Origin of the sequence: Brachybacterium saurashtrense, assembly GCF_003355475.1 — a bacterium.
In the GTDB taxonomy this organism is placed as follows: Bacteria; Actinomycetota; Actinomycetes; order Actinomycetales; family Dermabacteraceae; genus Brachybacterium; species Brachybacterium saurashtrense.
Genome location: NZ_CP031356.1, coordinates 678,418 through 732,793 on the forward strand (window position 1 = coordinate 678,418; position 54,376 = coordinate 732,793).

Sequence of the window (54,376 nt, forward strand, 5' to 3'; positions counted from 1 at the left end):
GCGAGGCGGCCGTGGTGGAGCTGCTGCGCTGGCTGGGCGGGGCCGACGGCCAGCGGCCGCTGGCGGAGAACCGCCTGGGGATCCCCGCGCACCGCGACCTGCGCGGCGCCTGGGAGGACGGCTGGGCCGAGCTCGGCGTGGACACCACCGGGATGGAGGTGCCCACCACCATCGCGCGGCCCGAGTGCGGGGACCGCTCCGCGATCGCGACCGGCACCGCGATGCCGATCATCGAGGAGGTGTTCCTCGGCGAGGCCGACGCCGCCGAGGCCCTGCCCCGCGCCCAGGAGGAGGCGAACGCCGCGCTGGGGTGATCCCTCAGCGCGGCTGCGGCGCCCGGATCATCCCCTCCTGGGTGACGGTCGCGACCAGGTTCCCGGCCCGGTCGAACACCTGGCCGTGGGTGAGGCCGCGCCCGCCCGAGGCCGAGGGGGAGCGCTGCACGTACAGCAGCCACTCGTTCGCGTCGGCATGGCGGTGCCACCAGATCGCGTGGTTGATCGTCGCCATCTTCAGGCCGGGCGTCATCCAGCTCAGCCCCTGCCGGCGCAGGATCGGCTCGAACGGGGTGTAGTCGCTGGCGAAGGCCAGGATCGCGTCGTGCAGCAGCGGATCCGCGTCCACCGGGGCGAGGGTGCGCATCCACACCATCTGGGTCTCGGCGGTGTCCGAGGCGGGATCCGGTCGCAGGTAGATCGGGTCGGTGACGTGACGGATGTCGATCGGCCGCTGCGTGGACCAGTAGTGCGCCACCGGGTGGTCGATCCCGGCGAGCACCTCCGCGGTGGTGGGCAGCCCCTCGGGATCGGGGGCCTCGGGTGCGCGCTCCTGGTGCTCAAGCCCGTCCTGCGTCTCCTGGAACGAGGCGGTCATCGCGAGGATCGTGCGCTCCTCCTCGTCGGCCTCCCGGCCCGGCTGGGTGGCCAGCACCCGCCGCACCGAGAACGAGCCGCCGTCGCGCAGCGCGTCCACCTGGAAGCGGATCGGGTGCCGGGGATCGCCGGGGGCGAGGAAGTAGGAGTACATCGAATGGATGCGGCGCTCCGCGGAGACCGTGCGCCCCACGGCGGTGACCGCCTGGCCCATCACCTGGCCGCCGAACACGTGCCCGCCGGGATGCGGGGAGGAGTCCCCCTGGTAGGCGGCGACGGTGGCGGGGGTGGAGAACTCCCCGAAGGGGGCGGTCTCGCGCAGGTCGAGCAGGTCCACGAGACCGGCGGCGATCTCCGAGGGGTCGGGGTGCGGGAGCGTCATGCGCACGATCGTACTGGTCATCCGCTCTACCATGAGTCTCATGACGTTCCCCGCTGATGATGAGCACCTCGATGCCGCTCCCGAGCGCACGCCCGTCCCCGTCGACGTCCCCGTCGCCGTGCGCTGGACGGATCTGGACGCCTACGGGCACGTGAACAACGCCGCGATGGTGCGCCTGCTCGAGGAGGCCCGTGTGGCCGCCTTCTGGCAGCCGCCGGCCGAGCAGCTGGCCCTGGGCGCCCCGGCCCCGGCGGCGCCGCTGCCGGTGAGCGGCGCCGGCTCCGCGCTCAGCACCGTCATCGCCTCGCAGCGGATCGAGTACGCCCGCTCCCTGGGGCACCGCCGCGACGGCGTGGTGGTGCGGCTGTGGTTGTCGCGGATCGGCGGGGCGAGCCTCAGCGTGGACTACCTGGTGCTCACCCGCGACGATCCCGACGGCACCGCGCCCTACGCGCGGGCGCGCACCGTGGTGGTGATGGTGGACGCGGCCGACGGCACGCCGGTGCGCCTCGGGGCCGACGTGCGCGAACGGCTCGCCCACGTCACGGGCGAGCCGCTGCGCTTCCGCGACTGAGGGGCGGACGGGCGGGATCCTCCCCGGCGGAGGAGCCCGGCCAGCTCACTGCAGACGGTCCGGGACCTGCTGCCCGGCGGCGGGCGCCTCGCCGCCGTCGATCGTGTTCACCAGCGAGTGCGCGGCCCGCTCGAGGTAGTCCCACAGCGTCTGCTCGTGCAGCGGGGCGAGCTCCAGCGACTCCACCGCCACGCGCATGTGCTGCAGCCAGGCGTCCCGCGCGGCCGGCGAGACGGGGAACACCGCATGGCGCATCCGCAGCCGCGGGTGCCCGCGCTCCTCGCCGTACGTCTTGGGCCCGCCCCAGTACTGGGCGAGGAAGGTGGCCAGGCGGTGGCGGGCCCCGGCGAGATCCTCCTCCGGGTACATCGGCCGCAGCAGCGGATCCTCCGCGACGCCCTCGTAGAAGCGGTCCACCAGGCGCACGAAGGCGTTGAGTCCGCCGATCGCCTCGTAGAAGGTGATCTGCGGGGCGGGGCGCGCCTCCGGCGGCGGGGTGCGGGGATCGGGCGTGGTCATGGGAACTCCTCGACGGCCAGCGGGGTCGGTGGGGCGGGATCAGCGGCGCAGGATCAGCGGCGCTCGGTCAGCTCTGCACCGTCTCGACGAAACGGGGCATCGCGAAGGGGATGTCCGCCGCGGCGAAGCCGGCGCGGATCCGGGCGCGCAGCTCGCGCTCGATCTCCCACTGCTGGCCGGGGGCGGTCTGCAGGGTCACGCGGCGCTGGTAGCGGTTGCCGTCCACGGAGAGGATGCCGCTGATCTCGCCGGGGGCGAGGGCGGTGTCCTTCCAGGCGGGGTCCTCCGCGATCTCGGTGGCGACCTTCTCGGCCACCTGCGTGACCAGGTCGTCGTCCGCCTCCGCGGAGATGTCCAGGACCACCACGGCGGTGGAGTAGCCGCGCGCGTAGTTGCCCACGCGGACGATCTCGCCGTTGCGCACCGTCCACAGCACGCCGTCGATGCCGCGCACCTGGGTGGCGCGCAGGTTGATCGACTCGACGGTGCCCTCGGCGTACTCCAGGTCCACCCAGTCGCCCACGGCGACGATGTCCTCGAACAGCATCACGACGCCGGCGACGACGTCCTTGATGATGGTCTGCGCGCCGATGCCGGCGGCCAGGCCCACCACGCCGAGGCTCGCGATCACCGGGGCGATGTTCACGCCGATCTCGGAGAGGATCATCATCGAGGCGATCGCCCAGATCATCACGTGCGCGATGTTGCGGGCCACGTTCGACAGCGTGCTCGCCCGCTGCTCGCGACGGGCCTGGGCGGCCTTCTGCGATTTCGGGTCGCGGCGGATCACGGTGCCGGTGACGCTCGAGATCTTGGTGCCCGACTGCACCATGGTGCGGAAGAAGCGGCGCAGGAACCAGCCCGCCAGGAAGCTCAGCAGAGCGGCGGCGAACAGGATGATCACGATCTTCACGCCGCTCGAGAGGAGCCAGCTCACCAGCTGGTCCATCAGCGTCAGGGCGTCGTCGGCGGTCGGTGCGGTCAGAAGCGTTCCGGGGTCCTGGGAATGGTCCAACATGACTTCGACGATAACGGCGCCCAGGGCCGCTGTCTGGAGCGGTCCTGGGCGAGGTCGATCACGCTTCGGGACTCAGGGGAGATCCGCGGCGCGCACCCGCTCCTGCCGGGCCACGGTGTCGCGGCCCTCGACGATGATGCGGCGCAGGCCGAACGGCGCCTCCTCGGCGTCCGCCAGCCAGGCGTCGGCGGCATCGAGCACGCCCTGCCCGCCGTAGGAGTGGGGGAAGTAGCCGCCGACGATGCGGGTGGCGATCTCGTGCGAGCGCTCCTGCCACACCCGCGAGATCGCCTCGAAGTAGCGCTGACGGTACGGGGTCAGCAGCGTCTCGTCGGTGACTCGACGGAAGCCCTGGATCACGGCCGTGATCGACTCGTTGGCCAGCGTGTCCTTCTCGACGGTGCGCCGCCACGCCTTCGCCTTGGCGACCTCGGTGGGCAGGGCGGCCCGCGCGGTGAGGGCGTGCTTGCGGCCGGACTGGGTGTCGTCGGCGGCGAGCTGCTCGTCGATGCCGGCGGCGTCGATCCCGCCCAGCACCGCCAGGGCGATCACCAGCTTCCAGCGCAGGTCGGTGTCGATGGTGCGGCCGGGCAGGGTGATGCTGCCGCCCAGCAGGCCCTCGAGGGTGTGGCGGTGCTCCTCGGAGCGGGCCAGCCGGGCGAAGGTCTCCACGAACTGCAGCTGCGCGTCGGAGCCGTCCGCGGCGGCGAGCGCGAGCTCCCACACGGCGGTCGCGGCCTGCTCGGTGCGCAGCGCGCGCTGATCGGGTGCGGCGTAGGGCCCGGCGACGGTCTCGAGCTGCTGCAGCAGGGTGCGCACCACGGAGGAGGAGTCCTCCCCGGTGAGGTTCGCGAGCACCAGCTGCTGGTAGCGGCGGCTGGGCAGCTCGCCGTCGCGCACCATGTCCCAGGCGGCGGACCACAGCAGGGTGCGGGCCAGGGCGTCGTCGAGGTCGCGCAGGTGCTCCATCGCCACGGCGAGGGACTGCTCGTCCAGCCGCACCTTGGTGTAGGCGAGGTCGCCGTCGTTGAGCAGCCAGAGATCGGCGCGGGTGCCCACCAGGGCGGGCACCTCGGTGAGCTCGCCGTCCACGTCCAGCTCCACGGACTCGGTGCGCTCCAGCGCGCCGTCCTGGAGACGGAACCCGCCCACCTGGAGACGGTGCGGGCGCAGGGTGGGATGCTCCTCGGGAGCGCTCTGGGCGATCGCGAAGCGGGTCACGGTGCCGTCGGCGTCGCGCTCGATCACCGGGCGCAGGGTAGTCACCCCGGCGCGCTGCAGCCACAGCTGGGCCCAGCGGGTCAGGTCGCGGCCGCTGGTGGCCTCGAGCTCCGCGAGCAGATCGGTGAGCTCGGTGTTGCCCCAGGCGTGCTTGGCGAAGTAGGCGCGCACCCCCGAGAAGAACTCCTCCCGCCCCACGTAGGCGACCAGCTGGCGCAGCACCGAGGCGCCCTTGGCGTAGGTGATGCCGTCGAAGTTCGTCTCCACCGCCTCGAGGTCCACCATGTCCGCGACCACGGGGTGGGTGGAGGGCAGCTGGTCCTGCTGGTAGGCCCAGCCCTTCTCCGAGAGCGCGAAGGTGGTCCAGGAGTCGCTCCAGCGGGTGGCCTCGGCGCTGGCCAGGGTGGAGGCGTACTCGGCGAACGACTCGTTCAGCCACAGGTCGTCCCACCAGCGCATGGTCACCAGGTCGCCGAACCACATGTGGGCGAGCTCGTGGAGGATCGTGAGGTCGCGCCGCTCGCGGATCGCGTCCGAGACGTCGGAGCGGAACACGTAGGCCTCGACGTAGGTGACGGCGCCGGGGTTCTCCATTGCGCCCATGTTGTACTCCGGCACGAACACCTGGTCGTACTTGCGGAACGGGAAGTCCTGGTCGAAGGCCTCCTCGTAGAAGTCGATGCCGGCCTTCGTCACGTCGATGACGTTCTGGGCGTCGACGTGCTCGGCGAGGGAGGCGCGGGCGAACACGCCCATCGGGATCTCGCGCCCGTCGCGGGCGGTGACCGAGCCGGTGCCGCCCTGGTAGTTGCCGGCGATGAGCGCGACGAGGTAGGTGGAGATCCGCTCGGTGGGCTCGAAGGCCCAGGTGGCGACGTCGGCGCCGGCCTCGTGCCGGGCGTCCTGCGGGGCCGGGGTGGGGGCGTTGGAGATCACCCGCCAGTGGGCGGGGGCGGTGACCGTCAGCGCGAAGGTCGCCTTCAGATCGGGCTGCTCGAAGCAGGCGAACATGCGCCGGGCGTCGGAGACCTCGAACTGCGTGTACAGGTACACCTCGTCGTCCACCGGGTCCACGAAGCGGTGCAGGCCCTCGCCGGTGTTCATGTACCGGCCGGTGGCGAGCACCCGCACCACGTTCTCGCCCTCGACCAGCGCGGGCAGGTGCACCCGGGCGCCGTCGAAGCGGGAGGCGGGATCCTCCAGCAGCTCGCCGTTGAGCTCGATCTCCGCCACCTCCTCGGCGATCAGGTCGAGGAAGGTCTCCTGCGCGGCGGTGGAGGAGAAGCGGAGCGTGGTCTCGGTGCGGAACGTCCGCTCGCCCGTGGTGAGGTCCAGGCGGATGTCGTAGGTGTCGGTGCTGAGGAACGAGGCACGGCTACGTGCTTCGTCGCGAGTGAGGTTCTCGGATGCCATGGCCCCCATCTTGCCACCGTCCGCTCCGTGGACGGGCCGGGACGGGGAGGTCGGGGTGCGGAGGCAGGGACGTGCCGGGGCGGCGCGGCCCGGTGCTCCGTGCTGTCAGCGCCGGGTGAGGTCCAGATCCCAGCGGTAGTGCTCGGGCAGCCGGGGCAGCGGCCACGACGGATCGGGGAAGAAGTACTCGTAGCCGGCGGAGAACGGGTAGCTCCACTCGGCGATGTGCTGCTCCGCCTCGCGACCCGCGGCGCGGATCTCCGCCACCTCCTCGGGCGTGAAGTACCCGGTGCGCTCGGCGCCCTCGAGCTCGTCCTCGTCCTTGTAGTGCCAGTCCTTGCGCGGCAGCACCACCAGGTCGAGCACCAGGTCGCGGGTGCGCACACCCTCCTCGGTGCGCTCCAGCGGGGTCTCGAGGTTCACGTAGTAGCAGCCCAGCGAGCCGTCGTCCTTGTAGAACAGCCAGATCGAGTAGGGCCGCCCGGGCAGACCGATCATGAGGATGCCGTTGCCCGTCCACAGCTGCTTGGACTGCACGCGGGGGGCGGTGAACATGCCCTCGTCGCCGGCGCGGCGCAGCGCCGCCCCGGAGTGGAGCACTGGCAGCAGCACCTCGGTGCCGGGCGCGATCCAGACCACCACGCCGCGTTCGTCGTCGAGCACGACGGTGCCGGGGCGGACGGTGCGGGTGGGGTGCTGTGGAGTGTAGTAGGTCCAGGTCACCTGGTCGCCGGGCGACCAGCGCGGGGTGGAAGACATGGTGGTGATCCCGGCCGGATCGGCCTCCACGGACGCCCCGTACCGACCGGCCACCGGGCCGGGGCTGCACTGCCCGTGAAGGGGTAGGCGTATGGGGCGACCATACCGCCTCGCCCTCGCGCCCGGCGGCGACGCGCCGTCCTCACCCCAGGGCGGCCCAGAGCAGCCCGGCCGCGCCGCCCAGGCTGAGCACGGAGATCGCCAGCAGCGACACGCCGGTCCACAGTGAGGCGCCGCGGCGGGGGCCGGAGGGCGGCTGTGCGGGAGCGGTGGGAGCGCCTGCGGGGTCAGGACCCGACGACGGGGCGGGCGAGGCGCCTGCCGACGGCGCGCCCGGCGACGGTGCGCCCGGCGACGGCGCGCCCGGCGCCTGCTGCGGCCAGGTGGGGGCATGGACGAAGCGCTCGGTGGTGCCGTGCGGGGCGGGCGCCGTCGGGCTCGTGGCGGCCGGGGGTGCCGAATCCGCCGTGGCGAGGCCCGCCGAGCCCGCCGGCGCGGGGCCGGCGGAGGCGGCGGAGGAGGGGGCCGTAGGGGCCTCCGCGTCCGCGCTCGCCGAGAGCCGCTCGTGCAGCCCGGGGGCGAGACCGGCGAGGGAGCCGGGACCGTCCAGCGGCACCTCGGGCCGGCCATCGGCGGAGGGGATCCGGTCCCCGAGCACCACGGGGCGGCCGTCGGCGGTGCGCGACCACGTCGCGGCGGGCGTGGAAGGCGGCGGGATCCTGTCCCGGGCCTGCGCCGCGGTGGGGCGGGCCGTCTCCTCGGGGTCCAGCATCGTGCGCAGCAGGTCCCCGAGCGGGCGCGCGGCGGGGTCGGGGTGCCCCGCCAGCAGCTCCTCGAGGCGCGGGAGCAGCTCGTGGGGCGCGTACCGCTGCCGCGGCGGAGCGGGGGAGAGCGCCTCGAGCGCGCAGGCCGCCGCGGCCCAGACGTCCTGCGCGGAGGAGGTGCCGGCCCCGGCCAGCACCTCCGGCGCCATGTAGCCCGGGGTGCCGTGGGCGAAGCCCGTCTCGGTGAGCCGCACGTCGCTCTCGTGCAGGGCGATGCCGAAGTCCGCCAGCAGCAGGTGCGGGGCGGCCGCCCCGGTGGCGTCCAGCAGCAGGTTCGCGGGCTTCACGTCGCGGTGCACCCAGTGCGCCGCATGCATCGCCGCGAGCGCATCCAGCAGCTGCCGCAGCAGCTGGGCGACCAGGGAGGGGGAGAGAGGTCCGTGCTCCGCCAGCGCGCTCGCCAGGGTTCCTCCGTGCACCAGCGGCATCACCAGCACGATGGTGTCGTCCTCGGCGGCCCAGGTGTAGGGAGGCAGCAGGTGGGGGTGCTGCCCGAGCCCCTGCGCGGAGCCCACGGTCTGCTCGCGCACGAAGCGCAGCACCTCCGCGCCGTCCCGCTGGCGCATCACCTTCGCCGCGCACACCGCCCCGTAGCGCAGGTCGATCGCGCGCCACAGCGAGCCCGAGGCGCCCCGGGCGAGGGGATCGAGCAGGGCGATACGGCCGGCGATCACATCGGACATGATGGAGGTCATGGTAGGGCACCGGCGATCTGGCACCCTGTCTCCAGCGGTTCCCGGCGCTCCGCCCCCGCCCGTCCCGATCTCAGGAGGACGCATGTCCCGCTCCGTGGGTGTTCCCGCCGTGCCCCCGCGCCTTCGCGGGACGCCCCTGCGGCCGCTGCTGGCGGTGCTGGTCAGCGCCGCGCTGCTGCTGGTGGGCGGGGCGCCGGCGGCGCTCGCCGATCCCGCGGAGGAGCCGCCGGTGCCGGAGCACGCCTACCGGGCGGAGGGCCCTGCGGTGAGCGGCGGCGGCTCGCAGGCGCAGGCGCCGCTGATCGTGCCCGGCATCCACCGCGACAGCTTCGCCCGCGGCGTGCAGGTGGACGAGGAGAGCGAGGAGGAGACTCCCGGGACCGTGAAGTACTACCGGATCGCGGTGGGCGGCGGGCAGCGCGTGCACGCGGCCGCGACCATCTCCGCGCCCCCGGTCGAGGGCGGGCTCCCCGAGGACCCGGGAGACCTGGGCGTGGCGGTCTCGTTCCTCACCGCGGACGGGGACGCCTGCGACGGGGAGTGGGTGCGCGACACCGGCGAGTCCCGCACGGCCGACGGGCCGATCACCTCCACCGTCGTCTCCGGCACGATGGGCTTCGACGGCTGCGCGGGCGACGAGCTGTTCCTCAAGGTGCGACGGACGGGCACCGCCGCGGCCGGGACCCCGCTACCGGTGGAGATCCAGGTGGCGGTGGAGCCCGCCGGGCTCGACGGCGCCGCCCCCGCGGTCACCGAGGCGATCGAGGACGACGGCGCGACCCCGGTCCCGCCTGCCGACGACCAGCCGCTCGAGCCCGGTCGCTCCTTCGCCACCGCGGTCGCCGTGGAGCCCGGCTCCTACGTGCTCGAGATCGACCCGGGCGAGGTGGCCCTGCTGCGGCTCCCGGTCGCCGAGGGGCAGCGCCTGCGATGGCGGGTGGAGGAGAGCGCCCAGCCCGAGGGCGCCGGCGGGCTCGCCCTGCGCGTGTACAACCCGGCGCGCGAGCAGGTGACCGTGGGCGGCGGCAGCTGGACGATGCGGGCGCAGGATCCCGTCACCGGCGGCGGGATGCGCGCCCCGGTGGACCTCGGCAACCGCAGCTCGGACCTCGGGGCCGTCGCCTCCGCCTGGCTGCCGGGGACCCACACCGTGGTGCTGCAGCGCCTGCAGCGCGATGCCGACGACGAGCCGGCCGGGGAGGGCGCCGTCACCCTCGTGCTCACCCTTGAGGTGGAGGGCGAGCGGGCCGAGGACGCCGCCGAGGAGCCGGTGCTCGACAGCGGCGAGACCACCCTCGAGCACGGCCCGCTCTCCTCCCTCGGGATCGACGCGCCGTGGAGCCGCCTGGCGATGGTCGCCGGCGCCGGCGCGCTCGCCCTGCTGGGACTGCTCACCGGGATCGCGGGGATCGTGGTGCTCCGCGCCCGACGCCGCTGAGCCGCCGGGGGAGCGGCCGACGGGACGCGCCCCGCGTCCGGACCGCCCCGCCTCGGGACCGCCGCGCCTCAGGAGGACCAGGCCTCCCACAGCCGGGAGTACGCGCCGCCGGCGGCGACCAGCTGCTCGTGCGAGCCCTGCTCCACCACCGCGCCATCGGCCATCACCAGGATCCTGTCCGCCACCCGCGCCTGGGACAGGCGGTGGGCGACGATGATCGTGGTGCGGCCGCGGGCCACCTCGAGCGCCGCGCGCTCGAGCACACGGGCCCCGGAGGAGCCCTCGTCGGCCGTGGCCTCGTCGAGGATCAGCACCGCCGGGTCCTGCAGCGCGATCCGCGCCAGGGCCAGCTGCTGGGACTGCTCGGCGGTGAGCCGTTCGCCCTTCTCGCCCACCTCGGTGTCCAGCCCCTTCGGGAGCCGGTCCACCCAGGCCAGGGCGTCCACGCGGCGCAGCGCCCGGCGCAGCTGCTCGTCGTCGGCGCGCGGCGCCGCGAGCTGGAGGTCCTCCCGCAGCGTGCCGCGGAACACGTGCACGTCCTGGCTGACGATCGAGGCGTGGGTGCGCACCGCCTCGAGCTCGGCGCGGGCGAGGTCCGCCCCGCCGTGCAGCACCCGTCCGTGGCGCGGCACCAGGGTGCCGGCGAGGATCGCCGCGAGCGTGGACTTGCCCGCGCCGGAGGCGCCCACCAGGGAGACCACCTCGCCCGGGGCGATGTCGAGATCGAGCGGCCGCAGCACGATCCGCTCCTCGCCGTGCTCGTCCTCGCCGTAGGCGTGCGAGACCTGCTCCAGTCGGATCGACGCGTCCTCGGGGCGCTCGTGGCCGGGGGAGGAGGCGGGATCGATCGAGGTGATCACTCCCACCATCCGGGAGAGGCTCGCCAGCGCGGACTGCACCTCGTCGAGGTTGAAGATCACCGCCATCATCGGCCAGAACAGCGTCACCAGGTACACGGCCGCCGCGGTGACCAGGCCCACGGGAGCGCCGCCCGCCTGCACCATCACGAAGCCGAACAGCAGCACCATCGCCAGCGCCAGGTTCTCCGGCACGTTCAGCACCATCACCAGGCGGCTCACCAGGTACATCACCTTCATGTTGAGCACGGCGGCGGTCTCCGAGAGCACCGCGACGTGGCGGGTCTCGCGGCGCTCGATGCCGTAGGCGTGCACCGTGGGGATGCCGTGGATCGCCGAGAGCAGGCCCTGGGCGCGAGCGCCCATCGCGATCCGCTCCCGCCGGTAGATCGGGGCGGTGCGCCGCAGGTACCAGGTGGCCGCCACCGCATACATCGGCACGATCACCACCACCATCAGCAGCAGCCAGGGAGACAGCGTCGCCATCCCCACCAGGGTGATCACCACCAGGAACCCCAGCTGGATGAGGTTGGGCACCAGGTTGTTCACGGCGCGGGCGGCGACGTCCACGTCATCGGCCACGCGGGACAGCGCGTCACCGATGCCGGTGGCCTCCATCGTCTGCGCCGGGAGGTCCAGCGCCCGGTCGATCACCTGCTCGCGCATCCCCGCGAGGATCCGCTGGCCCAGCGCCGAGATCAGCCACCAGCCCAGCGCCATCAGCAGCGCCTGCACCGCGCCGACGGCGAGGATCTGCCCGCCGAGCGCCCAGATGCGGTCGGTGCTGCCGCCGTCGGCGACCACGTCCACCGCGGAGCCGATCAGGCGGGGCAGGATCGCCGCGGCGACCGCGCCGCCGATGTTGACCAGCAGGGTCACGGCGGTGGCGACCCAGTGCTCGCGCAGCCGGGCTCCCATGAAGCGCATCGCCGTGCGGGCGTCCGCGATCGGCAGCAGCTGCGCGTGCTCGGCGAGCTGACGGCGCGCGGTCTCGTCCTCGCCCAGCACGTCCTCGAGGGGACGCTTCCAGTCGATCTCGCTCATCGTCGCACCACCTCCCGGTACTCCTCGGTGCCCATCAGCTCGGCGTGCGGTCCCTCCGCGACGGTCTCCCCGCTCCGCAGGAAGACCACCCTGTCGGCCTCCTGCAGGAGGGCCGGCGCCCGGGTGACCAGCAGGGTGGCCCGGTCGGTGCGGCGCCGGGCGGCGATCAGCGCCTCGGCGATGTTCTGCTCGGTCACCGCGTCCACGGCGGTGGTGGGGTCGTGGAGCACGAGCACAGGGGCGTCGGCCGCGACCGCCCGCGCCAGGGCGATGCGCTGGCGCTGCCCGCCGGAGAGATTCGCGCCGCGGTCCAGGATGCGGGTGTCGTAGCCCTCGGGGAGGATCCGCAGCAGGTCCTCGGCCCCGGCGGCGTGCAGGGCGCGGTCCCAGTCCTCGTCGCCGTCGGCGCCGGTGCCCTCCGGAGCGCGGGTGGCGAGCTGCTCGCGCAGCGTGCCGTCGAACAGGTCCACCACGTGCGGCTCGACCAGCAGATCGGCGCGCAGGCCGAGCCGGTCGCCCGGGGTGATCGGGCGCGTGCCCACGCGGGCGCCGGCGTCCACGCGGCCGCTCACCGCCTCCACCGCCTCGGCGGCGTCGTGCGGGTCCGCGCACACCAGCGCGACGATCTCCCCGTCCGCCACCGTGAGCTGCGGGAGGACGAGCCCACCGGCCGCGCCGCGCCGACCGGTGACGTCCCCGCGCTGCCCGCGCTCGTCCCGCTGGGTGGTGAGCACGTCCAGTCCCAGCTCCGGGTCGTCGACGCTGCGTCCCAGATCCGTGTACAGGTCCCGCACACGGCGGGCGGAGGTGGACATCGACGCCCACCACACCGGCACGCCGGACAGTCCCTGCAGCATGCCCATCACGTAGCGGGCCACGCCCACCACGGCGATCAGCACGCCGATCGAGAGGGTGCCGTCCAGGGTGCGCAGGGAGGCGAGCACCACCACGGCGGCCAGCATGGACCCGGTGACGAGCGTGGTGAGCCCGGAGGAGATGCCGGAGTAGCGGGAGTTGACCAGGGCGGCGCGCAGCGCCGAGCGGGAGCGACGGCGGTACACGGCGCGGGCCCGGGACTGCACGCCCAGCCCCTGCAGCACGCGCAGGCCGTGCACCAGATCGGTCGCGGTCGCCGCCGCCTCCGCCGCCTCGGACTGCTGATCGTCGTACCGCTTCGAGAGCGTGGGCGTGATCACGCGGATCACCACCACCATCACCACGATGCCCAGCAGCATCGACAGCCCCAGCCACAGGTCCATCGCCGCGAGATACACGGAGGCGACCAGCACCGCGAGCGTGGAGGGCACCACCCACGGGAGCATGTCCATGAGATCGGAGGCCTTGTCGGCATCGGAGGTGGCGATCGAGAGCACCTCCCCGGCGGGGCGCTGCACCGTGCGCGAGCGCGGGTCGAGCACCGCACCGGTGAGGCCCACGCGCAGCCGGTGGCGCTCCTGCATGCAGGCCTTCTGCGAGAGCAGGAACGTCCACACCCACAGCAGCACGCCCAGGATCCGCAGCCCGATCAGTCCCAGCGCGCCGAGCACCGTGAGGCGCAGATCGCCCGCGAGCACGCCGCGATCGATGATCAGGCCCAGCACGATCGGCATCGCCATCTCGACACCCTCGGCGACGGTGCCGAGAGGGAGGACGAGAGCGAGGGTGCGCCGATGGGCGCGGACGATCGAGGGCAGCACCCCCGGCGCGGAGGCGCGGGAGGCCGCGGGGGCCGCAGCGGCGGAGGAACGGGAGTCGAGCACGTGACGATCCAATACGTCGCGCCAGCGCAGTGCAATGTTTTTTGGGAATCTCGCGCCTCTCGGGGGTGTCGGGCCGGTCACGTGGGACAGGCCTCACCCCGCCGACGGCGCAGTGACACAATGGCGGCACCACATCCGAGCCGAGGAGGCCCCGTGACCGCTCGCCCCGTCGAACTGTTCATCGATCCCGTCTGCCCCTGGGCGTGGATGACCAGCCGCTGGCTGCTGCAGGCCGCGCAGGTGCGAGACATCGCCCCCACCTTCTCGGTGATGTCCCTGTCCGTGCTCAACGAGGGTCGGGACCTCGACGCCGGCTACCGCGAGATGCTCGACGACTCCTGGGGCCCCGCGCGGCTGGCGGTGGCGATCCGCCGCGCCGAGGGGCAGGAGGCGCTGGCCCGCTGGTACGGCGCCTGGGGCGCCCGGTACCACGTGGGCAGTGAGCACGGGGACCGGCGCGCGACCGCGGTCGCCGCGCTCGCCGAGGCGGAACTGCCCGCGTCGCTGATCGAGGCCTATCAGCCCGTCGCCGGCGACGAGATCGACCAGGCGCTACGCGCCTCGCACGACGGCGCGATCTCCCGCGTGGGCGACGAGGTGGGCACCCCCGTGATCGCCTTCGGCGAGGGCACCGCCTACTTCGGCCCGGTGGTCTCCCCGTCCCCCAAGGGGGAGGACGCCGGCAAGCTGCTCGACGCCCTGGCGACCATGTCCGAGATCGACGGCTTCTACGAGCTCAAGCGCACCCGCACCGGCGGCGTCGACCTCAGCTGAGCATCCGGCCCACGGCCCGGCGCCCTCCCTCCCACCCCACCCTCCCGCCCCTGAAGGAGCACCCCCTGCCATGCACGTGCACATCGGCACCGATCACGCCGGCTTCGAGCTGAAGAACCGCCTGGTCGCGGTCCTGCAGAAGAAGGGGCACGAGGTCACCGACCACGGCGCCCACGAGTACGACGCCCTGGACGACTACCCGCCGTTCTGCACGGCCGTGGGGGAGGCCGTGGCCGCCGATCCCGCCTCGCTCGGCATCGTGATCGGCGGCTCCGGCAACGGCGAGCAGATCGCGGCGAACAAGGTCGCGGGCGTGCGCGCGGCACTGGTGTGGAACGAGGACACCGCCCGGCTGGCCCGCCAGCACAACGACGCCAACGTCATCTCCGTGGGCGCGCGGCAGCACTCCGAGGAGGAGCTGGAGGCGCTGATCGATCTGTTCCTCGCCGAGCCGTTCTCCGGCGAGGAGCGGCACCAGCGCCGCATCGACCTGGTCGGGCGCTACGAGCGCACGGGCGGCTACGGGGACGCCCCGGCTCCCGCCGCCGGCTGATGCCGGAGGGCCATACCGTCCATCGCCTGGCCGCCGCCCTCGAGCAGGCCTTCGGCGGCAGACGGGTGCGCACCTCGAGTCCGCAGGGCCGCTTCCCCGAGGCGGAGCAGCTGGACGGGAGCGTGCTGCTGGGCGCCGAGGCCGTGGGCAAGCACCTGTTCCTGGCCCTCGCCCCCGCCGCGGACGTCCCCGCCGACTCCCCGGCGGTGCGACAGGTCCACGTGCATCTGGGCCTGTACGGCTCGTGGACCTTCGCGGGCGAGCCCGGCTTCGCCGACGCGCACGCGATCGGCGCGCCGCGGCTGCGCATGGGCGAGCGGGAGGAGGCCCACGGCGACGGCGGCCTCGACTGGCGGCGCCTGGTGCCCCGTCCCACGGTGCGGCTGCGGATCGCGGGCGAGCACGGCCTGGCCGACCTCACCGGCCCCACCGCCTGCGAGGTGCTCGATGCGCAGGGGAGGCAGGCGGTGCTCGACCGGCTGGGCCCCGATCCGCTGCGCGAGGATCCCGACGGCCGCGCACGACGTCGCTTCGTGGACGCGGTGCGGCGCTCCCGCACCACCATCGGCGCGCTGCTGATGAACCAGCAGGTGGTGGCCGGCATCGGGAACATCTACCGGGCCGAGCTGCTGTTCCGCGCCCGGCTGGACCCCTTCGTGCCCGGCCGGGAGCTCTCGGCGGGGATGTGCGAGGAGATGTGGGAGGACCTGGTCGCGCTGATGACCTACGGGGCGCGCACCGGCCGGATCGTCACGACCCAGCCCGCCCATCGCGACATCGAGGCGAGGATCGTGGAGCGCTCCCGCGGCACCCGGCAGAACGGGGACGAGGATCCGTCGGCGGTGCCGCGCGAGAAGTCCTTCTACGTCTACCACCGCCAGACCCTGCCCTGCCGGCTGTGCGGCACCACCGTCCGCTCGGCGGACCTCGCCGGCCGCACCGTGTTCTGGTGCCCGCGCTGCCAGCGGGTGCGCCGCCGTCGCGCCGGATGGACCCGTGAGCACCCCGCCACGCCCTGGGCGCTGGCCGACCCCGCCGCGCAGGTCGCATGAGTGCCCCGCCCCCGGTGACCGCGAGCGGGATGCTGCCCGTGAGCGACGGACACCGGATCCACTGGGAGGAGGCGGGCACCCGTGACGGCGTGCCCACCCTCTACCTGCACGGCGGGCCGGGCGGCCGGCTCACCCCCGGGCACCGGCGCAACGCCCCGGCGGGGCGGGCCCGGATGATCAGCCTGTCCCAGCGGGGCGCGGGAGCCTCGACGCCCTCCGCCGGTGCGCCCGGCGCCGCGGACCTGACCGGCCAGACCACCGCTCACCTGGTCGCGGACCTCGAAGCGCTCCGCGAGCACCTCGGGGTGGAGGCCTGGATCGTGCAGGGCGTCTCCTGGGGCTCCACGCTCGCCCTCGCCTACGCCCAGGCGCACCCGGAGCGGGTGCGCGGCGTGGTGCTGGTCGCCGTCACCTCCACCTGCCGCCGCGAGGTGGACTGGATCACCGAGGGCGTGGGCGCGCTGTACCCGGAGGCGTGGGACGCCTTCGCCGCCCTCGCCGAGGAGCACGCCGGCTTCGACCGCACCGACCGCTCCCCGCGGCGGCTGCGCCTGGTGGAGGCCTACCGCCGGATGCTCACCGGGGACGACGAGCACCTCGTCGACAGCGCCGCCCGTGCCTGGATGAGCTGGGAGGACGCCCACATCGGGATCGGTGCGGGCGGCCCCGCACAGACCCACGCCGTGCCGGCGCAGCAGGTGGTGGGGGAGTACGAGCGCGGCTTCGCACGGCTGGTCACCCACTACTGGGCGCACGACGGGTTCGTCGCGGACTGGGCGGTGCCCTGGGGCGCCGCGCCCGGCAGCGGGCTGCTCGGCGGCATGGCGCGCCTGGCCGGGATTCCGGGCGTGCTGATCCACGGCCGGCGCGACGTCTCCGGCCCCGCCCTCACGGCCTGGGAGCTGCACGGTGCCTGGCCGGGCAGCGAGCTGATCGTGGTCGAGGAGGAGGGACACGGCGGGCCGGCGATGGCCGGGCACTGGCGGGAGGCCGTGTCCCGGATGGTGGGCCCGTAGACTGCCGCGCATGCCCGCGCTGCACCACGCCCACCTGACCGAGATCGACCCCCGCACCGTGTACCTGCTGGCGATGCTGCGACAGGACGTGTTCACCCTCGAACAGGGCGCGACCGACGCGGATCTCGACGGCCGGGAGCTGGACGCCTCCACGGAGCTGCTGTGGTTCTCGCAGCCCGGGCCCCTCGCCGCCCGCGCCGGCCTGGACAGCGCCCCCATCGCGCACCTGCGGATCCTCCACGACGGGGACGTGGTGCGGATCGGGCGGGTGGCCGTGCACTCCGCGCACCGCGGCGGCGGCCTGGGCCGCGCTCTGATGGAGGCGGCGCTGGCACGGATCGCCGAGGTGTCCCCGCAGGCCGAGGTGCACCTCGATGCCCAGGCCCATCTCGAGCAGTGGTACGCCTCGATGGGGTTCGAGACCGTGGGCGGCGTGTTCCTCGAGGCGGGCATCGAGCACGTCGCGATGGTGCGCCGCCCCGCCGTGCGGGCGTGAACACCCCGCGCGGGCGTGAGCGTCCCCGCGAGGGCGTGAACCGCGCGGGCGTACGCCGCCCCGCCGCGCCAGCTCAGGCGCGAGGAGCCTCCATCAGCGCGGTGATCTCCGCGCGGTCGAAGTAGGCGGCGGTCTCCCGGGCGCTGGGGGTGCCGCGCTCCGGATCCGCCCCGGCCTCCAGCAGCGCCTCCGCCACCTCGGTGTAGCCCTTGAAGGCCGCGCCCGCCAGGGGGCTCTGCCCGCGGTCGTTGAGCAGGTCCACGTCCGCGCCGCGCCCGGCGAGCGCGGCCACCAGCTCGGCGTGGCCGTGGTAGGCGGCGAGCATCAGCGGGGAGTTGCCGGAGGCGTCGCGCAGATCCACCGGCGCGCCCCGGTCCACGGCGCCCAGGAGCGTGGCGCCATCCCCGGCGCGGGCGGCGTCCAGCAGCGCATGGGCGAGGGCGAGCACCGCCTCGTCCTCGGCGGCGGCGGGGCCGGCGGGTTCGTCGGGCTGAGGCGGGTTCTGCGCGGTCATGCCCTCAGGGTACGACGGGGGGGGACGGGCGATCACCCCACCAGCAGCTCGGCCAGTGCAGGCCACACCAGGAATCCCACCGCGAGCACCGCGCCCAGCAGGTCTGCCCGGCCCAGCGGGCTGGGCTCCGCCCAGGTGCGGCGGTCTGCCGCGGCGAAGCCGCGGGCGTCCATCGCGAGGGCCTGCTGCTCGGCGCCGCGCAGCGTGTCCACGAGCAGGGCGAGGGTGGCGCCGGCCAGCAGGCGCGGGGAGCGGACCCCGCCCAGGCCGCGGCGGCTGCGGGTCTCGACGATGGTGTCCCACTGCCGGCCCAGATGTCCCACCCGCACCAGGGCCACTACCGAGGCGACGACGGGACGGGCCGGCAGCCGCAGCCGCTGTCCCAGCGCGTCGCCCAGCGCGGTCGCCTCCACGCTCGCCAGCGCCAGCACCCCCGGGGCGACGAAGGCGGTGATCCGCGCCGCCTCCTTCAGGCCCAGCAGCCAGGCCTCCCCGGAGAGTGCCGGCGCCTCGCCGAGCAGTGCGGTGGTCCAGGCCAGCCCTGCCGCGGAGAGCAGGACCGGCAGCAGGCGCAGCGCGGCCCCGCGCGGCGTGCGCACGGCGAGCGGGGCCAGCAGCACGGTGGGCAGCAGGGCCAGCAGCCCGCCCTGCCAGGTCTGCACGGCGAAGGAGCCGATGGCGGCGAGGATCCCGAGGAGGCTGAGGGTGAGCGGGTTCAGCGCGTCGGCCGGGACGCGGCGCCGCGGCGGGGGCGGGGGAGTCGTGCTCGGGGGCGCCGGCAGCCGGCAGTGGTGGTCGGCGCGTGCGATGAGCTCCGCATCGTGCGTGGCGACCAGCACCGCCGCGCCGCGGGAGGTCGCCTCCGCGAGCAGGGCGCCCACCTCGTCCCGGCGGTGGGCGTCGAGGCCCACCGTGGGCTCGTCCAGCACCAGCAGGTCCGGGGCCTGGGCGAGGGCGGCGGCGATCGCCAGGCGGCGCTGCTCCCCGCCGGAGAGGCGGTGGGGGTGGACGTCGGCGAGGTGGGCGAGGCCGGCGCGGTGCAGCAGCTCCTCGGCGAGGTCCGGGTCCTCGGCCCAGGGGGAGGCGGTGACCTCGGCACGCACGGTGGCGGCGACGAAGGAGTGCTCGGGGTTCTGGGGGACGGCCGCGATCCTCTCCGGCGCGGGCCGGTCCACGGTGCCGCTCGCGGCCTCGGCGGCGCCCAGGAGGGTGCGCAGCACGGTGGTCTTCCCCGCACCGGACGGGCCGGTCAGCGCGGTGAGACGGCCGACGTGCAGGGCGAGGTCCAGCGGGGTGGTGAGCCCGCGGGACGGCACGGTGACCTGGCGGAGCGCGGCGATGACCTCGCCGTCCGGTGCGTCGGGCACCTTCCCGTCGGCCGCCTGCTCGTCGGGCACCGGTCCGTCGGTCGCCTGCTCGTCGGGCGCGTGCCCGTCGGCCGCGTGCCCGTCGGCCGCGAGCACCCCCGCCTCGCGCAGCAGGTCCGGGTGCGCCGCGAGCACCGCGGCGGGCGGGCCGTCGGCCAGCACCCGCGCCTGCGGTCCGAGCACCACCAGGCGGTCCATGTGCTCCAGCCACGGTCCCAGCCGGTGCTCCGCGAGCACGAGCGTGGCGTCGCGGGCGGCGGCGAGGATCGCCTCGCGCACCTGCTCCGCGGTCTCCTCGTCGAGCATGCTGGTGGGCTCGTCGAGCAGCAGCAGCGAGGGGTCCAGGGCGAGCGTGCCGGCCAGGGCGATCCGCTGCTGCTGGCCGCCGGAAGCGTCGAGCGGCGGGCGCGACGGCGCCACCCCCACCTTCGCCGCCGCCAGGGCGGCCGCGGCGCGCTCGTGGATCTCGGGCCGGGGCAGGGCCGCGTTCTCGGGGCCGAAGCAGGCCTCGCGGTGCGTGGTCGCCGCGACCATCGCGTGGGCGGGGTTCTGCAGCAGGAGCCCGGCCTCCCCGGCCCGTTCCGGCGGCTCCCGCAGCGCCGTGCCCTCGCCGTCCTCCGGGTCGAGGAGACCGGCGAGGGCGCGCAGCACCGTCGACTTCCCGCTGCCGCTCGCGCCCGCGAGCAGCACCCGCTGACCGGCGGGGATCTCGAGATCGAGCCCGGCGATGGTCGGCTCCCGGCGGGTCAGCGGTCGCCAGCGCAGACCGTCCAGGTGCAGGGCGGTCGCGGGAGGGGCGGCGGCGGGGGCGATCGGGGACCGCCCGGTCAGGCCTGGGCGGCGCGGGCGCGTTCCCGGCCCGCGGCCAGGGAGTCGACCGCGCCGGTGGCGGTGAGGGCCCGGGCCGCGACCCAGCCCAGCACCCCGCACAGCACCGCGCCGGAGAGCAGGAAGAAGCCGAGCATCGCGCCGGCGTACAGGCCGCTCATCTCCGGGTAGTAGGCGAACCGCTCCCACACCCATTCGAGCCCCGCGGCGAGCACGCCGCCGAGGATCGCGACCGGCAGGGTGTAGCGGCGGTAGCGGGTGAGGAGGAAGGCGAGCTCCACGCCGCCGCCCTGCAGCAGGCCCGAGACCACCGTGCCCCAGCCCCACTGGCCGCCCAGCAGCATCTCCAGCACGGCGGCGATCATCTCCGCCAGCAGCGCGGCGCCGGGCTTGCGCACGATCAGCGCCGCCAGCATCGCGGGCAGGAACCAGATCCCCGCCAGCAGACCCTCGGCGGGCTTGAACGCGGCGGTGAGCGGGCTGATGAGGGTGTAGAGCTGGCCGTAGCCGAGGAACGCGACGCCGAAGGCGGCGCCGATGAGCACGGTGACCAGCAGGTCCACGGTGCGGAATCGAGTCATCACTTCTCCTTCCAACCGGAAGGGGCACGGCACGCCGACGGCCTGCCGCGGAAATCCCGACTCCCTACGCCGGTGTGAACCGGATCAGGTTCGAGGGTCTGCGCTGCGCGCACTCTCAGCACCCTGGTGGTGCTCCCCTGTCAGCGGATGACGAACCCTCAGTCTACCCGCTCCGCCGCGGTCCCGGCGCCGCGGCGGAGCGGGGGACGGGTCACCGCCGGGCGCGCAGCGCCTGGTCGATCGCCTCGGCGGTCGCCTGCGGGTCCTCGGGGGAGAGGATGTAGCAGGTCTCCCCGCGTCCCATCATCTCCACCATGGTGCCGGGGCGGGTCACGAGCATCCGGTACGGCCGCTGCAGGGCGTCGACGGTGTAGATCTTCCTGTCGCCCACGGGGGTGAGCTCGGACGGCTGCGGGGTGCTGGCCCGGCCGCGCCGCCAGCCGTAGCCGCCCAGCGTCACGCCCACCCGGGACTGCGGCAGCTCTCGCAGCTGCACGGTGCGGAAGTCCTCCAGCGGCCAGGGCCGGCGGGGCAGGAACCCGCCCAGGCTCACGGTGACCCCGTGCTCGTCGACGACGAAGCGGGTGCTCTGCCCCATCCAGGTCCACAGCGCCAGCGCCCCGAACAGCGCCGCGACCAGCAGCGCTCCCAGCGGCGTGGAGCGCTGCGCCATCAGCACCACGAGCACCGCCCCGGCCGCCAGGGTGATCCCGATCCGGGTCCAGCCGATGGAGGAGGCGCGGGTGCGGCCCACGTAGAACGGCGGCTCGGGCCTCACCAGATCGCCACCCGCTCCTCGGGTGCGCGGTACATGCCGTCTCCCTCGCGCACGTCGAAGGCGGTGTGGAACTCCTCCAGGTGGCCGGCGACGGTGTTGCAGCGGAACTCCATCGGGGCGTGGGGATCCACGGCGAGGCGGCGGATCGCCTCCTGGGTGCGGTTGCGGCCCCGCCACACGGTGGCCCAGGACCAGAACACCCGCTGCAGGCCGGTGAAGCCGTCGATCTCGGCCTCCACCTCCTCGGCGTCGCGGCTGCCCAGGTACGCCTTCACCGCGATGGAGAGCCCGCCCAGGTCGCCGATGTTCTCGCCGATGGTGAGCGCGCCGTTGACGCGGTGGTCGTCGTCGAGCTCGCGGGGGGAGAGCTCCGAGTACTGGGTGATCAGGCGCGCGGCGCGGGCGTCGAAGGCCTCGCGGTCCTCGGAGGTCCACCAGGAGACGAGGTTGCCCTCGCCGTCGTACTTCGAGCCCTGATCGTCGAAGCCGTGGCCCACCTCGTGGCCGATCACCGCGCCGATCCCGCCGAAGTTCACGGCGTCGTCCGCCTCGGCGTCGAAGAAGGGCGGCTGCAGGATCGCGGCGGGGAACACGATCTCGTTGCGACCGGGGTTGTAGTACGCGTTGACCGTCTGCGGGGTCATGTGCCACTCGGTCTCGTCGATCGGCCCGCCCACCTTCGCGAACTCGAAGGCTGCCTCGAAGCGGCGGGACGCCCGCGCGGTGGCGACCAGGTCCCCGGGCACGATCTCCAGGCCGTCGTAGTCCCGCCACCGCTCCGGGTAGCCGATCTTCGGGGTGAACCGGGCGAGCTTCGCGAGCGCCTTCTCGCGGGTGGCCGGGGTCATCCAGTCGAGCTGCTCGATGGAGTCGCGGTAGGCGTCCATCAGCGCGTCCACCAGCGCGAGCATGCGCTCCTTGTGGGCGGCGGGGAAGTGCCGGGCCACGTACTCCCGGCCCACGGCGAAGCCCACCGCGCCCTCGACGAAGGCGACGCCGCGCTTCCAGCGCTCGCGCAGCTCCTCGGCGCCGGAGAGGGTGCGGCCGGTGAAGGCGAAGTCCTCCTCCACCAGGGCTGCAGGGCCGTAGGGGGCGTAGGCGGAGACGGCGTGCAGGCTCAGCCAGGTGCGCAGCACCGCCAGGTCCTCGCCGGCCAGGAGCTCCGCCGCCGCCTCGACGAACTCGGGCTGACCCACCGAGACCACCTCGAAGGCGGCGGCCGGCGCGCCGGTGCCCTCGATGTAGGCGTCCCAGGGGAAGGCGGGGGCGAGCGCGCGGCGGGCCTCGGCGTCCAACGGGTTGTAGGACTTCTCCCGGTCCCGCACCCGCACCACGTCCACGTGGCAGGCGGCCAGGCGGGTCTCGAAGTCCCTCACCGCCGCGGCCAGCGCCTCGGCGTCCCCGTCGAGCAGTCCGGCGCGTCCGGGCAGCCCGGCCAGGCGGGCCAGGGCCGCCAGGTGCGCGGTGTAGGCCTCGCGGATCTCGGCGTAGCGGTCCTCGCGGTAGTAGGACTCGTCGGGCAGGCCCAGGCCGCCCTGGTGGATCTTCACCTGGTAGCTGCTGGAGTCCTTGTCATCGGTCCACACGTAGGAGAGCAGCGCGGAGGCGCCCGAGTCCGGGGCGGCCATGGTGCGCACCACGCCGGGGAGGTCCTCGGTGCCGGCGATCGTGGCCAGCAGGTCCTCGAGCACTCCCATGCCGGCGGCCTCGATCGCCTCGGTGTCCATGAACATCCGGTAGAGCGCGCCCACGCGGGCATGGTCGGTCCGCGGCACCTCGGTGCCCTGCAGGTCGCGGGCGGCGGCGTCGTCCGCGGCCTCCTCGACGATCTCCCGCACCCGCTCCTCGGAGAGGTCGCGCAGGGCGTGGAAGGCCCCGTCGCTGGACCGGTCCGCGGGCATCTCGTGCTCGCGCAGCCAGCGTCCGTTGACGTGGCCGAACAGGTCGTCCTGGATCCGGGTGGCGTCGTCGACCTGATCGAGGGACAGGCCGGAGCGGCGGGTGGCGGGCGTGGGGGCAGCGGACATCATCGGCTCCTGCGGGGTGTGCGGTACGGGGTCAGCGGGGTGTGCGGGTCAGCGGGGCGGCGGGGTGCGCGGCGCCGCGGGTGCGGGGGCCGGCGAGGTCACAGGGCGAGCATGCCGAGCACGGCGAGCACCAGGGCAAGCAGGCCCAGGCCCACGGGGGCGTAGGCCCAGGGGCTGCGGGCGCGGTCGGCCGGCGGGCGGCGGTGCAGCACCAGCGTGGACAGGCCGATGCCGATCGAGAGCACCGCCGTGCCGATCACCAGCACGGGCGAGAGGATCACCAGCACCGTCGCGCCCACCTGGAACATCACGGTGCCCGCGACGTCGAGCAGACGCATCAGCACTGTGGAGCGGGCGCCCACCCGCTGCGACAGCAGGGTGGAGATCGCCTCCTTGGACCACTCGCCCGGGCGGGCGATCCGCTGCCGGGTGGCGACGGTCTGGGCGGTGGCGAGGATCAGCCACACCAGGGCGCAGCCGGCGCCCACCCACACCCCGAGCTCGGTGCGGAGGTCCGCCGGCCACAGCAGCACCGCCAGCAGCACCGCGGCGACGCGCAGCACCTCCTCGACCACGCTGCGCACGGCCAGCAGGCCCGGGTTCACCGCGAGCTGCCGGCGGGTGCGGGCCACGAAAAGGCTGGTCGCCACCAGGGAGATCAGCTGGAGGGCGCCCAGGGCGATGCCCAGCAGCAGCGGCACCGGGGTGACGGGGGCGAAGGGCAGGATCGCCAGCAGCAGCACGACGCCCAGCGCCGGGATCAGCAGCGCCTGGATCGACAGGCCCTTGACGAGGTCCCGCACCAGCTCCGATCCGGTGGGCGGATGGTCGTGGCCGGAGTGGTCGTGGGGGTCGTCGCAGTGCGCCGTGGAGGCGGCGGGGGTGTCGGTCATGGAGCTCCTTCTGGGTCCCCACCAGCGTACCGGGCGTGAAAGCGGAGCTGAGGGTCAGGGTGCGTGTGGAACGATGGGCTCGTGAGGACCGATGCGATGACACCCCGCGGCGAGGGACTGACCCCGGCGCAGCGTCGGCGCGCGGCGGGCGCCGTCGTGGCGGCGGCCGCCGGTGACGCCCTCGGCGCGCCCTACGAGTTCCAGCCGCCGGTGCCGGACTCCGAGGAGATCGAGATGATCGGCGGCGGCGTCCTCGACTGGCAGGTGGGCGAGTGGACCGACGACACGGCGATGGCGATCGTGGTGCTGGAGGCCTCGCTGACCGCCTCGGACGCCCATGACCTGCGCGCCGAGAGCGCCCAGGACCACATCGCGCGCGAGTGGTACTCGTGGTCGCTGGGCACCCCGGACATCGGCACGCTCACCTCCCACGTGGTCCGCACCGCGGCGGATCTGGCCCGCGAGGACGGTCACTACGCCCCGCGGGCGAGGGACTTCCGCGCGGCCGCCGCGAGCGCTCACGAGCAGCTGCCGGCCTCGGCGGGCAACGGCTCCCTGATGCGCGCGCACGCCGCCGTGCTGCCGTACCTGCTCTCCCCGGAGGAGGACGCGGTCGAGGCGGTCACCACAGTGTGCCGTATGACACACGTGCACCCGGACACCGTCGAGGCGAGCGTGCTGTGGGGTCTCGCGGTGCGGCACGCGATCCGCACCGGCGAGGTCGACGTGCGGGCGGGGCTCGCGCACGTGCCCGCCGCGCATCGGGAGACGTGGCTCGAGCGGATCGAGGAGGCGGAGCAGTCCACCCCCGTGATGTTCCGCCGCAACGGCTGGGTGGTGGGCGCGTTCCAGGCGGCCTGGGCGGCCGTGGTGGGGGAGCTCCCGCTGCCGCCGGGCAAGTTCGCCCAGCGCGAGGCCATGATCCGGGCGCTCGAGGTGGCGGTGCGGGCGGGGTACGACACCGACACCGTCGCCTGCATCACCGGTGCGCTGATGGGCGCCGCGCTGGGGCCGAAGGCCGTGCCGCCCGAATGGCGTCGCACCCTGTTCGGCTGGCCCGGCTACGAGGTGGACGAGCTCGAGGGGCTCGTGGAGCGCGTGATCTCCCCGATGGTCGAGGACGAGGAGAGGACGGGCTCGTGAGCGCGCCCGCGGCAGGCGTTCCCGACGCCGCCCGGACCGGCTGGGACCTGCGGATCCTCACCTGGAACCTGTGCGAGCTGCGCGGGGACCTGACGGCGCTGATCGAGGCGGTGCGCGATCTCGACCCGGACGTCCTGCTGGTGCAGGAGGCGCCGCGCTTCGTGCTGCCCTCGGCCCGCCTGCACTGGTTCGCCCGACGGATCGGCCGGCGGGTGCTGCTGGGCGGCGCGGGCGGGCGCGGGCTGGCGCTGCTCGCCACCGAGGAGGTCGCCGCCCAGGTCATCCGCCGCGGTGCGCATCCTGTCGCCCAGACCCTCTCGGACCTGAACTCGACCTACCCCCGGGGCGTGGCCGCGGTGCGGCTGTCGATCCCCGGCGGGGGCGCAGTGGTGGTCGCCTCCACCCACCTGGCCCTCCAGGAGGACAACCGCCTCCGCCACGCCGAGCACCTGGCCGCCCTGGCGCGCGGCGCCGGCGCACCCGTGATCGTGGGCGGGGACCTCAACGAGACCGCCGAGGGCGTGGCCCGCTCGCACCTGGCCCCGCTGCTCGCCGATCCCGCGCCGACCACCGCGCACACCTTCCCGGCGACGGCGCCGTCACGTCGGATCGACGCGGTGCTGGTCAGCGACGGTGTGCAGGTGCGCCGCGCCGAGGCCGTGCGCGCGACGGAGACGGTGGACGAGGCCCGGCTCTCCGGCGCCTCCGATCACCTTCCCTCGCTGCTGGAGGTGACGCTGCCCCGCGCGTGAGGGCCCGCGTCGCAGGGCCCGCGCCACCGGGCCCGCGTCACGGGGCGCCGGGCGGCATGTGCAGGCCGGTGCGCAGGGCGACCAGGTCGTCCTGGCCGCCCACGTGCCGGATCGCGATCCCGTCGGCTCTCCGGCCGCGCACGGTGAGCTGGGTGCGGTAGGAGTCCACGGCGCGCTGCACCGCCTCGGCGGTGCCGGGGTGCTCCCGCCACCGGGTGCGCGGGTCGTCGGGGGTGCCGCTGGCCACCTGGAGCAGGGGGATGCCGGCGCGCTCGGCGGCGCCGACGGCGACGTGATGGGCGCGCACGTGATCGGGATGCCCGTAGGTGCCCTCGTCGTCGTAGCCGAGCACCACGTCCGGCCGCACCGCCTCGAGCAGCGCGTGCAGGTCCGCCACCTCTCCCTCCAGGGGCTGCAGGGAGAAGCTCTCCGGGCCCGCGGTGTCGGAGGGGCCGGCGAGACCCTCGCGCACCCACTGCATGCCGGAGTCGCGGTAGCGGCGCGGCGCGGCACCCGGGGCGAGAGCGGGCGCGATGCCGAGCCAGTGGCGCTCGGTGAGGCCGAGCGCGGCGACGGCCCGGTCGATCTCCGCCTCGCGGATCTCCTCCAGCGGACGCGACTCGTCGGCCCCGAGGGCGCCGGGCACGATCTCGCCCTCCTCGCCGCGGGTGGCGGTCACGAGCACCACGCGGGTGCCGGCGGCGGTCAGCGCGGCCAGCAGCGCGCCGGTGGAGAGGGACTCGTCGTCCGGGTGGGCATGCACCGCCACCACCGTCGAGGCGGCGTCGAGCAGGGCCCACGGATCCGTCGGGGCGCTCATCGACGCTCCTCCCGCGCCTCGCGGCGCGCGGTGACGGCGGTGTAGAGACCGGCGAGGGCCTCCGCCGCGGCGTCCCAGGTGCGGGTGGCGGCGAAGTCGCGGGCGGAGCGCACCGCGGCGCCGTAGCCCTCCTCGTCGCGCAGCAGGGACTGCAGCGCCTCCGCCCACACGTCCGGATCACGGCTGTCGAGCACCAGCCCGTCGGGTGCGACGGCCTCCTGCACCCCGCCGGCGCAGCGCCAGGCGAGTACCGGGGTGCCGCTGGCCTGCGCCTCCAGCGCCACCAGACCGAAGGTCTCGGACCAGCTGGTCAGCAGCAGCGCGCCGGCGCAGCGCATCTCCTCGGCGAGCTCGTCCCGGCCCAGGGAGCCGACGATCTCCACCCGGCCCTCCACCCCGAGCTCCCGGGCGAGACCGCGCAGGTGCTCGAGGTAGTCCGCGAAGTCCTGGGAGACGCCGCCGGCGAGCACCAGCCGCGCCCCGATCCCCGGGTCGAGGTGCGCGAGGATCTCGAGGGCGAGGTCGGGCCCCTTCAGCGGCTGCAGGCGCGCGGTGAACAGCAGGGTGGGGGAGAGGCGGCGCCGCGTCACGTCGTCGCACGGGCGGAAGCGGTGCACGTCCACGCCGGGGCGCACCACGCTGAGGCGCCCGCCGGGCACGCCGTAGCGCTCGCCGACGGTGCGGGCCTCCGCCTCCGAGACGGCGACCACCAGGTCGGAGCCGGTGGCGGCGAACTGCTCCCCGGGGATCCGCCCCTCCGACTCGGCGGGCTCGCCGGCATCGAGCGAGCCGGAGCCCTCCGGTGCGGCGACCGAGTGGAAGGACTGCAGGTGGGGGATGCCGAGTTCGCGGGCGATGGGCAGGGCGGCCACCCCGCTGAACCAGTGGTGGGAGTGGATGAGGTCCCAGCCGCCCGTGTCGGCGTCGCCGCCCGTGGTGGCGGGCGCGGTGAGGACCGCGTGGAGCGCCTCGCGGAAGGGGCGGATGGTGGCGTCCATCGCGCTCTTGGCCAGCGGCGCCGCCGGCCCGGCGTCGAGGTGGAACAGGCGCACCCCGTCGGCGAGCTCGACGACGTCCGGGGCGGCGGGGTCGCTGCGTCGCGTGAACAGGTCCACGCGGTGCCCGAGGCGGGCCAGGGCGAGCGACTGCTCGAGGACGACGACGTTCATGCCGCCGGCGTCCGCGCCCCCGGGCTCTTCGAGCGGGGAGGTGTGCAGGGAGACCGCGGCGATGCGCAGGGAGGGTGCCGACATGCCCGCCATACTAGGTGCGAGGCGCCCCGTGGGTGCCGGCGATGACATCGCGGACACGGGGCGGCGCGGGGTGCAAAGACCCGGCGCGGAGGTCGTGGACGCCTGTGTGACGGCGGAGGGTCCCATGCTGTTCGCCGTCGACGAAAACTGACGCGGCCTGCGTCACGGGAAGTTGAATCGGACACCAGCATGATAGAGCCTGGCAGTCATGGAGACGGCGGAGAAGGTTGACTGGGCTGCGTTGAACGCCCATGCGGCGGGCCGTCCTGCTCGCCGGCTGGTGTCCACGGCGATCACGGCGGCCGGTGGTGACCGCCATCCCGGAGTGGTGCTCGACCTCGGCGCCGGTGCCGGTGCCGACTCCCTGCAGTTCGCCCGACGCGGCTGGACCGTGCACGCCTACGACAGCGACGACACCCTCGCCGCCCGCCTGGTGGAGAACGAGCGGATGACCGGCTCGGTGCAGTTCCACCACACCGACATCGCCGACGTGCCCGTGTTCCCCGCGGCGCAGATCGTCTACTCGACCTACACCCTGGGCCTGCTGGGCCCCGAGGCGCTGCCCGAGGTGTGGCAGAAGCTGGTGGCGGCGCTGCCGCGCGGCGGCGTGATGGCGGTGGACTTCTTCGGCACCAACGACTCCTGGGCGGAGCGCAGCGACGTGGCCACGCTGCCGCTCGAGCAGATCGACGCGATGTTCTCCGACTTCCAGGTGATCGATCGCTCGGTGCGCGACGAGGACGGCCGCTTCCTCGCCGACAAGAAGCACTGGCACGTGATCACCACCCTGGCGCGGAAGCTGCGCTGACCCGCCGGTTCCCACAGGGCCTCCGCGCCGAGCGGAGTGTCTGCCGCGTGCTGAGCGCCTGATCCCGCAGCGGCACGGCCCGGTGCGCCGGCGCCGCCGCCCGTCACCGCCCCAGCAGGGTCAGCACCGCGGTCACGCGCCGGTGCACGCTCGCGTCCTCGCCCAGGCCCAGCTTCGCGAAGAGGCGCTGGGTGTGCTTCTCCACCGCGCCGCCGCTGATGAAGAGCCGCGCGGAGATGCCGGCGTTCGTCAGCCCCTCGCCCATCAGCTCGAGCACCTCCCGCTCACGAGCGGTGAGCTCGTCCAGCGGCGAGCGCCGGCGCGAGGCGATCACCTGCCCCACCACGTCCGGGTCGATCGCGACCCCGCCCGCGGCCACCCGCTCGATCGACTCCAGGAAGGAGCGGATGTCGAACACCCTGTCCTTGAGCAGGTAGCCCGTCGCCGCGAGGCCGGACTCGATCAGCTCGGTGGCGTAGCCCACCACCACGTACTGGCTGAGCAGCACGATCGGGGCCTCCGGCCACTGCGCCCGGATCTCCTGCGCCGCCCGCAGCCCCTCGTCGCTGTGCGAGGGCGGCATGCGGATGTCGGAGATGATCAGGTCCGGGCGCAGCTCGAGCGCCCGCACCACCAGCTCGGTACCGGTGGAGGCGGTGCCGGCCACCTCGTGATCGGCGTCCTCCAGCACCAGCCGCAGGCCCTCGCGGATCAGGGCGGAATCGTCCGCGATCAGGATGCGCACGGGATCACCGCCTCGATGCAGGTGCCCTGTGCGGGCGGCGAGGTCACCGTCAGCCGTCCCTCGAGCGAGGCGATCCGCCCGGCCAGTCCGGCCAGGCCGCCGCCCGTGCGCATCTCGGCGCCGCCGCGCCCGCCGTCCGTGATCCGCACTCGGGCATCATCGCCGCTCCGCGCGACCTCCACCCGCACCGACCCGGCGCCGGAGTGCTTCGCGGCGTTGGTGAGCGACTCCGAGACCACGTAGTAGATGCCGATCTCGACGTGCTCGGGCAACGACATCTCCGGGCACTCGACCGTGGCGGGCAGCGGGGAGATCGCGGCGAGCTCGGTGAGGGCGGCGGCCAGACCCCGGTCCACGAGGATCGGAGGGGCGATGCCGCGGGAGAGCCGGCGCAGGTCGTCCAGGGTCAGGCCCAGCTGCTCCCGGGTCTCGCGCAGCACGGTGCGCGCCGCGGAGGGATCCCTCTCGGAGAGGGACTCGACCCGGGCCAGGTCCATGGAGGCGCGCACCAGGCGCTGCTGGGGCCCGTCGTGCAGGTCCCGCTCGAGCCGGCGCAGGGCGGCGGATTCCGCGCTGCGGCCCGCCGCCCGCGACTGCTCGGTGCGTGCCAGACGCTGCTGCTCCTGGTAGCGCGAGCTCAGCAGGCCCCGGGCCACCCCCTGGTGCAGCAGTGTGAGGCCTCGGATCACCGGCCCGAGCGTGAGCAGGAACAGCAGCCCGACGAGGCACTGCAGGACCATGTCCACCGGGAGGGCGTACGGCTCGGGCACGCCGAGCAGGCCGGAGATCCCGCTGCCCTCTGCAGGCGGCAGCGTCCGATCCAAAATGAAGGTCGCCACCGGCCCGCCCACCGTGGCCATCGCGCCGACCGTCCAGGCCAGCGCCAGCGGGAAGGTGACCAGCGCCAGCAGGAAGTTGACCAGCACCCAGAGCGAGTCCATCCAGTTCTGGGGGTCGGTCAGCGGGGTGAGCAGACGGCGGACCCTGCCCGCGCCCGCAGAAGGGCGGACCGGTGCCGGGGTGGGCAGGTGCGTGCCCAGGATCGCGGGCTGCAGGGCGCGTTCCGCCCTGGCGAAGCCGTGCGCCACGAGCACCCCGGCGACCAGGATCGGCAGTCCGATCCAGACGACGACGGTGGAGATGCCCGCGGAGAGCAGCCCGAGGACGAGGGAGAAGCCGACGGCTCCCAGCACCATGGCGAGGAATCCGTAGGCGAGGAAGCGCCCGATCCGGCCGGCCCATCGGCCGAGGGATCGGGGTTCCGGGGGTGCGGAGGTCTGCGGGGCGGACGGGCTGCGGTCCTCGAGCGGTTCGGGCAGGGTCACGGTGGTCATGTCTCCACTCTGCGGGGGCGGGGTGCCGCCTGCCACCCCGGCACCGGGTCGGTGGATGTCGGGCTGGCCCGACATCTGTCACATCGGAGCGGCGCCGTCGCTCTCGCAGATCTCCTTGAGCGTGGCGAGGTCCTCCGCGACCGCGGCGGCGTCCTCGTCGAACTCCGCATCGCTCATGGTGCCGCGGCGCAGGGTGAACACCACCTCGCAGCGGGACTCGTCCAGCGGCAGCACCCGCAGCGGGTTCAGCACCGACTCCCCGCTCGGGAGAGTGACCGTGTGGTCCATGACTCCGTGCTCGTTCTCCGGGACGAAGCTGACCAGCACCCGCCCCATCGGCGAGGTCATCGACCACTGCGTGACCTCGCGCTGCACCTCGCCGCCTGCCAGGCCGGCGGCCCAGCGGGGGAGGTTCCGCGGGTCGCTCGCGACCTCGTACACGGCACGCCAGGGGCGCTCGATGATGATGTCCAGGTGGCGCGAGGGGCGGGGGTCGTCGCTCATGGGCCGACGGTAACAGCCCCGCGCTCCGGCACGCCCCGGTCGCGGCGGCTCTCCTGCGCCGCCTCGACGGTGGCGGCCACCGCCTGCTTCCAGGACGTGGGGACCAGGCCCTCCTCCTGCTCGAGCACGCCGGGCCGCTGCACGCACGGCCCGTACCAGAGCCCCGCGATCCCGTGCAGCTCCCGGGCGAGGGTGTGGACCGGCGCGAGCAGGGCGAGAGCGGCACGGGGGACCGGCACCGGCCGCCGGAGGGGCGCTCCGGCCAGGCGCGAGACCTCAGCGATCAGCTCCCGCTGGGTGCGGGCCGGGGCCGCCGGGGCGTTCAGCACCGCATCGCCCGTGGCGCCGACGAGCCGCTCGGCGTGCCGCGCCGCGTGGAGCATGGCGGCGGCGAGGTCCGGGACATGGGTGAGGGTGTGGGGGAGGTTCGCGCGGCCGACGAGCACCGCCCGGCGCCCGGCGAGCAGCGGCTCCACCACCATCGATGTCGCCACCGCCGCGCCGGTGCCCACGGTGCTCGGGCCGATCAGATCCGAGGCGATGACGCTGAGGGTGCGGGCCCGGTGCTGCCGGCGCCGGTCGAGCAGCTGCACCCGCACCCGTCCCTTCTCGTCGCGCGGCGAGGGCGCGTCGGACTCCGCCTGCGAGGCCGCGCCGCCCTGGAAGGCGTAAAGCGACTCCGGGAACACCACCGGGATGTCGCGCGCCGCGGCGGCGTCGAGCACGGCGAGCTCGCGGGGAGGGAGCTGCGCGCGCCACAGTCGCGCGTCGTAGGGGGCGTGGAACGTGGCCATGACGGCGTCGGCCCCCTCGAGCGCCGCGCCGAGCGCCGCCCGGTCGAGCACGTCGCCCGCGACGCGGTGGACGCCGGGGGACTCCTCCCTCGGGGTGCGGCGCAGCACGGTGACGGTGTCGCCGTCCGCGAGCGCCCGCTCGCTCAGCGCGCGGCCGATCTGTCCTTCGCCGATGACGAGGTGATGCATCAGGACCTCCCATATGTGAGCACTGCTCTCTGTTCTGTCGAGAACAGTGAACACTGCTCTCGGTTTTCCGTCAAGAGCGGTGCTCTCGGAATGTGGCAGGATGCGGTCCATGCCCTCCGACCCCACGCCCCGCGCCCTCGCGAGGGAGCGCACCATGGCCCGCATCGTCGAGCTCGGGAACGGCCAGCTGCGCGACAGCGGCGTCGCGGGGCTCAGCGTGCGCGAGATCGCCCGCGGCCTCGGCATGGTCTCCTCGGCGATCTACCGCTACGTGGCCAGCCGCGACGAGCTGCTCACCCTGCTGATCGTCGACGCCTACGAGGACCTCGCGGCGGCGGTGGAGGCTGCGCTCGCCGGTGCGGGGGAGGCACCCCGGGCGCGCTTCCTCGCCCTCGGCAGCGCGATGTCGCGCTGGGCGCTCACCCAGCCCGAGCGCTGGACCCTCCTCTACGGCACCCCGGTCCCCGGCTACGCCGCGCCCGCGGAGACCACCAACGCCCCCGGCACGCGCGTCATGCGTGCGGTGCTCGCGATCGCGGCCGACGGGGCTCGCGCGACGGAGGGGCCGGGCACCCCTGCGCTCGCCCAGTCCGTCACGTCGCTGCTGGACGAGCACCTCGCCGAGTTCGGCGTCGAGGCCGACCCGGCGACCGCAGCGCGCGCGGTGACGGCGTGGTCCGGGCTCGTCGGCGTGATCAGCGCGCATGTGACCGGCCAGCTCGGGCCCGACGCCGTCGCGCTCGGCGAGGACCTCCTGCGTCCGCAGATCGAGGTGCTCGCCGAGCTCATCGCACCGCTGTGCATTGCACCGCGCTGAGCTGCCGGCGGCCGCCCGAGCTCAGCACAGGTGGTGCTGGGCCTGCCCCGCGATGTCGCCGAGCAGGTCCTCCGCGGCGGCGAGGCGCGGCGCGATGCGCGCCCGCACCCGGCGCGTCACCGGGACATGGCTGAGCGCCCCGGCGGCCCAGGCGGCGAGGCCCAGCGCGCCGAACAGGACCGAGGCCGGCCCGATCGTCGGCTCCATCGTGAACATCGACAGCGCCAGGAACACCGCCCCGAGGACGCCCAGCGCGCCCGCGAGGGTCGCGGGGAGGACCCGGGTGGAACGGTCCAGGCGAGCGATCTCCGCGAGCGACGTCTCGGCGGCGTGCTGCAGCTCCTGCACCACGGGCCGGCTGTGGAGCCGACGGTCCCGCGCCATGTCGAGGGTCACCGAGCGGGCGCGGAACGCCGGCAGGAGCGGCAGCGGGCGCAGCGGCGGACGCTCGCTCACCGACCGCACGCTCCAGCCGAACCCGGCATAGGCATCGCGGTACAGCTGTTCGAGCGGCTTCGGCGCACGGACCGTCGTGTGCTCCTGGACGGTGGTCCGGGGCAGGGCGGGGGTGGGCGTCTCGGTCATCGGGGTTCTCCTCTGGTCAGGTCCACGGGGGTGGGCGGTCGAGCGGATGGATGACTCGATCCTGCGCGGCGTCGCACCCCCGGCGCATCGCCGTGCCGCACGGAGGCTCCTGCTCCGGATGCAGTACGCCGGCCGCGCCGGACGGTGGATGACCCGCCCGGAGCGATCTGGAAGAGTCGTGCCCGCGACCGCCGTGCCGGGCGGCGCGCTCGAGAGGCCGGGAGGCGGTGGGACGTGAGCGGGACCGAGGGACGGAGTCCGGGGGTCCTGGGCGACCTGAGGGCGGAGCTGCCCGGAATCCTCGCCGTGGCCGCACAGGTGGTGATCGTCCTCGCCGTCGGCGTCGGAGTCGTCGACCTCGCCGTCACCGGCGCCGCGGCGCTCGGGTATCTCGGGCCGGCCTGCGTGCTCGCCGGGACGCTGCTCACGAGGCATCGGCCCCTCCTCGGGCTCGCGCTCCTCGCCGCGGGGCCGATGTTCGCCTGGCTGAGTGCCGCGACGCCCGTGGTGACCTGGTCGGCCGTGTGCTTCGCCGCGTTCGCCCTCACGGTGCGGGGGATGCCGGGGCTGCTCGCGGGCGGTGTCCTCGGACTGTCGAATCTGCTGTTCGCCGGGCTCACGGCGGGGACGATCGACGTGAGGGTGGACTCCAGCGCCTCGATCTTCGCCGCGGCGGCGGCAGTCGGGGCGGCGATGGGCAGTGCGGTGCGCGGCACGCACCTGTACCGGCAGGAGGTCGAGGCGCGGATCCGTGATGCCGATCGGGCGCGGCTCCTCGCGGTCGAGCACGGGGTCGCGACGGAGCGCCTGCGCATCGCCCGTGACCTCCACGACAGCATCGGCCATCAGATCGCGGTGGTGAACATGCATCTCGGGGCGGCCGAGGTGCATCTGAGCGGGGACCCGATGGTCGTGAGCGAGGATCTCGCCGCGGCGCGGACCGGGGTCCAGGAGGTGCTCCGCGAGACGCAGCAGACGCTCCGCGTGCTCCGCTCCGGCGACCGGACGGAGAACGCAGGGTCCGTGCCGGGAGCGGAGCGGATCGCCGATCTCGTCGCTTCCGCGCGGGACGCCGGCATGGAGATCGACGCCTCGCTGGGCCGGATCGACGACCGTCTCCCACTGCAGGCGGGCATCGCCGCTTACCGCATCGCCCAGGAGGCGCTGACGAACGCGCACACCCACGGCGCAGGCCCCGTCCGCCTGGTCGCCGTGCAGGACGAGGAGGGGAACGTGACGATCGACGTGACGAACAGGCGGCGCGCCGACGGGACCGCCGCGCGCCCGGGCAGGGGAGGGCACGGCATCATCGGCATGAAGGAGCGCGCCGCGCTCGTCGGAGGGGCCGTCGAGACGATGGCGGACGGGGAGATGTTCCACCTGCACTCCGTCCTCCCCGCGGACGAGCTGCCGCGGACAGGGAGGAGCCGTCCATGATCCGAGTGCTGCTGGTCGATGACCAGGAGATCCTCCGCGCAGGCCTGCGCACCATCCTCGAGGCGCAGCCGCAGCTCACGGTGGTCGGCGAGGCCGGTGACGGCGCGGCCGCGCTGCGCCGGCTCAAGACGGTCGCTGCAGACGTCGTGCTGATGGACCTCGACATGCCCGGCATGGGGGGCGTCGAGGCGACGCGGCGCCTGCGCGAGAGGCACGGCGCGGACGATCCGCGGATCCTCGTCCTGACCACCTTCGACCAGGACGAGAACGTGCTCGCCGCGCTGCGCGCCGGGGCCGACGGCTTCCTCGGCAAGGGAGCGGGCCCCGCCGAGATCACGCAGGGCATCCTCCGCGTCGCCGAGGGCGGGCGGGCGCTGTCGCCGTCCGCCGTCGAAGCGCTCGTCGTCCATGCCTCCGCGCCGCGCGCCCTCGAGCCCGACGAGACGACCGTCGCCCTGTTCACGGAGCTCACTCCCCGGGAGCGGGACGTCGTCGCCGCGATCGTCGAGGGCCACGACAACGCGGAGATCGGGCGGCGCCTGTTCATCTCGCCGTTCACGGTGAAGACGCACGCCCACCGCGCCATGATGAAGGTCTCGGCGCGGGACCGGGCGCAGCTCGTCTCCCTCGCGCTGCGCGCCGGTTTCCTCCCCTGACAGGTCTGCCGGAGCGGCAGGTCTGATGCAGCGGCAGTAGAGCAGACGCGTCCCCGGGACGATGCCTCTCCCGCCGCGGCCCGCGAGCCTGGAGAGGTCATGCACGGTGCCGGCGGCACCGGCCCGTGCCCGTCCCAGGGAAGAAGCCCACCATGCTGGTCGCCGTCATCGATATCGCACTGAGGACCGCGATCGCCGTGCTCGCGCTCGCCGGGCTCCTCGGCCTCGACACCCTCGCCTCGTCCCTCCGCCGGCAGTGGCGGCGATGACGACCTGGGCGCGCCTGGCGGGAGCGGGGCTGATCGGGATGCACATCCTCCGCCGGAGGGGCGCGAGCAGGACGGGTACTCCGTTCGCAGTAGGTGCCGCGCCCCCGCAGGACGATGTGGCAGGCGGCGTGCTCGGCCAGGATGAGCCCAGGCCGCGCGGCGATCGACGCCCCGGCATCAGCCCCGCTGCACCCACTCGAAGGAGCACCCCATGAGATCAGTCCATGTCACCGGACAGGGCACCGCCGACTGGGTCGAGGTCGACCTGCCGCCGACGGGCCCGCGCGACGTCCTCCTGAGGATCAGGGCGTGCGGCATCTGCGGCTCCGACGCGCTGTACACCCGCGTGGGCGGGATCCCGCCCCGGCAGGGCGCCACCCCGCTCGGGCACGAGCCGGCCGCCGAGGTGGTCGAGGTGGGGGAGGAGACCTCCGGGGTCGAGGTGGGCGACCACGTCGTCGTCGACACGATGGCTTTCGCCGACGGGCTGCTCGGCTCCGGCGGTGCACAGGGGGCGCTCACCGAGCTCGTGCTCGTCCGCGACCATGTGCCGGGCAGGCAGCTGCGCGTCATCCCGAAGGACATCCCGTGGCACGTGGCGGCGCTGAACGAGCCGATGGCCGTCGCGCACCACGCCGTGAACAGGTCCGGCGCGGCGCCCGGGCAGCGCGCCGTCGTCTTCGGCGCCGGCCCCATCGGGCTCGGCGCCACCCTCAGCCTGCAGGCCAAGGGCGTCGAGCACGTGGTCGTCGTGGACGTCCAGGAGCGCCGCCTCGAGGTCGCGCGGGAGATCGGCGCGGACGCGGTCATCAACTCCGCCGAGGAGGACGTGATCGCACGGCTCCTCGCCCTGCACGGCGCGGCGACCGATGCGCTCGGGCACCCGGGACGTGCAGGCAGCGATGTGTACATCGACGCCGCCGGAGCCCCGGCCGTGCTCCGCACGGCGCTCGCCGCCGCGAAGCACCGCGCCGTCCTCACCATCCCGGCGGTGCATGCAGCGCCGGTGGACATCGACTTCGGTGCGCTCCTCGCGACCGAGATCGACATCCGCACCTCGATGGGCTACCCGACGGAGATCTTCGAGGTCACCGACGCGATCATCGAGAACTCCGAGAAGTACGCGAAGATCGTCAGCCACACGTTCCCCGCCGACCAGGCGCTCGAGGCCCTCGAACTCGCCGCGACTCCCGGCGGGGCGGACAAGGTCGTCGTCGTCTTCGACTGACGAGGCAGGGGCGGGCGCCTCACCGCACCGCTCTGAGCGGCCGCCCGGTCTCTGCGCGATCGAGCGCGCGCAGCGCTTCCCGTGCCACTGCGGAGAGCGTCGGGGGCTCGCACACGCGGGCACCGTCGCCGTCGGGAGCGACGACGACCCAGCGCGGCGCGCCTCGTCGGCGCATCCGGCCGATCTCGATGCCGGCGCCGCCCGCCAGCGGGATCACGAGCGCCCCGCTCGGCCCGGCGACGAGCCGTCCCGCGAGCGCGGGCCGACGCTCGAGCAGCAGTGCACGGAGGCGTTCGCGCTCGCCGAGGGCGGTGCCGCCCGAAGAAGGGTGCGCGAGGATCGAACCCGAGGAAGACATGCTCCGACGGTAGGGGCGGGGTGCGACAGGCGAGCGGAGCGAGGCCCGTGCCTCGTTCAGTGCCGCAGCGCCTGTGACCAGACCTCGCTGTGCCGGGTGACGTGGTCGGCCACGGTGCGCCAGTGCGCACCGTGGCCGGAGGTGAACATCGACCCCCATGGCTCCCGGTTCTCCGCATGGGATCGGCGCAGAAGCTCATACATCGCCTCGGTGCGCTCGGTCATCGCCTTCGGGAGAGCCGCTCGCAGTGCGGCGTCCGCCCCGTAGCCGTCGACCAGTGCGGCCAGGCGAGGCGCGGCGGAACTCGGGTTCTCTGCGGCGTCGTTGAGGGTGAAGGACTGGGCGGAGTACGCGAGATCCCACAGCCGGGTGCTCGGAGCCGCGCCATCCCAGTCGATGAACACCCATCGCTCCCCGATCAGCAGGTTCCACGGCGTGAGGTCCCCATGGCAGATCAGATCCGTCTCTGAGCAGGGTGGCGGGATCAGCGGTTCCCAGCCCGGCTCGCGTGACGGGCTGAACCCTTCGCAGGCGTCGTGGATGGCACGAATCATCCGCCCGACCCGTGCCAGCTCGCCGAGCGTGAGCGTCGGCGCGTGCAGTGCAGGGGTCCCGGGGACGAACTCGAGGATCTGTCGTCCTTGCGCGTCCTGCCCGAGGGGTCGGGGAACGTCGATCCCCGCGGCGGCGACGGCTTCCATCAGCTCATGGGTCGCCGGAGTGGCCAGCTCCCAGGGCTTGCGCACTGTGGTGCCGATGCGCACCACGCCAGCGGTCGCGTTCCCGCCGTCCAGGGGTTCCTCGTGCTCCATCACGTCACCGTAGCGTCGTCTCCCCGACCGGGGGACCGGCAACGCCCGCCAGAGGCAGGCAGGCGGAGTGTTGCGCACTCGCGGCGTTCGGTCCGATCCTCGCGGCCTGGGCGCTGAGCTGCGTGTGGATCCTCGGGCCCAGCGGATTCTTCTCCACCTCGTCCGCGCCCCTGCTCGTGCTCGTGAGCATGCGCGGCGGCAGGACCGTGGTCGCCTAGGATCGTCGACCATGACCGCACTGGAGGCCTACGCCCGCCACGCCGAAGAGTATGCCGAGCTGCTCGGTGCCCTCGATGCTATGGCCCCTGCGGATGTGCGACGGATCGAGACCTGGGCAGGACAGGTGGCGGGGAGAGTTCTCGATCTCGGCTGCGGACCCGGCCACTGGACCGCTCACCTCGTAGAGCTCGGCCATCAGGCTGAGGGCTGGGATCCGGTGGACGAGTTCGTGGGGATCGCGCGGCACCGCCATCCCGGAGTGGTCTACCGCCGCGCCGCTCTCGCCGACCTCGACGGGCAACACGGCAGGTGGGGAGGGATTCTCGCCTGGTACTCGCTGATCCACCTCGAGCCCGCCGAGATGCCCCGCGCCCTCACCCAGCTGCGACAGGGGCTGCGCCCCTCCGGAACACTGCTGCTCGGCTTCTTCGATGGACCACGGCAGGAGTCCTTCGACCACGCCGTGGCCCCGGCGCAGCACTGGCCGGTCGCCCGATTGGTCGAGATCGTCGAGGAGGCCGGGCTCGAGGTCGTCGACGTCGAGACGCGCCAGGATCCCGGTTCGCGGCCTCACGCCGCTCTGCAGGCGCGCCGGCCCGACGGGCTTGGTCTCGCCCCCTCACTAGGCTGGGGCGCATGGGACAGCGCACTCAGGACGGCAGCGCAGGGGATGCGGACTACGGGGCGATCGGCAGCACGTACTCCCGATACCGACGCGCCGATCCGCGACTCGCCGCAGTGATCGCCCAGGCGCTCGGCGACGCGCGCACCGTGCTGAACGTGGGCGCGGGCGCCGGCTCCTACGAGCCGACGGACCGCGAGGTCACCGCCGTCGAGCCCTCCGCCGCGATGCGCGCCCAGCGTCCCTCGCACCGGGCGCCCGCCGTCGACGCGACCGCCGAGCAGCTGCCCTTCGCCGACAACTCCTTCGACGCCGCCATGACCACCTTCAGCGTCCACCAGTGGCAGGACCAGGCCGCCGGCCTCGCCGAGCTGCGTCGCGTCACCCGCGGTCCCGTCGTGGTGCTCACCTGCGACCCCCGCAGGGTCGAGGAGTTCTGGCTGCGGGAGTACGCCCCCGAGGTGCTCGCCGTCGAGGCCAGGCGGTATCCCGCGATGGACGCGCTCGCCGACGGGCTCGGCGGCCGGGTCTCGATCAGCACGGTGCTGATCCCGCAGGGCTGCACCGACGGGTTCACCGAGGCCTACTACGGCCGCCCCGAGCAGCTGCTCGACGTCGAGGCGCAGCAGGCCTGCTCGGCCTGGTCCCTGGTCGAGCCCGCCGTCCTCGACCGCTTCACCCGTGACCTCGCCGCGGACCTGCTCGACGGCACCTGGGATGCGCGCCACGGCGCCCTGCGCACCCTCCCCGCCTACGAGGGATCGCTCGTGATGCTCGTCGCCGAGCCCGGCACGGAGTCCTGAACCGGGCCCTGAGCAGGGTCCTGAGCCGGGCCCGGCCGGCTCAGTCGCCGAGGATCGCCCCGCGCGAGGCGGACTTCACGAGCTTCACGTACTTGCCCAGCACGCCCTTGGTGAACTTGGGCGGCAGCGGCTCCCAGCCCTCGCGGCGGGCGGCGAGCTCCGCCTCGTCGACCAGCAGCTCGAGCGCTCCCGTGCTCACGTCCAGGCGGATCCGGTCCCCGTCGCGCACGAACGCGATCGGTCCGCCGTCCACCGCCTCCGGGGCGATGTGCCCCACGCACAGCCCCGTGGTGCCGCCGGAGAAGCGGCCGTCGGTCATCAGCAGCACGTCCTTGCCCAGGCCCGCGCCCTTGATCGCGCCGGTGATGGCGAGCATCTCCCGCATCCCGGGCCCGCCCTTGGGGCCCTCGTAGCGGATCACCACCACGTCACCGTGGGTGATGGTGCCGTCGTCCAGGGCGTCCAGCGCCTGCTGCTCCCGCTCGAACACCCGCGCGGTGCCCTCGAACACGTCCTGCTCGAAGCCGGCGGACTTCACCACCGCGCCCTCCGGGGCGAGCGAGCCGCGCAGGATGGTGATCCCGCCGGTGGGGGCGATCGGCGCCGACGCCGGGCGCAGCACGGTCCCGTCGGCCGGGCGCGGCGCGAGCACCTCGAGGTTCTCGGCGATGGTGCGCCCGGTGACCGTCAGGCAGTCGCCGTCCAGCAGGCCCTCGTCCAGCAGGGTCTTCATCACCACCTGGATGCCGCCCACGTGGTCGACGTCGTTCATCACGTAGCGCCCGTAGGGCTTGAGGTCCGCGAGGTGGGGGACTGTCGCGCCGATGCGCGAGAAGTCCTCGAGGCTGAGATCGACGTCGGCCTCGTGCGCGATCGCCAGCAGGTGCAGCACGGCGTTGGTGGACCCGCCGAAGGCCTGCACCACCGCGATCGCGTTCTCGAAGGCGGCCTTGGTCATGATGTCGCGGGAGGTGTGCCCGCGACGCAGCATCCCCACCACCGCCTCCCCGGCTCGGCGGGCATCGGCGTCCCGCCGGCGATCGGCCGACGGCGGCGTGGCCGAGCCCGGGATGGACATGCCGATCGCCTCCGCGACCGTCGACATCGTGTTCGCCGTGTAGTACCCGCCGCAGGCACCCTCGCCCGGGCAGATGGAGCGCTCGATGCGGCCCACGTCCTCCCGGCTCATCAGCCCGCGGGCGCAGGCGCCCACGGCCTCGAAGCCGTCGATGATCGTCACCTCCTTCTCCTCCCCGGAGGTGAGCGAGACGCGGCCGGGCATGATGGTGCCTGCGTAGACGAACACGCTGGCGAGGTCCAGCCGCGCGGCGGCCATCAGCATGCCGGGCAGGGACTTGTCGCAGCCGGCCAGCAGCACCGAGCCGTCCAGCCGCTCGGCGCTCATCACCGTCTCCACGCTGTCGGCGATGAGATCGCGGGAGACCAGCGAGTAATGCATGCCGTCGTGCCCCATCGAGATGCCGTCGGAGACGGAGATGGTGCCGAACTGCAGGGGATACCCGCCGCCGGAGTGCACGCCCTCCTTCGCCGCCTGCGCCAGGCGGTCCAGGGACAGGTTGCACGGCGTGATCTCGTTCCACGAGCTGGCGATGCCGATCTGGGGTTTGGCCCAGTCGGCGTCGCCCATCCCCACCGCGCGCAGCATGCCGCGCGAGACCGTGGCATGCAGCCCGTCGGTGACCTGGCGGCTGCGGGGCTTGATGTCCGGGCCGGAGCCGGGACCGGGGGCGGAGGCGTCGTCGGCGTTCATGGCCCGACCCTATGCCCGGGCCGCGCGGCGGGGAAGGGCGGGGCACTCGGCGCACTCAGGCGCCCGGCACGTGCCGCTCCTCGGGGCCGACGTACTCCGACAGCGGCCGGATCAGCGCGTTCTCGGCGCGCTGCTCCATCACGTGCGCGGTCCAGCCCGTCACCCGGGCGGCGATGAACAGCGGCGTGAACATCTCGGTGTCGAAGCCCATCAGGTGATAGGTGGGGCCGGCGGGGTAGTCGAGGTTGGGCTTGATGCCCTTGGCCTCGTCCATCGCCTGCTCGAGCCCGTTGTACAGGCCCAGGATCTCCGGGCGCTCGAAGTGGGCGATCATCGCGTCCATCGCCTGCTTCATGGTGGGCACGCGGGAGTCGCCGTGCTTGTACACCCGGTGCCCGAAGCCCATCACCTTCTTCTTCTGCGCCAGCGCGTCCTCCATCCACGCCTTCGCCCGCTGCTTGGCCTCCGCCTCCGACTCCTCGGGGCGGATGCCGAGCTCGTCGAAGGTGTGCATGACCGCCTCGTTCGCCCCGCCGTGCAGCGGGCCCTTCAGCGCGCCGATCGCCCCGGCCACCGCGGAGTGCAGGTCCGAGAGGGTGGAGGTGATCACCCGGGCGGTGAAGGTGGAGGCGTTGAAGGAGTGCTCGGCGTACAGCACCATCGAGATGCGGAAGGCGTCCACCACCGCCGCAGGCGCCTCCTCGCCGAAGGTCATCCACAGCAGGTTCTGGGAGTAGTCGAGGTCCTCGCGCGGCGCGATCGGCTCCGTGGGCCCGCCGTGACGGCGCCGCCGCTGCTCGTAGGCGATCACCGCGGGGAGCTGCGCGAACAGGGTGCGCGCCTTCTCGAGCTCCGCCTCGGGGGAGGAGTCCGCGGCGGAGGGGTCCAGGGCGCCGAGGACGGAGACCGCCGTGCGCACCGAGTCCATCGGATGGCAGGTGACCGGCAGGGAGTCGATCGCGGCGCGCACCTGCGGGGCGAGCGTGCGGTGGGAGCGCTCGTGGGCGGTGGCCTCGGCGAGCTGGTCCGGATCGGGCAGCTCCCCGGTCCACAGCAGGTGTGCGACCGCCTCGAGGGGCTGGGTCGCGGCGAGCTCCGGGACGGGGTAGCCGCGGTAGAGCAGGGAGTTCGTCTCCGGGTTCACCTTGGAGATCGCGGTGGTGTCCGCCACCACCCCGTTCAGGCCCTTGCGGATGGCGGTGCTGTCGGCGCTGTCAGCGTTCATCTCTCACTCCTTCGAGGAGGGCGGTGTGCGGTCGGATCGGCGGGCGGCGGGGTCTTGCGCGGCCGGGTCGTGGGCGGCGGGGACCTCGAAATCGAAGACCGAGCCGTCGAAGCGGGTGTAGGACTCATACTCCACCAGTTCGTACAGACGCGCACGGGTGAGCATCTCGGGAACCCGGGCCTCCTGCGTGCCCTCGTCGCGGATCGTCTCCAGCACCCGCTCGGCCGCGCCCATCGCGGCCCGCAGCAGGGTGACGGGGTAGATCACCATCGCCACCCCGGCCTCCGCCAGCTGCTCGCGCGTGTACAGGGCGGACTTCCCGAACTCGGTCATGTTCGCCAGCACCGGCACGTCCAGCGCCGTGCACACCTGCTCGAACTCGCCCAGGTCCGCGAGGGCCTCGGGGAAGATCGCCTCCGCGCCCGCGTCCACCAGCGCCTTCATGCGGTCGATCGCGGCGGGCAGGCCCTCGGTCGCGCGCAGGTCGGTGCGGGCCATGACGAGGAAGCCCGGATCTCGCCGGCCCTCGGTCGCGGCGCGGATCCGCTTCGTCGCGGTCTCGAGGTCCACCATCGTCTTGCCGTCGAGGTGCCCGCAGCGCTTGGGGTTGACCTGGTCCTCGATGTGGCAGCCGGCCAGGCCCGCGTCCTCGAGCTCCTGGATCGTGCGGGCGATGTTCATGGGCTCGCCGAAGCCGGTGTCCGCGTCGATCAGGCAGGGCAGGTCGGTGGCGCGGGCGATCTGCGCGCCGCGCGCGGCGACCTCGCTGAGGGTGGTGAGGCCGATGTCCGGCAGGCCCAGCTCGTTCGCGATCACGGCCCCGGAGACGTACACGCCGGGGAAGCCCTTCTCCTGGATCAGCGCCGCCGAGAGCGGCGTGAACGCCCCGGGGAACGGCTGTGCCGCCCCCGGGGTGAGCAGGGCGCGCAGGTCCTGGCGCTTCTGGGCGGGGGTGCGGGTGGACGAGAGCATCAGAACAGTCCCTTCGGGGCGGCCGACGGGTCGATCACTCCGGCGGCGGCGCACACGTTCAGCCGGCCCAGCTCCCCGGCGGGCAGCTCGGGCAGATGCGCCGCGGCCTCCAGGAAGCGGTCGATCTCGGCGGGCTCGACGATCCCGTCGGCGAGGGAGCGGAACTTGTGCACGTACTGCTCGCGGGCGAAGGGGCGGGCCCCCTGCGGGTGCGCGTCCGCCACGGCGATGCTGTCCTCGATGACGGTGCCGTCGGTGAGGGTGATGACGATGTCCCCGCCGAACGCCTTCTCGGACAGGTCCAGGGAGTGGTAGCGGCGGGTCCACTCCGGATCCTCCTCGGTGGTGACCTTCTGCCACAGCGCGACGGTGTCCGGCCGGCCGGCCCGTTCGGGGGTGTAGGAGTCCACGTGGTGCCAGGCGCCGTCCTGCAGCGCGACGGTGACGATGTACGGGATCGAGTGGTCGAGGGTCTCCCGCGACGCGGTGGGATCGTACTTCTGCGGATCGTTGGCACCGGAGCCGATCACGTAGTGGGTGTGATGGGAGGTGCGGAGCCGGATCGAGGAGACGTTGCGGGGATCCGCCGCCTCCGGGTGCTCGACGTGCAGCTTCCGGGCCAGGTCGATCCAGGCCTGCGCCTGGTACTCCGCAGAGTGCTCCTTGGTGTAGGTGTCCAGGATGGCGCGCTTGGCCTCGCCGGCCTCCGGCAGCGGCACCGTGTAGCGGACTTCGGGGCCGCCCAGCATCCAGGCGATCACGCCGTCCTCGCCCTCGTAGATCGGGACCGGGGAGGTCTGCCCGCGCATCGCGCGGTCCGCCGCCTCGACGGCCATCTTCCCGGCGAAGGCGGGGGCGTGGGCCTTCCAGGTGGAGATCTCGCCCTTGCGGGACTGGCGGGTGGCGGTGGTGGTGTGCAGCGCCTGGCCGATGGCCTGGAACACCGTCTCCGTGTCCAGCCCCAGCAGGGTGCCGATCCCGGCCGCGGCCGAGGGGCCGAGGTGCGCGACGTGGTCGATCTTGTGCTGATGCAGGCAGATCGCGCGTACCAGGTCCACCTGCAGCTCGTAGCCGGTGGCGATGCCGCGCAGCAGGTCGTGGCCGGAGCGGCCGGTGTGCTCGGCGACGGCGAGGAGGGGCGGGATGTTGTCGCCGGGGTGGGAGTACTCGGCGGCGAGGAAGGTGTCGTGGTAGTCGAGCTCGCGCACGGCGACGCCGTTGGCCCAGGCCGCCCACTCCGGCGAGGTGCGGTGTGCGGTGCCGGTGACGGAGGCACCGGTGCCGCCGGTGGAGACCGGGTGGCTGAGGGCCTGCGCGCGGGCGGCGACGATCGGGGCGCGGCCCAGGGACGCGACCGCCACGGCGGCGTTGTCGATGACGCGATTGATGATCATGTCGCGGGTCTCGGCGTCGACCTCGACGGGGTCCACAGCGACCTCGGCCATCTTCCAGGCCAGCTGCTCTTCCCGGGGCAGGTTCTCGTCGGAGCGGTGGACGCGGACGCTGTGGTCTCTCATGAAGGCTCTCCTGGGGTGGGGGCGGCGGTGGGGTGTGTATTGACGGGGCCGGTGCTGGCGGGCTCGGTGGCGTCGGGATCGGCGGGGTCGGCGGGGTCGGCAGCGAGGTCGGAGGCTGGATCGGGGCGGGGGTCGCAGAGGGCGGGCTCCCGGTCCGTGCCGCGCATGTGGGCGAGGGCCCGGTGGAGATGGACCGTGGTGGTGGCCGCGGCGAGCTCCGGATCACCGGCGGAGATGGCGCGGGCGATCTCCTCGTGCTCCCGGGCGGAGGCGGCCAGACGGTCCGGGGAGTTCCGGGCCAGGCGGCGCAGGCGGCCCAGGTGCAGGCGCAGACCGCGCAGCGAGTCGGCGAGGTACGGGTTGCCGCAGGCGGCGTCCAGGGCGTCGTCGAGCTGTGCGGTCAGGGCGTAGTAGTCGGTGGGATCGGCGCCAGCGGCGAGCGCCGTGCCGGCCCGCGCGAAGCGGTCGGCGAGAGCGGTGAACCCTCGGCGCAGCCCGTCGCCGTGGGACGCGTGGTGGGCGTGCTCCGCGGCGCGGCGCGCGGCGAGGGTCTCGAGGGCGATGCGGAGGTCGAAGAGACGCGGCGCCTCCTCGAGGGAGACGGCGGTGACGAGGAGACCTCGCCCGCGGGACGGTGCGGCGAGGCCGTCCGAGACCAGCCGCGAGAGCGCTTCGCGCAGCGGCGTGCGCGAGAGACCCAGGCGTGCGGACTGCTCGACCTCGCCCAGCACGGTGCCGGGCGCGAGCAGGCCGTCGACGATCTCCTCGCGGAGCGTCGCGTAGGCACGGTCACTGGCACGCATGAGAGCGAGTGTATACAGAGGGGTGTGGAGATCGCAGCCTCGGGGCTCAACTCCAGGACAATGGTCGCGACTGTATACATCGCCAGTGCGGCCTGAGGGCGGCGCGGAGCTCAGATCTCGCGGTGGGTGGCCTCGGGGTCCTGCGGGCCTTCGGTGTCGGGGGTGCGCTCGGGGATCCAGGGGTCTTCTTCCTCGTCGACGGGGATGTCGCCGTCGACGAGACGGGATTCGAGGGACTTCGAGAAGAGGGGCACGGGGTCGGAGGCGATCTCGATGGTGCCGTCGATGTCCTGCCAGGGGCCGCCATTCACGGAGAACTGCCCGGCGAAGGTGGTGGTGAGCGTGATGTCGTACCAGCCCTCCTGGGTGTACGTGGAGGTGACGGCTTCGGAGGGGTAGGGCTCGCCGGGGTCCGTGGTGGTGATGGTGTTCCCGTCGCCGAGGTCCCAGTGGTACGAGACGGGAACCGCGCGGATCGTGACAGGGGTGTCCAGCAGCTCCACGTCGAGCAGCTGGGGCTCGGGGTCGGTGTGGAGCACGTTGACCATGTTCACCGGCAGCCAACCGTCCGGCGGGCCGGCGTGGGCGGTGAGGGGTTGGACGGGCATGCGCGCGAAGTCGGACTGGGTGACCGTGATGACGACAGGGGGAGCTTCGTCAAACTCCGGGGTGCCGGGAAGTGCGCAGCGGATGCCGAGGTCGGTGCGCTCGTCCGTCACCGTGTCGACGCGCGTCCCGCGCTGGGTGACGCCTTCGACGGCGCGCGAAGAGCCGGTGGTCGCCCCGATGGTGAGAGCGTCGCCGCGACCGGCGATCTGGTTGCCGCTGCCGGCCTCGCAAGACTCCGGGTGGGGAGTGCACGCCCATGAGCCGCCATCGGTGGACAGGTCCGCGCCGCAGCCAGAGAACTCGGAGACCGGTGTCCAGATGTACTGGTAGCGGGGCGGGGTGGGGGTGGGTTCCTTGTTGTTGTTTGGCTCCGCGCTTCTGTTGCTGGTTGACCTCGTTGGGTGTTCTGCGAGCGGCGTATTGGCGCCTGTCTCGATGCCGTCTTTGTCGTAGCCTCCATCGACGGAAGGCGATGGCGCTGGTTGCGGTGATTCGTTCTTCGGCGGCTCGGTTCGAGGGTCCGGCGGTGTAGCAATGGCAGGTGCGACCAGGAGAAGAGTCGATGCAATAGTTGCGGAGACTACGGCAATTCTCCCGGTGGGCGAGAGTTCAGCCTTCATAGATGTCGTCACCCCAATTAATTGTCATTCCGTTTACGATCCAGACTTCGCCCTCCCAGTCCATACCGCCGATAGTGACGTATTCGACATCTGAAACCAGAATGCTCTCCGTAAAGTCTTCGTTGGGGCGTTTGTGGCTCTCCAGCGTGAAAACATAGCCGATCTCGTGATCAAAAGTACTGCTCTCGTGGATCGCTGTACCGGTGTCAAATCTTGTTAATTCCGACCAGTAGAGTCCGTTTTCGCGAATAGGTGTCACGTCATCGTTCAGGACGTCGCAGCCACCGCAGTCCTCTCCTTCTAGCCGTTCCAGCGCGGAATCGTCCCCGGTCTGGTGGGCCCAGATCGACACGGCGATGTAGTACCGGAACGCCTGCTCGGCGCCTTCTGGGGTGTTCTGGTCCATGCCTTCGTAGTCGGCAGGGTCGGGCGGCGGGATGTCCGGCGCTTCGGCGGTCGGTTCGTCGCCGCCGTCGCTTGACTTTCCGCCGCCGTCGCTCGGAGCGTCGATGCCGATGTCGGGCGGGGGAGTGGTGACGGCGCCCGGGTTCGGGTCGCCGCACGCGGCGAGGCCGAGCAGGAGCGCTCCGGTCGCGACGGTGCTGAGGAGGCGACGGGACATGGGTGGGCCTTCCGGGAGTGCATCAGATCACCGACACGGTACCCAGGTGGTGCTCAGGCTCGCACGGGTTCGACCCGATTGTGGACAGAGGCGACAATGGAGCGACACAGGTGCGGGACCGGGGCAACGCCTCGGACCGGAGGACAGGGGACAGGAACGGGGTGCGCGGGTGACGACGGAGAACGGCTCGTCGGTCGCCCATGCACCCCGAGGTCCCGGTACCTCCTCACGGTCCGACCCGTTGCAGCGTCGCACCCTCATCGTCCTGGTCATCTCCCAGGTTCTCGGCACGATCGGTCTCGGAGTCGCGCCGACGATCGGGATCCTGCTGGCGGGCGAAGTCACCGACTCCGAGGCCTGGGCCGGGCTCGCGCGCACCGGATCCACCCTCGGTGCCGCCCTGTTCGGTGTGCCGCTGGGAACTCTGGCGGCGCGGCGCGGCCGACGCCTCGGGCTCGCCACCGGGTGGTGGGTCGCCGCAGTGGGGGCGGGGCTCCTCGTCGTCGCGGCGCAGTGGCAGATGCTGGTGCCGCTGTTCCTGGGGCTGCTCATGACGGGGGCGGGCACCGCCGCCTCCCTCCAGGCGCGCTTCACCGCCACCGACCTCGCCACGCCCCGCACCCGGGCGCGGTCGCTCGCGCTGGTGATGTGGGTGGGAGCCTTCGGCACCGTGATCGGACCCAATCTGGGGGTACCGGGCGCGGCACTGGGAGCGGCGACCGGCTTGTCCACCTTCGGGGCGGCGTTCCTGATCGCAGCGGTCGCCTCCGCGCTCGCCGGCGCTGTGGTCCTCGTGATGCTCCGCCCCGACCCGCTGGACGTCCTCGCGCGGCGACAGCAGGACGCACTCGGCGCGACACCCGAGAGGCCCGCGCTCGGCACCGTCGAGCCGCCGCGCCGCTTCGAGCGACTCTCCCGCGTGCTCGCCGAGATGCGGGTGAACCGGGAGGCGCGCACAGCACTCGTCGCCCTGCTCACGGCGCAGGCCGTGATGGTGGCGCTGATGACCATGACACCCGTGCACGTGGAGCATCACGGCGGCTCCCTGACGATCATCGGCCTCACCATCAGCCTGCACGTGGTGGGCATGTTCGGCCTGGCGCCCGTGGTGGGGGTCCTGGTGGATCGACTCGGACCCCGGGGCGTAGTGGGTATCGGCGTGGCGATCCTCGGCGCCTCCCTCGGCCTGTCGATCTTCGCCTCGGCGTCGCTCAGCGGCGTGATGGCCGCGCTCATCCTTCTGGGACTCGGGTGGTCGTTCCTCAATGTCGCGGGCTCGGCGCTGTTCAGCGCTGCCGTCGCCGAGCGCTCGCGCGCCGCATCGCAGGGCGGCGCGGATGCCCTCTCGAACCTGTGCGGCGCGTTGGCGGCCTTCGCCTCCGGCCCGCTGATGGCGGCGACGTCGTTCTCGGTGCTCGGTGTGCTCTCCGCCGTCGTGACCGTGCCGCTCCTGATACTCGTGCTGCGGCCTGGTGCATGGGGCACCTCGCGGACAGCGCCTCGATGACCTGGTCGTCACGGATGATGACGATCGTGCCCGGACCGCACGGCCCTCAGCGCCCGAACGCCTCCGCGGTCTCGGTGGGATCCAGCACCGCGCCCGGGTGCGGGCCCGCCTTCTCCCACGCCGCCCGCCAGGTGTCCACCTCGGGGGAGGAGAGCGCTCCGCCCGCGATCAGCACCATGTTCCCGTCGGCCGGAGCGGTGAGCAGCGAGGCGAGGGTCAGCGTCCACACGCCGGAGAGCCCCGCCCGGGCGGCGGCGTCCTCGAGGGCGCGCACCTGGCGGCGCAGGAAGCGCTGCCCGGCATCGTCGCCCACGTTCACCAGCAGCAGGCCGTCCGGCTCCAGATGGTCCAGCGCCTCGAGGTAGAAGTCCTCTGTGGCCAGGTGCGCCGGCGACTCCTCGCCGGAGAACACGTCGAGCACGAGCGCGTCGAACCGTCGGCCGGTCATCGCGGCCAGCTCCTCGCGGGCGTCGCCGATCACCACCTCCAGCCGCGTGCCCTCCGGCATCGGCAGCGCGGTGGTGACCAGGGTGGGCAGCTCCCGCTCGATCTCGATTACCACCTGCTCCGAGCCCGGACGGGTGGCCTGCACGTACCGCGCCAGTGTGAGCGCCCCGGCCCCCAGGTGCGCGATCCGCAGCGGCTGCCCGGCGGGCCACGCCGCATCCAGCACGTTGCCCATCCGCCGCAGGTACTCGTGCACCAGGCGGGTGGGGTCCTCCAGATCCACATGGGACTGCTCCACCCCGCCGATCTGCAGCACCCAGCCGCCCACCACCTCGTCCTTCACGATCCATGCGGGCTGGTCGGAGAAGGACAGCTGCGCGCTGCGCTGCGCGCCGGGGAGGAACTCGTGCGAGGTCATGGGAACAGTCTCCGCCATGCGCGGAGCCGGCGCCGACCACCTGCGAGCACGCGCCGGGCCGCGGGAGCTCGCCGGGCCGCGTGCGGCGGAGGGGCGAGAATGGCCTCATGCACCTCCTCCGTCTCGGCGACCGCCGCTTCCGCCTCGAGCGCGCCGTGCGCGCCGACGTCCCGTCCCTCGTCGTCCTGCTGGCCGACGACGTGCTGGGCCGTGACCGCGAGAGCGACAGCCTCGACCCGTACCTGCAGGCGTTCGAGCGGATCGACCTGGACCCGCACCAGCTTCTGGTGGCGGTGCGCGACGAGAGCGGCGCCGTCGTCGCCACGATGCAGCTCACGCTCATGCCCTCCCTGTCCCGGGGCGGCGCCACCCGGCTGCAGATCGAGGCGGTGCGCGTCGCGGCCTCCACCCGGCGCAGCGGCCTGGGCACGGCCCTGTTCGAGTGGGCGCACCGCTGGGGCCGGGAGCAGGGCGCGAGCCTCGCGCAGCTCACCACCGACGCCTCGCGCACCGACGCGCACCGCTTCTACGACGCCCTCGGCTACGCGCCCAGCCACCTCGGGTACAAGCTGCCGCTGTGACCCCGCCGGTCGCGCCGCGCACGAGGTGCACCGAACCGCGGGCGGACCGCGCGGAAGCGGCCTATGGTGGACACGACACCGCGAGGTGACCTGTGTCTTGAGGAGTGATCAGTGCCGATCTACGAGTTCCGCTGCGAGAGCGCCCACGAGTACGAGCGCTCCGTCCCGATGAGTGCCCGCGACGCGGACCTCACCTGCCCCGACTGCGGAGCCCCCGCCCGCCGACGGATCAGCGCACCGCGCCTCGGCGCTCTCGGCTCGCCCGCCGGCCGGCTGCTCGAGAGCACGGCCGCGAGCGCCCACGCGCCTGCCGTCGTCGACCAGATCCCCGGCACCCCGCGCCGCACCGCCCGCACCACGGCGGATCCGCGGCACGCCAAGCTTCCGCGCCCCTGAGCCCGGGCCCGGACCCGGCGGCTCCGAATCCCCGGACCCGCCCCCTGTGGAAGGAGAAGCATGCCCCAGAACGTGTTCCCCCTCGACTCCGCGAAGCCCTTCACGGAGCAGAAGATACTCGGCCACAACCGCTGGCACCCGGAGATCCCTCCGGCCGTCAGCGTGAACCCCGGCGACACCTTCCGCATCGACTGCCGTGAATGGTTCGACGGGTACATCCGCAACGACGACTCCGCCGAGGACATCGCCACCGCGCCCCTGCACACCGTCCACACCCTCTCCGGGCCCTTCCGCATCGAGGGCGCCAAGCCCGGCGACCTGCTGATCGTGGACATCCTCGACGTCGGCCCCATCCCGCAGGAGGACTCCGGGCCGCTCGCCGGCCAGGGCTGGGGCTACACGGGCATCTTCGCGAAGCGCAATGGCGGCAGCTTCCTCACCGACGAGTTCCCCGACGCGTACAAGGCGATCTGGGACTTCCACGGCGAGAAGGCGACCTCCCGCCACGTCCCCGGCGTGGAGTTCACCGGCATGATCCACCCGGGCCTGATGGGCACCGCTCCCTCCCCGGAGCTCCTGGGGAAGTGGAACTCGCGCGAGGGCGCGCTCATCGCGACCGATCCGGACCGGGTGCCGGCCCTCGCGCTCCCGCCGGAGCCCCACGGGGCGATCCTCGGCGGGGTGGACGAGGCCGACCGCGACCGGGTGGCGGGGGAGGCGGCCCGCACCGCGCCGCCGCGCGAGAACGGCGGCAATCAGGACATCAAGAACCTCACCCGCGGCACCAGAATCTTCTACCCGGTGTTCGTGGACGGGGCGAACTTCTCCGTGGGCGATCTCCACTTCTCCCAGGGCGATGGCGAGATCACCTTCTGCGGCGGCATCGAGATGGGCGGCTTCATCGACGTCCACGTGGACGTCATCAAGGGAGGCATGGAGAAGTACAACGTCGCCGAGAACGCGATCTTCATGCCCGGGAACACCGCGCCGCAGCACTCGCAGTGGCTGAGCTTCTCCGGCACCTCGGTGACGCTCGACGGCGAGCAGCGCTACCTCGACTCGCACCTCGCCTATCAGCGGGCCTGCCTGCACGCGATCGACTACCTGACCACCTTCGGCTGGTCGCCCGAGCAGGCCTACCTGCTGCTCGGCGCCGCACCGATCGAGGGACGGTTCTCGGGCGTCGTGGACATCCCCAACGCCTGCGCGACCGTGTACCTGCCGCTGGACATCTTCGACATCGACATCCGGCCGGGCAGCGGCGAGGTGCCGAGGATCGACCCGGGCATCGGGGCGCCCCGCGCGAGCGTGGGCTGATCGGTCGCCATCGGGCCGACGGGGGCGGGCCGGGGTCACCCCGGCCCGTCCCTCGGCCGGCCCTGACCCGGGGAGCACAGCGATGACCAGGCCCGTCCTCCTGCTGCTGAACGGTGCACCCGGCAGCGGCAAGTCCACGCTCGCCACCCTGCTCGCGCAACGACGCCCGCTCGCCCTGGCACTCGACGTCGATCAGCTCAAGCACGCCCTGGGCGGCTGGGCCGACGACCTGCAGGCCTCCGGGGTGCAGGCCCGGCGCCTGGCGCTCGCCGCCGCCCGCCAGCACCTGGCCGACGGGCACGACGTGCTGATCGGTCAGTACCTCGCCCGCCCCGCGTTCCTCGAGCAGCTGGAAGACCTGGCCGCCGAGAGCGGCGCCCGCTTCGTCGAGGCGGCGCTGGTGCTGGAAGCCGACGCGCTCGCCGGACGGCTCGCCGCCCGTCGCCGGGCGCCGGACAGGCCCGAGCAGGCCGCCAACGACCGCTTCGTCGGCCCCGCCGATGCCGCCGCCCACGCCGCCGCGCTGGAGGCGCTGCTGGAGGGGAGGCCGTGCGCCCACCGGCTCGATGCAGGGCGGCCTCGCGAGGAGCTGGTGGGCCTGCTCGCCCGTATCCTGGACGCCCCCGAGACCCCGCAGGAGCACCCATGACCGCCGCCGCCCCGCAGCGCACCGAGGCCGAGCTCGCCGACGAGGTCGCCGCGCTCCACCAGGAGCTGGCCGCGCTCGCCGACGACCGCATGCGCGCCGTCAACGAGAAGCACGGCGACGACCACGCCGTGAACCTCACCACGCTCCGCGCGATCGCGAAACGCCTGAAGACCCAGCCGGACCTCGCCCGCGCCCTGTGGAGCACACCCGCGGAGGACTCCGCCCCGAAGCTGCTCGCCCTGCTGATCTCGCGCCCGAAGCAGTACGGCGAGGCGGAGCTCGACGCGATGCTGCGCGAGGCCCCGACCCCGAAGGTCCACGAGTGGCTGGTCAGCTACATGGTGAAGAAGAGCCCGCACCGCGAGGCGCTGCGCGAGGCATGGTTCGCCGACGCGGATCCCGTGGTCGCGAGCGCCGGCTGGGCGCTGACCAGCGACCGGATCGCGAAGGCGCCGGTGGGGGAGGTGCCCGAGGGCATCGATCTCGACGCGCTGCTCGCCGAGATCGAGGCGGAGATGC

Annotated in this window: 54 protein-coding genes and 1 riboswitch (2 of these 55 running past the window's edge); of the genes, 23 read left to right on the plus strand and 31 right to left on the minus strand. The window is 73.6% G+C overall.

What is annotated here, in order from left to right; translation table 11 throughout:
- Positions 1-314, plus strand: the 3' portion of a protein-coding gene (locus tag DWV08_RS03050) for an extracellular solute-binding protein (RefSeq protein WP_241237304.1). It extends 1,006 nt beyond the left edge of the window; 314 of the gene's 1,320 nt are visible here — the last part of the coding sequence; its start codon lies off the left edge, out of view; the stop codon is at positions 312-314.
- A 4-nt stretch (positions 315-318) separates the two neighbouring features.
- Here the strand turns inward: DWV08_RS03050 and DWV08_RS03055 are convergent, their stop codons facing one another.
- Positions 319-1,254 carry an acyl-CoA thioesterase gene (locus DWV08_RS03055; RefSeq protein ID WP_115412456.1) on the minus strand — a complete coding sequence of 312 codons (936 nt, stop codon included), beginning with the start codon at positions 1,252-1,254 and terminating at the stop codon, positions 319-321.
- 40 nt (positions 1,255-1,294) lie between these two features.
- On the opposite strand from DWV08_RS03055, the gene DWV08_RS03060 reads away from it, so the two are divergent.
- The gene (locus DWV08_RS03060; RefSeq protein ID WP_115412457.1) at positions 1,295-1,828 is read left to right on the plus strand and encodes an acyl-CoA thioesterase; all 534 of its coding nucleotides are present in this window, start codon (positions 1,295-1,297) and stop codon (positions 1,826-1,828) included.
- A gap of 45 nt (positions 1,829-1,873) precedes the next feature.
- Here the strand turns inward: DWV08_RS03060 and DWV08_RS03065 are convergent, their stop codons facing one another.
- From DWV08_RS03065 to DWV08_RS03085, 5 genes are all read right to left on the minus strand, one after another.
- Complete coding sequence (locus DWV08_RS03065; protein ID WP_115412458.1) at positions 1,874-2,347, minus strand: globin; 474 nt, start codon at positions 2,345-2,347, stop codon at positions 1,874-1,876.
- A 67-nt stretch (positions 2,348-2,414) separates the two neighbouring features.
- Positions 2,415-3,365 (minus strand): mechanosensitive ion channel family protein, encoded by a 951-nt coding sequence (locus tag DWV08_RS03070; RefSeq protein ID WP_115412459.1) that lies wholly within the window; start codon positions 3,363-3,365, stop codon positions 2,415-2,417.
- 72 nt (positions 3,366-3,437) lie between these two features.
- A complete protein-coding gene (gene pepN / locus DWV08_RS03075) occupies positions 3,438-5,999 on the minus strand; it encodes an aminopeptidase N (RefSeq protein ID WP_115412460.1) in 2,562 nt (853 codons plus the stop codon).
- Between the two features lie 105 nt (positions 6,000-6,104).
- A complete protein-coding gene (locus DWV08_RS03080; RefSeq protein ID WP_162801484.1) occupies positions 6,105-6,758 on the minus strand; it encodes a ribonuclease FAU-1 family protein in 654 nt (217 codons plus the stop codon).
- A 142-nt stretch (positions 6,759-6,900) separates the two neighbouring features.
- Entirely contained in the window at positions 6,901-8,265 is a 1,365-nt protein-coding gene (locus DWV08_RS03085) for a serine/threonine-protein kinase (protein ID WP_162801485.1), read from the minus strand.
- A gap of 94 nt (positions 8,266-8,359) precedes the next feature.
- Between DWV08_RS03085 and DWV08_RS03090 the strand changes: the two genes are divergently transcribed.
- A complete protein-coding gene (locus tag DWV08_RS03090; protein ID WP_162801486.1) occupies positions 8,360-9,715 on the plus strand; it encodes a hypothetical protein in 1,356 nt (451 codons plus the stop codon).
- Positions 9,716-9,783: 68 nt separating this feature from the next.
- Here DWV08_RS03090 and DWV08_RS03095 read toward each other — a convergent pair whose 3' ends face one another.
- Together DWV08_RS03095 and DWV08_RS03100 are read right to left on the minus strand one after the other, a co-directional pair.
- Positions 9,784-11,616 carry an ABC transporter ATP-binding protein gene (locus DWV08_RS03095; protein WP_115412463.1) on the minus strand — a complete coding sequence of 611 codons (1,833 nt, stop codon included), beginning with the start codon at positions 11,614-11,616 and terminating at the stop codon, positions 9,784-9,786.
- Positions 11,613-13,376 (minus strand): ABC transporter transmembrane domain-containing protein, encoded by a 1,764-nt coding sequence (locus tag DWV08_RS03100; protein WP_115412464.1) that lies wholly within the window; start codon positions 13,374-13,376, stop codon positions 11,613-11,615. The genes DWV08_RS03095 and DWV08_RS03100 overlap by 4 nt, the downstream gene beginning before the upstream one ends.
- Before the next feature lie 153 nt (positions 13,377-13,529).
- Here DWV08_RS03100 and DWV08_RS03105 point away from each other — a divergent pair, with 153 nt between their 5' ends.
- The 5 genes from DWV08_RS03105 (at position 13,530) to DWV08_RS03125 (ending at position 17,267) form a co-directional block, all read left to right on the plus strand.
- Positions 13,530-14,150 (plus strand): mycothiol-dependent nitroreductase Rv2466c family protein, encoded by a 621-nt coding sequence (locus DWV08_RS03105; RefSeq protein WP_115412465.1) that lies wholly within the window; start codon positions 13,530-13,532, stop codon positions 14,148-14,150.
- A gap of 70 nt (positions 14,151-14,220) precedes the next feature.
- On the plus strand, positions 14,221-14,703 hold the full coding sequence (locus tag DWV08_RS03110) for a ribose-5-phosphate isomerase (protein WP_115412466.1): 483 nt from the start codon (positions 14,221-14,223) through the stop codon (positions 14,701-14,703).
- Positions 14,703-15,755, plus strand: a complete 1,053-nt coding sequence (locus DWV08_RS03115) for an Fpg/Nei family DNA glycosylase (protein ID WP_115412467.1) — start codon at positions 14,703-14,705, stop codon at positions 15,753-15,755. The genes DWV08_RS03110 and DWV08_RS03115 overlap by 1 nt, the downstream gene beginning before the upstream one ends.
- Positions 15,752-16,771 carry an alpha/beta fold hydrolase gene (locus tag DWV08_RS03120; RefSeq protein ID WP_115412468.1) on the plus strand — a complete coding sequence of 340 codons (1,020 nt, stop codon included), beginning with the start codon at positions 15,752-15,754 and terminating at the stop codon, positions 16,769-16,771. The genes DWV08_RS03115 and DWV08_RS03120 overlap by 4 nt, the downstream gene beginning before the upstream one ends.
- 10 nt (positions 16,772-16,781) lie before the next feature.
- The gene (locus DWV08_RS03125) at positions 16,782-17,267 is read left to right on the plus strand and encodes a GNAT family N-acetyltransferase (RefSeq protein ID WP_115412469.1); all 486 of its coding nucleotides are present in this window, start codon (positions 16,782-16,784) and stop codon (positions 17,265-17,267) included.
- Positions 17,268-17,340: 73 nt separating this feature from the next.
- On the opposite strand, the gene DWV08_RS03130 is transcribed toward DWV08_RS03125, so the two are convergent.
- The 6 genes from DWV08_RS03130 to DWV08_RS03155 all read right to left on the minus strand — a co-directional run bounded on the left by DWV08_RS03130 (position 17,341) and on the right by DWV08_RS03155 (position 24,255).
- Positions 17,341-17,781: an ankyrin repeat domain-containing protein gene (locus DWV08_RS03130; protein ID WP_115412470.1), complete on the minus strand. Its 441-nt coding sequence runs from the start codon at positions 17,779-17,781 to the stop codon at positions 17,341-17,343.
- Between the two features lie 32 nt (positions 17,782-17,813).
- Positions 17,814-19,979, minus strand: a complete 2,166-nt coding sequence (locus tag DWV08_RS03135; protein WP_338142898.1) for an ATP-binding cassette domain-containing protein — start codon at positions 19,977-19,979, stop codon at positions 17,814-17,816.
- A complete protein-coding gene (locus tag DWV08_RS03140; protein ID WP_115412471.1) occupies positions 19,976-20,557 on the minus strand; it encodes an ECF transporter S component in 582 nt (193 codons plus the stop codon). The genes DWV08_RS03135 and DWV08_RS03140 overlap by 4 nt, the downstream gene beginning before the upstream one ends.
- 44 nt (positions 20,558-20,601) lie before the next feature.
- Positions 20,602-20,706, minus strand: a riboswitch (TPP riboswitch).
- 62 nt (positions 20,707-20,768) lie between these two features.
- The gene (locus tag DWV08_RS03145) at positions 20,769-21,335 is read right to left on the minus strand and encodes a hypothetical protein (protein WP_115412472.1); all 567 of its coding nucleotides are present in this window, start codon (positions 21,333-21,335) and stop codon (positions 20,769-20,771) included.
- On the minus strand, positions 21,332-23,362 hold the full coding sequence (locus tag DWV08_RS03150) for a M13 family metallopeptidase (RefSeq protein ID WP_115412473.1): 2,031 nt from the start codon (positions 23,360-23,362) through the stop codon (positions 21,332-21,334). The genes DWV08_RS03145 and DWV08_RS03150 overlap by 4 nt, the downstream gene beginning before the upstream one ends.
- A gap of 98 nt (positions 23,363-23,460) precedes the next feature.
- Positions 23,461-24,255 (minus strand): hypothetical protein, encoded by a 795-nt coding sequence (locus DWV08_RS03155; protein ID WP_115412474.1) that lies wholly within the window; start codon positions 24,253-24,255, stop codon positions 23,461-23,463.
- 96 nt (positions 24,256-24,351) lie between these two features.
- On the opposite strand from DWV08_RS03155, the gene DWV08_RS03160 reads away from it, so the two are divergent.
- On the plus strand, positions 24,352-25,398 hold the full coding sequence (locus DWV08_RS03160; protein WP_115412475.1) for an ADP-ribosylglycohydrolase family protein: 1,047 nt from the start codon (positions 24,352-24,354) through the stop codon (positions 25,396-25,398).
- On the plus strand, positions 25,395-26,150 hold the full coding sequence (locus DWV08_RS03165) for an endonuclease/exonuclease/phosphatase family protein (protein ID WP_241237306.1): 756 nt from the start codon (positions 25,395-25,397) through the stop codon (positions 26,148-26,150). The genes DWV08_RS03160 and DWV08_RS03165 overlap by 4 nt, the downstream gene beginning before the upstream one ends.
- A 37-nt stretch (positions 26,151-26,187) precedes the next feature.
- On the opposite strand, the gene DWV08_RS03170 is transcribed toward DWV08_RS03165, so the two are convergent.
- Both DWV08_RS03170 and DWV08_RS03175 read right to left on the minus strand, forming a co-directional pair.
- Positions 26,188-26,970: a PIG-L family deacetylase gene (locus tag DWV08_RS03170; protein WP_115412477.1), complete on the minus strand. Its 783-nt coding sequence runs from the start codon at positions 26,968-26,970 to the stop codon at positions 26,188-26,190.
- Positions 26,967-28,223, minus strand: coding sequence for a glycosyltransferase (locus tag DWV08_RS03175; RefSeq protein ID WP_115412478.1), 1,257 nt, complete (start codon positions 28,221-28,223; stop codon positions 26,967-26,969). Before DWV08_RS03175 ends, DWV08_RS03170 begins: the two co-directional genes overlap by 4 nt.
- A 208-nt stretch (positions 28,224-28,431) precedes the next feature.
- Here DWV08_RS03175 and DWV08_RS03180 point away from each other — a divergent pair, with 208 nt between their 5' ends.
- Complete coding sequence (locus tag DWV08_RS03180) at positions 28,432-29,031, plus strand: class I SAM-dependent methyltransferase (RefSeq protein ID WP_115412479.1); 600 nt, start codon at positions 28,432-28,434, stop codon at positions 29,029-29,031.
- A 103-nt stretch (positions 29,032-29,134) separates the two neighbouring features.
- Here DWV08_RS03180 and DWV08_RS03185 read toward each other — a convergent pair whose 3' ends face one another.
- The 4 genes from DWV08_RS03185 to DWV08_RS03200 all read right to left on the minus strand — a co-directional run bounded on the left by DWV08_RS03185 (position 29,135) and on the right by DWV08_RS03200 (position 32,597).
- The gene (locus DWV08_RS03185; RefSeq protein WP_115412480.1) at positions 29,135-29,776 is read right to left on the minus strand and encodes a response regulator transcription factor; all 642 of its coding nucleotides are present in this window, start codon (positions 29,774-29,776) and stop codon (positions 29,135-29,137) included.
- On the minus strand, positions 29,764-31,110 hold the full coding sequence (locus DWV08_RS03190; protein ID WP_115412481.1) for a sensor histidine kinase: 1,347 nt from the start codon (positions 31,108-31,110) through the stop codon (positions 29,764-29,766). Before DWV08_RS03190 ends, DWV08_RS03185 begins: the two co-directional genes overlap by 13 nt.
- Positions 31,111-31,188: 78 nt before the next feature.
- Entirely contained in the window at positions 31,189-31,614 is a 426-nt protein-coding gene (locus tag DWV08_RS03195; protein WP_115412482.1) for an SRPBCC family protein, read from the minus strand.
- On the minus strand, positions 31,611-32,597 hold the full coding sequence (locus DWV08_RS03200) for an NAD-dependent epimerase/dehydratase family protein (protein WP_115412483.1): 987 nt from the start codon (positions 32,595-32,597) through the stop codon (positions 31,611-31,613). The genes DWV08_RS03195 and DWV08_RS03200 overlap by 4 nt, the downstream gene beginning before the upstream one ends.
- A 109-nt stretch (positions 32,598-32,706) precedes the next feature.
- On the opposite strand from DWV08_RS03200, the gene DWV08_RS03205 reads away from it, so the two are divergent.
- Positions 32,707-33,414, plus strand: a complete 708-nt coding sequence (locus tag DWV08_RS03205; protein ID WP_115412484.1) for a TetR/AcrR family transcriptional regulator — start codon at positions 32,707-32,709, stop codon at positions 33,412-33,414.
- Between the two features lie 21 nt (positions 33,415-33,435).
- On the opposite strand, the gene DWV08_RS03210 is transcribed toward DWV08_RS03205, so the two are convergent.
- The gene (locus DWV08_RS03210) at positions 33,436-33,999 is read right to left on the minus strand and encodes a hypothetical protein (RefSeq protein ID WP_115412485.1); all 564 of its coding nucleotides are present in this window, start codon (positions 33,997-33,999) and stop codon (positions 33,436-33,438) included.
- Between the two features lie 234 nt (positions 34,000-34,233).
- On the opposite strand from DWV08_RS03210, the gene DWV08_RS03215 reads away from it, so the two are divergent.
- The 3 genes from DWV08_RS03215 to DWV08_RS03225 all read left to right on the plus strand — a co-directional run bounded on the left by DWV08_RS03215 (position 34,234) and on the right by DWV08_RS03225 (position 37,589).
- Positions 34,234-35,436: a sensor histidine kinase gene (locus DWV08_RS03215; protein WP_115412486.1), complete on the plus strand. Its 1,203-nt coding sequence runs from the start codon at positions 34,234-34,236 to the stop codon at positions 35,434-35,436.
- Positions 35,433-36,092 (plus strand): response regulator, encoded by a 660-nt coding sequence (locus DWV08_RS03220; protein ID WP_115412487.1) that lies wholly within the window; start codon positions 35,433-35,435, stop codon positions 36,090-36,092. The genes DWV08_RS03215 and DWV08_RS03220 overlap by 4 nt, the downstream gene beginning before the upstream one ends.
- A 480-nt stretch (positions 36,093-36,572) precedes the next feature.
- Positions 36,573-37,589 carry a zinc-dependent alcohol dehydrogenase gene (locus tag DWV08_RS03225; RefSeq protein WP_115412488.1) on the plus strand — a complete coding sequence of 339 codons (1,017 nt, stop codon included), beginning with the start codon at positions 36,573-36,575 and terminating at the stop codon, positions 37,587-37,589.
- 19 nt (positions 37,590-37,608) lie between these two features.
- On the opposite strand, the gene DWV08_RS03230 is transcribed toward DWV08_RS03225, so the two are convergent.
- A complete protein-coding gene (locus tag DWV08_RS03230) occupies positions 37,609-37,947 on the minus strand; it encodes a hypothetical protein (RefSeq protein WP_115412489.1) in 339 nt (112 codons plus the stop codon).
- A 56-nt stretch (positions 37,948-38,003) separates the two neighbouring features.
- Complete coding sequence (locus DWV08_RS03235) at positions 38,004-38,711, minus strand: phosphotransferase (protein ID WP_342353523.1); 708 nt, start codon at positions 38,709-38,711, stop codon at positions 38,004-38,006.
- Positions 38,712-38,988: 277 nt separating this feature from the next.
- Here DWV08_RS03235 and DWV08_RS03240 point away from each other — a divergent pair, with 277 nt between their 5' ends.
- Positions 38,989-39,720, plus strand: a complete 732-nt coding sequence (locus DWV08_RS03240; RefSeq protein WP_115412491.1) for a class I SAM-dependent methyltransferase — start codon at positions 38,989-38,991, stop codon at positions 39,718-39,720.
- Positions 39,615-40,403: a class I SAM-dependent methyltransferase gene (locus tag DWV08_RS03245; RefSeq protein WP_115412492.1), complete on the plus strand. Its 789-nt coding sequence runs from the start codon at positions 39,615-39,617 to the stop codon at positions 40,401-40,403. The genes DWV08_RS03240 and DWV08_RS03245 overlap by 106 nt, the downstream gene beginning before the upstream one ends.
- A 40-nt stretch (positions 40,404-40,443) precedes the next feature.
- Here the strand turns inward: DWV08_RS03245 and ilvD are convergent, their stop codons facing one another.
- The 7 genes from ilvD to DWV08_RS03280 form a co-directional block, all read right to left on the minus strand.
- The gene (gene ilvD, locus DWV08_RS03250) at positions 40,444-42,174 is read right to left on the minus strand and encodes a dihydroxy-acid dehydratase (RefSeq protein WP_115412493.1); all 1,731 of its coding nucleotides are present in this window, start codon (positions 42,172-42,174) and stop codon (positions 40,444-40,446) included.
- Between the two features lie 55 nt (positions 42,175-42,229).
- On the minus strand, positions 42,230-43,399 hold the full coding sequence (locus DWV08_RS03255; RefSeq protein WP_115412494.1) for a bifunctional 2-methylcitrate synthase/citrate synthase: 1,170 nt from the start codon (positions 43,397-43,399) through the stop codon (positions 42,230-42,232).
- Positions 43,400-43,402: 3 nt separating this feature from the next.
- Positions 43,403-44,371, minus strand: coding sequence for a methylisocitrate lyase (gene prpB, locus DWV08_RS03260; RefSeq protein ID WP_241237307.1), 969 nt, complete (start codon positions 44,369-44,371; stop codon positions 43,403-43,405).
- On the minus strand, positions 44,371-45,888 hold the full coding sequence (locus DWV08_RS03265; RefSeq protein WP_115412495.1) for an MmgE/PrpD family protein: 1,518 nt from the start codon (positions 45,886-45,888) through the stop codon (positions 44,371-44,373). Before DWV08_RS03265 ends, prpB begins: the two co-directional genes overlap by 1 nt.
- Positions 45,885-46,691: a GntR family transcriptional regulator gene (locus DWV08_RS03270; protein ID WP_115412496.1), complete on the minus strand. Its 807-nt coding sequence runs from the start codon at positions 46,689-46,691 to the stop codon at positions 45,885-45,887. The genes DWV08_RS03265 and DWV08_RS03270 overlap by 4 nt, the downstream gene beginning before the upstream one ends.
- Before the next feature lie 110 nt (positions 46,692-46,801).
- Positions 46,802-47,299 carry a PKD domain-containing protein gene (locus tag DWV08_RS03275; protein ID WP_115414889.1) on the minus strand — a complete coding sequence of 166 codons (498 nt, stop codon included), beginning with the start codon at positions 47,297-47,299 and terminating at the stop codon, positions 46,802-46,804.
- Positions 47,300-47,909: 610 nt separating this feature from the next.
- Positions 47,910-48,542 (minus strand): DUF6318 family protein, encoded by a 633-nt coding sequence (locus tag DWV08_RS03280; protein WP_115412497.1) that lies wholly within the window; start codon positions 48,540-48,542, stop codon positions 47,910-47,912.
- 241 nt (positions 48,543-48,783) lie between these two features.
- Here DWV08_RS03280 and DWV08_RS03285 point away from each other — a divergent pair, with 241 nt between their 5' ends.
- Positions 48,784-50,049, plus strand: a complete 1,266-nt coding sequence (locus tag DWV08_RS03285) for an MFS transporter (RefSeq protein ID WP_241237308.1) — start codon at positions 48,784-48,786, stop codon at positions 50,047-50,049.
- A 46-nt stretch (positions 50,050-50,095) separates the two neighbouring features.
- Here the strand turns inward: DWV08_RS03285 and DWV08_RS03290 are convergent, their stop codons facing one another.
- Positions 50,096-50,914: a spermidine synthase gene (locus tag DWV08_RS03290; protein WP_115412499.1), complete on the minus strand. Its 819-nt coding sequence runs from the start codon at positions 50,912-50,914 to the stop codon at positions 50,096-50,098.
- A 107-nt stretch (positions 50,915-51,021) separates the two neighbouring features.
- On the opposite strand from DWV08_RS03290, the gene DWV08_RS03295 reads away from it, so the two are divergent.
- From DWV08_RS03295 to DWV08_RS03315, 5 genes are all read left to right on the plus strand, one after another.
- The gene (locus DWV08_RS03295) at positions 51,022-51,495 is read left to right on the plus strand and encodes a GNAT family N-acetyltransferase (protein ID WP_115412500.1); all 474 of its coding nucleotides are present in this window, start codon (positions 51,022-51,024) and stop codon (positions 51,493-51,495) included.
- Between the two features lie 111 nt (positions 51,496-51,606).
- Positions 51,607-51,891, plus strand: a complete 285-nt coding sequence (locus tag DWV08_RS03300) for an FmdB family zinc ribbon protein (protein ID WP_115412501.1) — start codon at positions 51,607-51,609, stop codon at positions 51,889-51,891.
- A 60-nt stretch (positions 51,892-51,951) separates the two neighbouring features.
- On the plus strand, positions 51,952-53,208 hold the full coding sequence (gene fmdA / locus DWV08_RS03305; RefSeq protein ID WP_115412502.1) for a formamidase: 1,257 nt from the start codon (positions 51,952-51,954) through the stop codon (positions 53,206-53,208).
- Between the two features lie 82 nt (positions 53,209-53,290).
- Positions 53,291-53,857 (plus strand): AAA family ATPase, encoded by a 567-nt coding sequence (locus tag DWV08_RS03310; RefSeq protein WP_115412503.1) that lies wholly within the window; start codon positions 53,291-53,293, stop codon positions 53,855-53,857.
- Positions 53,854-54,376 carry the 5' portion of a DNA alkylation repair protein gene (locus DWV08_RS03315; RefSeq protein WP_115412504.1) on the plus strand. Its footprint extends 221 nt past the window's final position, so 523 of the gene's 744 nt are visible here — the first part of the coding sequence; its start codon is at positions 53,854-53,856; the stop codon falls past the right edge of the window. Before DWV08_RS03310 ends, DWV08_RS03315 begins: the two co-directional genes overlap by 4 nt.

What these genes read in the sequence shown, in the direction of transcription:
- DWV08_RS03055 (WP_115412456.1), bottom strand. Translation starts at nt 1,254, where the DNA reads ATGACGCTCCCGCACCCCGACCCCTCGGAGATCGCCGCCGGTCTCGTG.
- DWV08_RS03060 (WP_115412457.1), top strand. Translation starts at nt 1,295, where the DNA reads ATGACGTTCCCCGCTGATGATGAGCACCTCGATGCCGCTCCCGAGCGC.
- DWV08_RS03065 (WP_115412458.1), bottom strand. Translation starts at nt 2,347, where the DNA reads ATGACCACGCCCGATCCCCGCACCCCGCCGCCGGAGGCGCGCCCCGCC.
- DWV08_RS03070 (WP_115412459.1), bottom strand. Translation starts at nt 3,365, where the DNA reads ATGTTGGACCATTCCCAGGACCCCGGAACGCTTCTGACCGCACCGACC.
- pepN (WP_115412460.1), bottom strand. Translation starts at nt 5,999, where the DNA reads ATGGCATCCGAGAACCTCACTCGCGACGAAGCACGTAGCCGTGCCTCG.
- DWV08_RS03080 (WP_162801484.1), bottom strand. Translation starts at nt 6,758, where the DNA reads ATGTCTTCCACCCCGCGCTGGTCGCCCGGCGACCAGGTGACCTGGACC.
- DWV08_RS03085 (WP_162801485.1), bottom strand. Translation starts at nt 8,265, where the DNA reads ATGTCCGATGTGATCGCCGGCCGTATCGCCCTGCTCGATCCCCTCGCC.
- DWV08_RS03090 (WP_162801486.1), top strand. Translation starts at nt 8,360, where the DNA reads ATGTCCCGCTCCGTGGGTGTTCCCGCCGTGCCCCCGCGCCTTCGCGGG.
- DWV08_RS03095 (WP_115412463.1), bottom strand. Translation starts at nt 11,616, where the DNA reads ATGAGCGAGATCGACTGGAAGCGTCCCCTCGAGGACGTGCTGGGCGAG.
- DWV08_RS03110 (WP_115412466.1), top strand. Translation starts at nt 14,221, where the DNA reads ATGCACGTGCACATCGGCACCGATCACGCCGGCTTCGAGCTGAAGAAC.
- DWV08_RS03115 (WP_115412467.1), top strand. Translation starts at nt 14,703, where the DNA reads ATGCCGGAGGGCCATACCGTCCATCGCCTGGCCGCCGCCCTCGAGCAG.
- DWV08_RS03120 (WP_115412468.1), top strand. Translation starts at nt 15,752, where the DNA reads ATGAGTGCCCCGCCCCCGGTGACCGCGAGCGGGATGCTGCCCGTGAGC.
- DWV08_RS03125 (WP_115412469.1), top strand. Translation starts at nt 16,782, where the DNA reads ATGCCCGCGCTGCACCACGCCCACCTGACCGAGATCGACCCCCGCACC.
- DWV08_RS03130 (WP_115412470.1), bottom strand. Translation starts at nt 17,781, where the DNA reads ATGACCGCGCAGAACCCGCCTCAGCCCGACGAACCCGCCGGCCCCGCC.
- DWV08_RS03140 (WP_115412471.1), bottom strand. Translation starts at nt 20,557, where the DNA reads ATGACTCGATTCCGCACCGTGGACCTGCTGGTCACCGTGCTCATCGGC.
- DWV08_RS03150 (WP_115412473.1), bottom strand. Translation starts at nt 23,362, where the DNA reads ATGTCCGCTGCCCCCACGCCCGCCACCCGCCGCTCCGGCCTGTCCCTC.
- DWV08_RS03155 (WP_115412474.1), bottom strand. Translation starts at nt 24,255, where the DNA reads ATGACCGACACCCCCGCCGCCTCCACGGCGCACTGCGACGACCCCCAC.
- DWV08_RS03160 (WP_115412475.1), top strand. Translation starts at nt 24,352, where the DNA reads ATGACACCCCGCGGCGAGGGACTGACCCCGGCGCAGCGTCGGCGCGCG.
- DWV08_RS03170 (WP_115412477.1), bottom strand. Translation starts at nt 26,970, where the DNA reads ATGAGCGCCCCGACGGATCCGTGGGCCCTGCTCGACGCCGCCTCGACG.
- DWV08_RS03175 (WP_115412478.1), bottom strand. Translation starts at nt 28,223, where the DNA reads ATGTCGGCACCCTCCCTGCGCATCGCCGCGGTCTCCCTGCACACCTCC.
- DWV08_RS03180 (WP_115412479.1), top strand. Translation starts at nt 28,432, where the DNA reads ATGGAGACGGCGGAGAAGGTTGACTGGGCTGCGTTGAACGCCCATGCG.
- DWV08_RS03190 (WP_115412481.1), bottom strand. Translation starts at nt 31,110, where the DNA reads ATGACCACCGTGACCCTGCCCGAACCGCTCGAGGACCGCAGCCCGTCC.
- DWV08_RS03195 (WP_115412482.1), bottom strand. Translation starts at nt 31,614, where the DNA reads ATGAGCGACGACCCCCGCCCCTCGCGCCACCTGGACATCATCATCGAG.
- DWV08_RS03200 (WP_115412483.1), bottom strand. Translation starts at nt 32,597, where the DNA reads ATGCATCACCTCGTCATCGGCGAAGGACAGATCGGCCGCGCGCTGAGC.
- DWV08_RS03205 (WP_115412484.1), top strand. Translation starts at nt 32,707, where the DNA reads ATGCCCTCCGACCCCACGCCCCGCGCCCTCGCGAGGGAGCGCACCATG.
- DWV08_RS03210 (WP_115412485.1), bottom strand. Translation starts at nt 33,999, where the DNA reads ATGACCGAGACGCCCACCCCCGCCCTGCCCCGGACCACCGTCCAGGAG.
- DWV08_RS03220 (WP_115412487.1), top strand. Translation starts at nt 35,433, where the DNA reads ATGATCCGAGTGCTGCTGGTCGATGACCAGGAGATCCTCCGCGCAGGC.
- DWV08_RS03225 (WP_115412488.1), top strand. Translation starts at nt 36,573, where the DNA reads ATGAGATCAGTCCATGTCACCGGACAGGGCACCGCCGACTGGGTCGAG.
- DWV08_RS03230 (WP_115412489.1), bottom strand. Translation starts at nt 37,947, where the DNA reads ATGTCTTCCTCGGGTTCGATCCTCGCGCACCCTTCTTCGGGCGGCACC.
- DWV08_RS03240 (WP_115412491.1), top strand. Translation starts at nt 38,989, where the DNA reads ATGACCGCACTGGAGGCCTACGCCCGCCACGCCGAAGAGTATGCCGAG.
- DWV08_RS03245 (WP_115412492.1), top strand. Translation starts at nt 39,615, where the DNA reads ATGGGACAGCGCACTCAGGACGGCAGCGCAGGGGATGCGGACTACGGG.
- ilvD (WP_115412493.1), bottom strand. Translation starts at nt 42,174, where the DNA reads ATGAACGCCGACGACGCCTCCGCCCCCGGTCCCGGCTCCGGCCCGGAC.
- DWV08_RS03255 (WP_115412494.1), bottom strand. Translation starts at nt 43,399, where the DNA reads ATGAACGCTGACAGCGCCGACAGCACCGCCATCCGCAAGGGCCTGAAC.
- prpB (WP_241237307.1), bottom strand. Translation starts at nt 44,371, where the DNA reads ATGCTCTCGTCCACCCGCACCCCCGCCCAGAAGCGCCAGGACCTGCGC.
- DWV08_RS03265 (WP_115412495.1), bottom strand. Translation starts at nt 45,888, where the DNA reads ATGAGAGACCACAGCGTCCGCGTCCACCGCTCCGACGAGAACCTGCCC.
- DWV08_RS03270 (WP_115412496.1), bottom strand. Translation starts at nt 46,691, where the DNA reads ATGCGTGCCAGTGACCGTGCCTACGCGACGCTCCGCGAGGAGATCGTC.
- DWV08_RS03275 (WP_115414889.1), bottom strand. Translation starts at nt 47,299, where the DNA reads ATGCCCGTCCAACCCCTCACCGCCCACGCCGGCCCGCCGGACGGTTGG.
- DWV08_RS03280 (WP_115412497.1), bottom strand. Translation starts at nt 48,542, where the DNA reads ATGTCCCGTCGCCTCCTCAGCACCGTCGCGACCGGAGCGCTCCTGCTC.
- DWV08_RS03290 (WP_115412499.1), bottom strand. Translation starts at nt 50,914, where the DNA reads ATGACCTCGCACGAGTTCCTCCCCGGCGCGCAGCGCAGCGCGCAGCTG.
- DWV08_RS03295 (WP_115412500.1), top strand. Translation starts at nt 51,022, where the DNA reads ATGCACCTCCTCCGTCTCGGCGACCGCCGCTTCCGCCTCGAGCGCGCC.
- fmdA (WP_115412502.1), top strand. Translation starts at nt 51,952, where the DNA reads ATGCCCCAGAACGTGTTCCCCCTCGACTCCGCGAAGCCCTTCACGGAG.
- DWV08_RS03310 (WP_115412503.1), top strand. Translation starts at nt 53,291, where the DNA reads ATGACCAGGCCCGTCCTCCTGCTGCTGAACGGTGCACCCGGCAGCGGC.